A 55393-nucleotide genomic window follows, 5' to 3' on the forward strand; every position below is an offset into this window, starting at 1 on the left:
CTGATACAAACACGGCGGATATGAAGCGCAAAAGGTAACTGTCATAAACAGTAAATTTTACGTAATAGGTTTCACCAGGCTTCATCGAAATACGCGCTTTTCTACCCTTTGTCCCCGTTTCATCTGTATAAATTTCATGCTCGCCAGGATCGGTATCATAAATACCAAATTCACCAACATTCAATATGCCTTTCTCCACCCCATTATCCAAAACCAGTATTGTGGTGGATGACAAGGCGTCCTGTCGTGAACGATAAACAACCACCCGGCTTTTATCCGGTGAAACAGCCAGATTACCTGCCGTCTCCTCGAATTTTTTGCCAGATGTCGTACAACCGGCAATTAAGAGCAATATCGCAAACAGTATAAATATACGCATTAGATTACCCTTATAATTCTATCTAAGTACCCTGATTGCGCATTTCAGCTAAGGCTGGAAGGGCGTCCAGTTGGGACATTTGGCTTGAAATGAAGACAAATCTCCATAACCCTTCCTGCGTAATACTCACATAATAAGTTGCGCCGGATTGCATTTCTAATATCGCAGGTTCGTCAACGACATAAGTATCCGTGCGAATTTCGTGGAAGCCGGAATCGGTTTCATATGTGAAGTATCCACCGACATTCAACTCTCCAACTTTCACGCCATTATCCAAAATCGGTGTTGCCAAACCTGAACCCTTGTAGACATATTCACGATATACATAAACGCGACTTTTGTCTGGGGATACGGCCGGGATATCAGTTATCTCCGAGAATTTTGTGCCGGAAGCCATACAACCGGCCAATAAAATGAACGCTAAAACAACTGACACAAAACGCATAAAAACACCTTATAAGGTTATTATAATATTACTGTAGATCGTAAAAATGGCATTTTACACAAAACGCGTCAACTGAAAGGCGAAACGGGTTATGGAAAGATCAACTGCATTGTGGCACAAAAGCAATAAGCGGCATCTGCCCCGACTGAACCGCTCAAGATAACGGTCCGTCCCTTAAGCAGCGGAACGGACCATCGTATAAGGCGTGCGCGAGCGGAACAGCATAATACTCAGTAACAGAGCAAGGGCTTCGGCGATGGGTAGTGCATAAAACGCGCCCATATACCCGAATTGCTGCCAGAACAGATAAATCAGGGTAACCGGCAGCACCAGAGATCTGGCCAACGCAATCATCGCTGATTGTTTTGCACAATGCATACCGGTAAAGTATGTGGATACGGCGATATTCGCCCCATTGAACAGAAACATCGGCCAGACAATCCCGATTATGCTGACGGCAAGCAAGCGGATTTCGGTCTCGTCTGCGGTCAGAAATACGCCAACCAATTCACCGGACCAAATGAGCATCGTCAAAACAATCACACCGCCAACAATCAAATTGAAACCAACACCTAGAACCAGAAAGGTGTAGATACGCCGTGGTTGGCGCGCACCAAAATTCACACTGATCAACGGGGCAATTCCTTCGGCGACGCCATAGAAAACCAAAAGGCCGATGAAAAACACATAACTGACAATGGTGAACGCGGCGACACCTGACGCGCCAACATGAAGCATCAATATCCAGTTCAATAAAAACAGCACGATACCGGCAGAGGTTTCATTGAGAAACTCTGAGAAGCCGTTCATGGCAGCACGAGGAATAACTGACCACGAGCCCCGGGGACGCACAAATTCAAGGACCGCTTTTGATCCTAAAAAATGCATAAGAATTATCAACACGCCCGTAATATAGGCCAGCCCAGTAGCAAGGGCAGCACCAAACAGGCCCCAACCTAACCATCCGACCAAAAGTGCATCGAGAGCAATATTGGAAACTGTAATGCCGATCATCCCGTACAGCGAAAAGCTTGGCCGTCCGTCAACGCGCGCAAATTGGCTCAACAGCACAACCATGCCCAAAACCGGGTAAAACCAGGCTATGACACGGAGATATTCTGCGCTTAAAGGAACCGTTGTCCCCATAGCGCCCAGCCCGCGCACGATCAATTCGGGGAAAACAAACATCACAAGGGCACTTGCGACGGACACCAAAAAAACGACGATGCCTGTTTTTGAAAAAACATCCGATGCAGCCGGCGCATTATTCTCCCCCAAATATTTTCCGGCAATCACAGAGGCACCGACAGTCATCATAATCATGAGACCATAAATCAACGCCAGTAACGGCATAACGAGATTCACGGACGCAAGCGCATCTGATCCCACGAAATTACCAATAAAGATGCCATCGACAATAACCGCAGAGGAGATGGCCAACATGCCGAAAACCGACGGGAAAACGAACCGAAAAAACTCGTTTATCGGGGCGCCCGTAATCATTTTCTGCTCAGCATTTACGACTGACATGGCCTCATTCTCTCTATGTTAAATTTTACGTGTTGGCGAACGGCGTTTTTCGGGTCAGTATTGGAGTTCTACTGAAACTGAACATCCGTTCAAGTTGGACATATGGCCAATTTCAATATATGTCAACAGCAGTCGAGAAATATTTTATGATCCAGGAAGGAAATCTTTGGCTTATTTAGCAAAAGAAGAACGTCGTGAAACCATTTTTAAGGCTGTTCTTGATGTCGTTGCCCAAAAGGGATTCGGCGGGATAACAGCGCGCGGTGTGGCCGCTGAACTGGGTGCTGCGACGGGGATCATCCATCATCATTTTGACTCCCTGACAGACATGAAATGTTCGGCATTGTTATTTGCGGCCCGACAAGATCTCGCCGCAAATGACGTGATTTTCACTCAAAACCCGATCGGCCCGGCCTTACTGCAAATTCTCGATTGGCGCAAAATACCAGAGAGTACCAGTATCTCTCGCATCTGGATAAGTGCCGCGGATGAGGCAACGCGTTCCCCGGAATTTGATGCGGTTTATGGTAAAGCCGTCAATGATTTTCACGCCCAGTTATCCGGGTATATTCGAAAAGGTGTTACCTCTGGTGATTTGAAGTCCGGTATTGATCCGGATCTCGTGGCCTGGAAGCTCGTGGCCGTTTCAGCTAGTTTATCCGACTTCCTGGCGTCAGATCATATCGCCGTCACCGGCGATCAGGTCAGTCAGATAATTCAGCATGAGTTACAGGAAAGCCTCAGCATACAGATTTAGGCTTAATGACGCTGTTTTCTAAAGCCGTTAACCCTTTTCAACAAACAGCGGTAGCCCATTGATTTTGTTTCCAGATGGAATGTTCCGATCAGATATCCAGTCAGCGATATCGCGCCAAACCACGGGTGCCTGCAAATCCCGCATAAGCATATGCCAACCATTTTCATACAAGACAATATCCACATCATCTGGTAGGCGTTCCGCCATCGCTTCGACGGAAGATTTAGGCACCAATTGGTCTTTCGCCCCGTAAAGCAGCAAGATTGGCGGCCGTAAATCATCTGCGGCCTCATAGGCACTATCCATTAGGTCGACGAGACCATAAATGGCATCTATCCGGGTTGCCTTGATGAAGAGCGGGTCTGCGCCCAAATTTCGCAGAACCGAAATATTGTCAGAGGCTTGCACACCGAGCCCCCTGCCCGTCAATTTTGTCTCTGGAAACGTGTGCGCGGCTGTCCATAAAACAGTCTTGTAGAAGATGTTCAGCGATTGCCAGCCCCAGACCGCGGGCGCCGATAGAATGGCGCCGGCAACGTCCGGAAAATCCGGATCACTGACCGCCGTCATGACCACGGCCCCGCCCATACTTTCGCCCAGCAAGTAAACGGGTGCGGCGGGGTATTTTTCCTTTGCCTGATTAACAAGGCTGGCCAAATCCTTCACCAAAAGCTCCTGCCCCGGCCAGACACCGGCATCCGGCGTTGCGCCAAACCCGCGTTGATCATAGGCAATGGTGGTTATACCTTGCATTGACCACCAACTCCCGGCAAAGGCGAAGGCATTGCTGTAATCATTAATGCCATGGACGGCAATAATAACCGCCCGGGTCTGATCGGCCGCAATCCAGGTTTTAACAGGCAGGTTCTTATCATCGAACGTGGTCAGGGATTTCGCCGTCAATTCCGGCTCGACCCGCACCTCCCCGGCTTGCTGGACGACCGGGGTACAGGCGGCGGTGAGCCCGGCAAGTAGGGGCAGCAGATGAACAAGGCGGGTCAGTTTGCCTATGTTGAAAAAATCCATCATGGCCCTATCGCTTTAACAGGCGCCGGGTTTCGGCTTGCAGGAAGGGAACAATATTGGCTTCGTACCACGGATTTTTCTTCATCCAGCCCGTCACCCGCCAACTTGGATGGGGAAGCGGCAATAAGTCCGGGGCAAATTGCTCATAAGCCTGAACCGTAGCGGTCAGGGTTTTCTTGCGGCGGGCGCCCAAATGATATTTATGGGCATATTGACCAACAGCCAGGGTCAGTCTCACGTTGGGCAGCAACGGTATCAGGTTCGGATGCCAGGTTTGCGCGCATTCGGGTCGCGGCGGACTATCCCCGCCTTTTTCAAGTCGTCCCGGATAGCAAAACCCCTGCGGGATGATGGCAAAGTTTTCAGGATTGTAAAAAGTGTCCTTATCCACGCCGAGCCACTCCCGCAAACGATCGCCTGACGGATCATCCCATGGAATACCGGAGGCATGGACTTTCGTTCCCGGGGCCTGTCCGGCGATCAGGATGGGTGCCTTGGCGTCGGCGATTAGAACCGGCCTCGGCCCTAAAGGTAGCGACGCTTCACAAATCCGGCAGGCCCGGATGTCTTTCAAAATTTGATCGAGAGCGCCGGTCACGCGAAGGACCCGAGCCAGTCCATCAATTTGCCCCGCTGCCCGTCATCCAGTTTATGCAAGAGGACACCGTCGGGTGGTGCGCGGTTCCATTCTTGAAGAATGTCATCCGCGAGGGCTTCACCGAAGACCAGGCATGTTTCATGATTGATCTTCAGAAAATGGCCATTTGGAGCCAGTAGTTTTTCTACTGGCTCATCCAGACCGATTTCATAGGACTGCCCCGCCAACCAACTGAATGTCGGTGCGCCTGTCAACATCACTTGCAGGTCATTCACCTTTGAAGTTTCCATCCCGTTTCTCAAAAAAGGCATCAATGGCTTCGCCATGGTCTTTTGCATGATGGGCAAGGGCTTGATACGCGGCCGACATTTCCAATAGGCTGTCGAGGCGCATATGTTCACCTTCGCGCAACAGCTTTTTGGCCATGCGCAGCGAATGCGGTGGATTGACGGCAATACGCTTCGCCAGATCGCGGGCGGTATCCATCAATTTTTCATTTGGCACCACCCGGGAAACCAGTCCCCAGTCAAGGGCGGTTGCGCTATCGATCATTTCCCCGGTAAAGGTCATTTCCGCGGCCCGGCTGCGGCCGATCACCCGCGGCAGGAACCAGGCGCCGCCATCACCCGGAATAATCCCCAGTTTGACGAAGCTTTCGGCAAACCGTGCTGATTCCGCCGCAATGCGGATATCACACATACAGGTAAGATCAAATCCCGCACCAACGGCCGCGCCATTGACGGCGGCAATGGTCGGCACTTCCAGATTATAAAAGGCCAGCGGAATTTTCTGGATACCCTGACGGTAGGATTCCCGTAATTCAGCCGGGGAACCCGCAAACATCCCTTCCTTGTCGCGCATATGCTTGACATTGCCGCCCGCAGAAAAAGCTTTCCCGGCGCCAGTTAGAATAACGCAGCGTACTGAATTATCGGTGTTGATCCGCTTCGCTGCATCAATAAATGCCTCGAAAATGACATCATCGGAAAGGGCATTGCGCTCCTCAGGCCGATTGATCGTGAGGGTTACAACGCCCTCATCTTGTTCGTATAAAAGTGCATCAGTCATGGCCGCAAGGCTACTCAATTGCCAGAAAAATAGAAAGCCTCAATTTCGTACAGTACGGCGAACTGGCAGGAAACTTGACAATCAACCGGAATAGGAAGATCGTTTTATAAAACGGGCGCAACAGCTCCCAATAATAAGAACACTGGAGGCACAATGCCTGCGCCCACCTCAGCTGCCGCCCCGACGTCCTATAAAGGTATTTTTCTGTTTTGCACGGCGATCTTTCTCTTCGTCGTGATGGATACGATTGTCAAATATGCGACGGAAACCTATCCGCCCATGCAAGTTGTCTGGGCGCGCAACTTCTTTCACACGGTTTTGATGACCCTGTTCATGGTGCCGTCGCAAGGACTGAAAATAATCCAGACCAATCGTCTTAAGCTGCAGATTGTCCGATCGATGTTATTGCTGTGTGCGACGATCAGCTTTTTTACGGCAATCAAATATGTGCCCTTGGCCGATGCTGGTGCCGTTGGCTCGACAGCCCCGCTTTTTGTTATCCTGTTTTCGGTTCTTATCTTGAAGGAAAAAATCAGTTATCGCCGCTGGGGCGCCGTCGGTGTCGGTTTTTTAGGGGCAATGATTATTCTCAGGCCGGGTATGACGGAGGTTCATCCGGCGCTGTTTTTAGTTGTCTGCACGTCAATCTGCTACTCGCTTTACCAGATCGCAACACGATTCCTGTCAGGTATTGATAGACCGGCAACCACGCTTTTCTACACCTCGCTTGTCGGAACGGTTTTAATGAGCGCCGCCATGCCGTTTTTCTGGGTGACTCCGGATTTACAAGGCTGGTTAGTTCTGGTGGTCATCGGCCTTATCGGCGGCGTCAGCCATTTCATCATGATCAAGGCTTTTGATTTCACGGCGGCGTCTACGGCCGCACCGTTCCAGTACACACAGTTGATCTGGATGGCCATTTTTGGCTACATGGTTTTTGGCGACTTCCCCGATGGACTGACCATTTTCGGCACGCTGGTTATTGTCTGTAGTGGCCTTTATATCCTGTATCGGGAACGCCAGTTGAGCAAGTCTTAGCCTAACTTTTTCCGACGTCGGCCAGATCGCCGTACATTTCGGGCCGGCGATCCCGGAAGAACTGCCAGTTATCGCGGATTTCCTTGACCAAATCCATATCCATGTCCGTCACCACCAACTCGTCTTTGTCCTCAGACGCCTGAGCGATGATCTCGCCGCGGGGATTGACCACATAGGAGGAGCCGTAAAACTCCCCGATATTCCAAGGTGCCTCCGACCCAACCCGATTGACCGCCCCAATATAACAGCCATTTGCCACAGCAGAGGCCGGTTGTTCCAATTCCCATAAATACTGGCTGACCCCTTTAACGGTCGCTGACGGATTGACGATATATTCCGCGCCATTCAAGGCCAAAGCCCGCCACCCTTCGGGGAAATGCCGGTCATAGCAGATATAAACACCCAATTTGCAATAAGCCGTGTCAAACACCGGCCAGCCCGAGTTTCCGGGGCGAAAAAAGAATTTTTCCCAGAATCCGGCGACTTGCGGGATATGAGTTTTACGATATTTGCCCAGGTAACTGCCGTCCGCGTCAATAACCGCGCAGGTATTATAATAAATTCCCGTCTTTTCCAGCTCATACATCGGCACGACGATCACCATGCTGTATTTTTTGGCATATTCCTGCATCAGCTTAACGGTCGGCCCGTCGGGAATGCTCTCGGTTGCGGCGTACCATTTACTGTCTTGGGACGGGCAAAAATACGGCTGGTCGAACACCTCCTGAAAACACAGGACCTGCACTCCCTTTTTACCCGCTTCTTCAATATAGGGAATATGGGCGGCGACCATTAAATCGCGGATTTCGTCCGGATGCATATCCGTATTGCCCTTGAGGCCCATCTGTATAAGTCCAGCCCGCAACATTGCCATTGATCTACTCCCCATTCAAAAAAGTCGAAATCCGTCAGTTTTTGACCATATGGTCAGGATTTTAACTATCCTTTTTCAAAAGGCAAAGCTAAAATGAGCCTAAATAACGGGCGCGAGACCCATATTTGCGAACATAACAAGGAGAAAGACATGTCAACTCTGATACGAGGCGGAACTGTCGTTACCTCAGAAATGACCTACCGGGCAGATGTCTATTGTGAAGACGGCATCATCAAAGCCATTGGCAAGGATCTTGAGGCCCCTTCTAGCGCCGAAATCGTCGATGCTGGCGGCCAATACGTGATGCCGGGCGGGATTGACCCGCATACTCATATGCAGCTGCCCTTCATGGGAACCGTCGCGTCTGAAGATTTTGAGACCGGCACAGCCGCGGCCCTGGCTGGGGGCACAACGCAAATAATCGACTTTGTCATTCCGTCTCCGGAAGAGCCGTTAATGGACGCCTATCAAACATGGCGCGGTTGGGCAGAGAAATCCGTTGCAGATTACAGCTTTCATGTGGCCATCACCTGGTGGGATGACACAGTTCACCGCGACATGGGCATTTTGGCCGAACAAGAGGGCATCAATTCCTTCAAGCATTTCATGGCCTACAAGAATGCCATTATGGTGTCCGATGAAATGATGATTGCCAGCTTCTCGCGCTGCCGGGAATTGGGGGCCATGGCCACCGTTCATGCAGAAAATGGCGAGATGGTTTATCATCTGCAGCAGGAAATGCTGAAAAAAGGCATTACGGGTCCCGAAGGGCATCCGCAATCGCGTCCGCCAGAAGTCGAGGGTGAAGCCGCAAACCGTGCCATTCGGATGGCGCAAGTTCTGCAAACTCCGATTTACGTGGTGCATGTGTCGTGTAAGGAATCACTGGAGGCCATCACCCGCGCCCGCCGCGAAGGCCAACGGGTTTTTGGCGAATGCCTCGCCGGTCATCTGATGATCGACGATAGTGTCTATTACAACGAAGATTTTGAATTTGCCGCCGCCCATGTCATGAGCCCGCCGTTCCGACCCAAAGATCATCAACGGGCGTTATGGCGTGGATTGCAATCGGGAGACCTGCAGACAACCGCAACAGATCATTGCTGCTTCTGCGCCCCGCAAAAAGCAGCCGGTCGGGATGACTTTACGCTCATTCCCAACGGCACCTCCGGGGTCGAGGATCGCATGTCCGTTCTCTGGCAAAATGGGGTCAATACGGGCAAACTGACGATGAATGAGTTCGTAAAGATCACCTCAACCAATGCCGCGCAGATTTTCAATATTCATCCGCGCAAAGGATCAATCTCCATCGGGGCAGACGCCGATATCGTTGTTTGGGACCCGGAAAAAACCCGAACCATATCCGCCAAGACCCATTTCCAGAATGTGGATTTCAACATTTTTGAGAATATGGAAACCCGCGGAAACCCCAGCCATACGATTAGTCAGGGAAAGGTCGTGTTTAAGGATGGTCAATTGAATGTGGTCAAGGGCGCCGGCCGCTATATCAAGCGTCCAACGTTCAATACACATTTTGACGCACTTGAAAAAAGACGGGCCGAAACTGCACCGAGAAAAGTCGATCGTCCAGCCCAAGCCGCAGAATAACTTCTGTATATAGTCCTAGAACAGCCCTGGCATGAGAATGTCAGGGCTTTTTTCTACATTGCATCCCGCACCTGATGCTGATTAGGCCTCTTGGTAATCGCAACCAGCACACCGGCGACGGTGATCAAAACCATGCCGCCGATTGTTGATAGATTGAGGCTTTCCGAGAAGAACACATATCCCCAGATAGCGGCAGAAATCAGATAGGCGTAATCAAAGGTGCCAATGATGGACGGGGGCACGATTTGATAGGCGCGGGCGACACCAATAAAATATATGGCAGAGAGCAGGCCTAGAAAGGCCATCAACGCCCAATCTTCCATTTGCAAGGGAAACCAGTCACCAACTAAAAACGGAAAGGTCTCTTTTGTAGTCATTTCCAATTCAATAAGCAGCAGAACTAAGCTGGCCAACAATCCGGTGGCAAGAAACGTCACGTGCAGCGCAAGGGCAAGGTTGAGCGGTGCTTCGTTCTGACATTTGGTTCGGGTCAGGATCATGGCATAAGAATACAAAGCCGCTCCCAGAATCGGCAGCAACGCAAACCAGGAAAAGGCATCTGTGCCGGGTTTCAATATGACGATGACACCTAGAAATCCAAGCAGCACGCCTGCCCATTGCCGTCTGGATACCGGCTCACCAATGAGGAGCGCCGATAAAAGCGCGGTTATAATCGGATTTGTATACATGGCGACCGCAACCACCGACAGGCTCAAGACCGGCAGTGACGCATAAATAGCGATCCATGACGAGACGAGAAGGAGACTACGAATGACGGTCCATTTCGGGTTTTTCAGGGTGAGACTGACCCCGGAAATCCAACAAATCACTAGCAGAATTGGAATAGCAAACAAGGAACGGGCGAAAAACACCTGCCAGACAGTAAAATCTGTACTGACATGTTTCACGATGGCATCGGTAAGAGCCATCATGCTGACAGACGCCAGGATGATGACAATGCCTTGCGCCGTTTTATCGGGCGGCATTCCCGGCCGTGTCATCCCGGTTCGATCCTTCGTGCTGACCTAAGGTGTTTTAAGGGGAACGCGTAGCAAGGTGCCAAATTCTTCCGCGAAGTTCGCAGATACCCGGCCGTGGATCTTGCCTTGTTTGTCGAAAAATTCGCCTTTGTCACCGATCGGAAACACCCCCTCATGCCAAATGTTGGGATGGATATAGAGGCCTTGCGTGCCGTCACAATAAAAGCTGACGAAATCTTCAGGATTCACATTATCGCCCGGCAGGGCCAGTGGCACCATAAACGGGGTGCCGTCCAGGGAATAGAAAAGCTGACCGCCATCGGGATGATAATTGGCATGCCAGAGCAAAACTTGGTCGCGTTGGCTTTCCGTATTCTGAGAGTCGGCCTCACTGGGATCACAGCACCAACCGAGGACATAGGTGTCATGAATGGCATTGTTGCGGCCCCAAAGAACATCGCCTTCCCACCAGAATTCAAAAATACCTTCTGCTGTGCCGCCCTGATTGCCGGTCCCCTCGTCCACCCTGCGGCGTCCTGTTAGTGGCCAGGTGACAATTTCAATTTCGAAATTTTCATAATCAGAGACGAGACAGCCATAGCCTTTCAGGCTCTCATCTGTGGCGATAACCACCGGCACGTCCAGTACCGGAAGATTGGCAGGGATTTCTGGATTTAGAAAATTTGGTGATTTAACGGTTGCCGAGGTGTCCATGAGCTGTCCTTTCATTGCTTTTGAAAGATTAAGACATAGGACACAAAAAAAGGGAAGGTTTCCCTTCCCTTTTTCCGCAACTCGTGTGCGTTTAGTTTTGTGCGCGTTCCCAAATCATCTGGGTGTAAGCACCTTCTGGTTTTTTGGCGATCACCACATCGGATTTGCCGGACATCAGAATGTCCACTGTCCGCTGGTAAGCAGCCTCGTCCAGACGTCCAACTTTATCGGTTCCGACAAGCTTGGCAATTTCACGCATCATGCGACGCTGATGCTTCTCTGTCTGCGCGCCGGTGGCATCATTTTCAAGAACGATGTCTGCGGCTTCATCCGGATTGGCAACTGCATATTCCCAGCCTTTCAGCGAGGCTCCGACGAAACGTGCCAATTTATCGACCATGGCATCGTCTTTCAGGCTGTCTTCCATCACATAAAGACCATCTTCCAGCGTCGCGACGCCTTGCTCTTCATATTTGAACACAGTTAGTTCTTCTGTTGTCAGACCCGCATCCAGCACTTGCCAGTATTCATTGTAGGTCATTGTTGAAACACAAGCTGCTTGCTTTTGCAGGATCGGATCAACGTTAAAGCCCTGTTTCAGAACCTTGATATCCGGGTTTGAGCCGGAAGTTGAAAATCCCAATGTGTCCATCCAGGACAGAAACGGATATTCATTACCAAAGAACCAGACACCTAAAGTCTTGCCTTTAAAGTCATTGGCTGTTTCCACGCCCATATCTTTGCGGCAAGTCAGCATCATGCCTGATTTGGCAAATACTTGCGAAATATTGACCAATGGAACGCCTTTTTCACGGGTTGCCAAAGCAGCTGGCATCCAATCGACCACTACATCAGCACCGCCACCGGCGATGACCTGAGACGGCGCCACATCGGGCCCACCTGGTTTGATGGTGATATCCAAATCGGCATCTTTATAAAAGCCTTTGTCTTTCGCCACATAATATCCAGCGAACTGGGCTTGCGTTACCCATTTCAATTGCAGGGTTAGTTTATCGGCCGCTTGCGCGGACATGGCCATGGCACCAAAGATGGCGGCAGTGGCGAGTAAGGTTAGTTTCTTCATTTCTCTTCCTCTCCTGTTTAACGTTCTAAAAACTTCTTTTCTTCTTATCTACTCCCAGACTACCTGGTCCGCCGGTATGAGGCGTGCCAAAAAGTCAGTCTTTTCTCAAACAAGGCCAACAGGCCATAAAAAACGGAACCCACGACGGCAGCGACGGTGATGGTCGCCCAGACGATATCGACATTCATCCGACCAACTTCCGTTGAAATTCGGAACCCCATGCCGACAATTGGTGTGCCAAAAAACTCGGCAACAATTGCGCCAATCATGGCCAATGTTGAGTTTATTTTAAGCGCATTAAAAATAAAGGGAAGCGCGTTTGGCAAGCGCACGAAGAAAAGCGTCTGCCAGTACCCCGCTGCATAGGATCGCATCAGGTCTCGCTCAATCTTTCCGGTCTCTTGTAATCCGGCAAGGGTATTGATCAGCATCGGGAAAAAAGTCATGACGACAATAACCGCCGCTTTCGATTCCCAGTCGAAACCAAACCACATCACCATAATCGGTGCAATACCCACGATCGGCACGGCACTAACCAAAGATCCAAGGGGCAACAAGCCGCGTTGCATAAACGGAATACGATCAACCAAAATAGCCACAAGAAACCCTGAGCTGCAGCCGAAGACAAAGCCCGAAAACACCGACTTGACCACGGTCTGGTAGAAATCCGCATAAAGTGTATGGCCATTGGCCGCGATAGCCAAACCGATTTGCCCGGGCGACGGCAACAATACCGACGGCACGCCAAAACCCGTTGTGATCACTTGCCAAAGATATAGCAGCCAGACGCCAAATAAAGCCGGCACGACGAGAGAAATCAGCTTGTTGTTATCCGCCACTTTCGACAAAAGCGCCATGGCGCGCCAGGCAAGAAACCCAAGTCCTGCGACATAGATCCAAAGACCAATTGCTTCAAATCCACCGGTTCGTAACGTCGCAACGGCCATAAGCGGGGCTATCGCTCCTAAAATCACGCCGCCGGTCACCATGAGGGCTGAAAACAAGCCTGATTTGCGGGTAAAGATCTGCAGGCCTGCAATCACCATAGAAGCCAAGACCAGTCCCAAGGCCCGCAAGTCAAACCACCAATCAATATAGTCGCTGTCATTATGCCCCACAGGAAACCAAAAGGAAGCAACAGCAAAAACCAAAAAGAGGACGAGGATAGGATCGTATCGAGCGATCATTATTTCTGACCTCCCATCTTTCGTAACGTCAGTTTTTCAGCAAAACCAACCGACCAGACAAGAACCATTCCAAGCACAGACGCGACCACAAGTGCCGACCAAATCTGAATCGTTTGCCCATAGTAGGAACCGGCCAGCAGTCGGGCGCCCAATCCTTGAACGGCCCCGGTTGGCAATTCCGCCACAATGGCACCGACAAGACTAATCGCCACCGCAACTTTGAGGCTGGTAAACAGATAAGGTATGGACGCAGGTATGCGTAATTTCCAAAATACATCCGAGCCTGAGGCACTGTAGGTTTTCATCAAATCCAGCTGCAAGACATCAGGAGAGCGTAGCCCCTTGACCATTCCGATAGTGATTGGGAAAAAACACAGATACATGGAAATGATGGCTTTGGGGACCAATCCAGTCAGGCCCAAATGACCTAGCACCACAATTATCATGGGCGCAATCGCCAGAATAGGAATGGTTTGCGACGCGATGACCCAAGGCATCAAACTTCGATCCAGGGTTTGGACATGGACAATTCCGACGGCAAGCACAACCCCCAGGATCGTGCCAAAGGCAAAACCTAATAAAGTTGATGAAAGTGTTACCCAAGCATGAAAAACAAGGCTGCGTTTCGAGGTAATATTCTTTTGTAAAACGGTCTTATCCAATTCCACAACGATTTGTTGCGGAGCTGGCAAAATGGGCCGTTCCATGGACCAGGCATCTTCGACCAGTTGTGAAAAAGTCCAGTCGGTTTTGGCGCGATCATATCCATCAATCAACCGATCGGAATTCATATAGACGGCACCCGCATACCAGAATACGAGGATCGTAAGGATGACCGTTACCACAGGAAGAACTTGACCGTTATATAAACGGTGCCAAAGACCAGAATTCATTCCTGTTGTGTGATCAGTCATCGTAGGAATGTCCCGAACGCAATCCTTCGCGTACCCGATGGGAGATTTCCAAAAATTCCGGTGTCTCCCGAATACCCAGCGTCCGCTCCCGCGGTAACGTACTATCGATGATATCAATAATTTTACCCGGTCTCGGCGACATCACAACTATTTTCGACGACAAAAACACAGCTTCAGGAATCGAATGGGTAACAAAAACAACTGTCTTTTTTGTTTGATTCCAGAGCTTTAAAAGCTGTTCGTTCAGATGATCCCGCGTAATTTCATCGAGGGCTCCGAAAGGCTCGTCCATGAGCAGAAGATCAGGTTCCACTGCAAGCGCCCGGGCAATGGATACGCGTTGCTGCATCCCTCCTGAAAGTTGCCATGGGAATTTCTTCTCGAACCCTTCCAGACTGACAAGGGCTAGATTTTTAGCCGCCCGTTGTTTTTGTTCGTCGCGTGATAGCCCCATGATTTCCAGAGGCAACATGACATTTTTTTGAACCGTCCGCCAAGGATACAAGGCCGGCGCTTGAAAGACATACCCATAAGCCCGGTTTTTCCGGGCTTCTTCCGGCGACATACCATTCACCGAGATATGGCCATCGGTTGGTGTTTCCAGATCAGCGATAACCCGCATGAGCGTTGTCTTACCGCAGCCGGACGGACCAATGAAAGACACAAAATCGCCCGCGTCCAGTTTCAGGTCAATATCCGACAACGCATGAACCGGCGCATCTGGCGCCGGAAAAATCAAATTGAGCTTTTCAATCTCAACAACTGCATTTGAAGACATGTCAGGCAATGTTGGCGCGCTCAACAATGGCATGCAGAAGAACATTGCAGCCAGCCGCAAGATCTTCCGGTGTTGCCTCTTCTTCTTCATTATGGCTGATACCGTTTTCGCACGGAACAAATATCATTCCAGTTGGGGCCACACGGCTGATATAACAAGCGTCGTGCCCGGCTCCCGATATAATGTCCATATTGCCATAGCCCGCCGCATCTGCGCCATTGCGAACCGCGTTGACACAGGCTTCATCGAATTCGACTGGCGGTGAATACCAGATTTCTTCAAATTCCATTTCAAATCCACCTTCTTCTGCCGTTTTCGTGCAAAAGGCTCGAAGTTCGGCATCCATCTTGCTCAAAATTTCATCTTTCGGATGACGGAAATCGACCGTAAAAAACACAGAACCCGGAATAGTGTTGCGAGAATTAGGACTGGACTGCAACAGTCCCACTGTTGAACAGGCGAAAGGTTGATTATCCAAGCCGATCCTGTTCACCTCTGTCACCATTTTAGAAGCGGCAACAAGCGCGTCTTTGCGGCGGACCATTGGGGTTGGCCCGGCGTGAGCCTCCTGCCCTGTTACGGTAACTTCATACCAACGCTGGCCCTGAGCTCCCATAACCACACCAATGGTTTTTTCTTCATGTTCGAGAATGGGTCCCTGCTCAATATGCGCTTCAAAAAACGCCTTGATCTCACGGCCGCCAACTTCTTCCGTCCCGGCATAACCAATGCGATCGAGCTCTTCGCCCATTGTTTTGCCATCAAGATCCGCACGGCTGAGACCGTATTCAAGATCAAATACACCGGCGAAAACACCGGAAGCAACCATGGCAGGGGCAAATCGAGAGCCTTCCTCGTTGGTCCAGACGGCGACTTCAACCGGGTGTTCCGTTTTCACATCAAAGTCATTTAATGTCCTCAAAACTTCGAGGCCGGCAAGAACGCCGAACACGCCATCATATTTACCACCCGTCGGCTGGGTATCCAGATGTGAACCGGTCATCACCGGCGCAAGATCATCGTTTGTGCCGGCGCGACGGGCAAAAATATTTCCCATTTTATCAACTTTGACGGTACAACCCGCGTCTTTACACCACTGGGAAAACAAATCCCGGCCTTCGCGATCCAGATCAGTCAGTGCGAGGCGACAACAACCGCCTTTTTCTGTTGCACCAATTTTCGCCATTTCCATCAGGCTTTCCCAAAGGCGATCGCCTTTCACATTCATATTTTGCATGTTTTTTTCCGTCTCTATTCCGCGGCTGTGGCCAAAGGATTAAGGGGGTTTTGATTCCAGTTCATGTAGGGCTTGCCATTGTCGACTTCTTCCATGGTAATGCAATTATCTACGGGGCAGGCCAGCATGCACAGATTACATCCAACACATTCATTGTCCACTACTTCGTAATGACGTTCGCCATCGACGCGGGTAGCCGTTATGGCCTGATGCGAGGTATCTTCGCAGGAAATATGGCATAAGCCGCATTTAATACAGAGATCCTGATTAATCCGTGCCTTGATATCATAGTTCATATTGAGTTGGTTCCAGTCGGTCACATTTGGCACCGCCATCGCCCGGAAATCATCAATGGACTTATAACCTTTACTATCCATCCAGTTGCTCAGGCCGGTCGTCATGTCATCGACGATTTTAAAGCCGTAATGCATGGCCGCGGTACAAACTTGGACGGTTCCGCAGCTGAGCGCCATGAATTCCGCCGCATCGCGCCAATCGGATACGCCGCCAATCCCGGAAATCGGGATATTTTGGCACTCCGGGTCCCGGGCGATTTCCGCCACCATATTAAGGGCGATGGGCTTTACGGCTGGACCGCAATAGCCCCCATGGGCTCCTTTCCCATCTACCGTCGGCATCGGCGCCATCTGATCCAGGTCAATATTGGTGATGGAGTTGATGGTATTGATCAGGGATACGGCGTCTGCACCGCCTCTGACGGCAGCGCGCGCTGCGTGTCGAACATCAGTTATATTGGGTGTTAATTTAACAATTACAGGAAGTTGAGAGTATTTCTTACACCAGCGTGTCACCATTTCGATATATTCGGGCACTTGACCAACAGCGGCGCCCATGCCGCGTTCGGACATTCCGTGGGGACAGCCGAAATTAAGTTCAATGCCATCAGCGCCCGTGGCATCAACTTTTTTCAAAATTCTCTTCCAGGGCTCTTCCTCACAGGGCACCATCAATGAGACAACAACCGCCCGATCTGGCCAGTTTTTCTTTACCCGAGTAATCTCTTCCAGATTAACGTCCAGCGGCCGATCCGTGATAAGTTCGATATTGTTGAACCCCATCATCTGTTGACCATTGAAATTAACAGCGCCATAACGCGACGACACATTCACAATCGGCGGATCTTCACCGAGGGTTTTCCAAACCACGCCACCCCAGCCTGCTTCGAACGCCCGCACGACGTTATATTCCTTATCCGTCGGCGGCGCACTCGCCAGCCAGAAGGGGTTTGGGGTTTTAATACCAGCAAAATTATATGTTAAATCAGCCATTATAGTTGTCTCCGCCCCTATGAATTCATCAGATAGTCGTTGATTGATTTGGCCGCCTGTTTGCCGTCTTGTACAGCCGCCACGGTTAATCCAACATTATCAACAATGCAGTCGCCGCCCGCGTAGACACCAGACAAGGACGTCGCATAATTGTCATCAACGATGATTTTATTGTTCTTCAGGTCCAACCGGCCAGATTCCTGAGTGACCGGATCAGGAACAAAGACCTGCCCGATAGCTTTGAAGACCATATCTGCGGGAAGAGTGGTTGTTTCCCCTGTTCCCGTCAGTTTCCCATTGGTATCCAGTTCCGTATATTCGAACTCAATTCCATTTACATGGCCCCCATCCGTTTTTACGGCAACTGGCTGCATCCAGTGTTTGATGGTGACATTGTTATTCTGGGCGAATTTCTGCTCAACGAGTGTTGCGCTCATATCCCCAGCACCGCGACGATAGACCAATGTCACGCTTTCGGCTCCCAACCGCTTTTTCTTCACTGCAATATCAATTGCCGTGCTGCCGCCACCGATGACCACCACATGGCGACCAACCAGCAAGGCACCCAGATCATCTGTCTGGCGTAAATCAGCGATATAGTCGACCGCATTATACAAGCCGTCCATATGTTCGTTATCCAGCCCCATGGCCTGAACAGATCCTAAACCGCTTCCAATAAAAACAGCGTCATAATCACGGCGCAAATCACCAAGATGAATGTCTTTACCCAAACGTTTTTCATGGTGGACCGTGATCCCGCCAATCCCGAGGATAAAATCCGCTTCCTTCTGGGCAAAATTATCAGGTACTTTATAGGCTGCGATTCCATATTCATTAAGGCCACCAGATTTTGGTTGCGCTTCAAATATGTCAGATTCGTGCCCTAAAAGAGCTAACCGATGGGCCGCAGCAAGGCCAGCCGGACCAGCACCAACAATCGCCACCTTTTTACCCGTCGCAGGGCCTTTTTCGAAGGGTTGCTCTGCGCTATCCATCAACCAATCGGTGGCGTATCGTTGCAGTTTGCCGATAACGACCGGTTTATTTTCCTGTGCGGTTCGCACGCAAGCGCCTTCGCAAAGAACCTCTGTTGGGCAAACCCGCGCGCAGGCGCCGCCCATAATATTTTCATCAAGAATATCCAAGGCAGAGCCTCGCACATTATCGGTCGAGATTTTCCGAATAAAATTGGGTATGTCAATGCCGGTCGGGCAAGCTTCCATGCAAGGCGCGTCATAACAGAAATAGCAGCGACTGGCTTCTATCAGTGCTGTCTTTCGGTCTAGCCGTGGATACATGTCAGAAAAATTTTGCGCCAACTCTTCATCGGACAACCGTCCAACAGCGATATCGCTCATAAGTCTTATCCCCTGTTATCGCCAAAAATTACATTTTTTTTCTTAGGCATTCCCGTGTTGCGAAAAACCATAGCTAAAAACTGACCAAATGGTCAAGTTTTTTTAAAATTAGTTGCAAGACGGCTAGAAATAGTGGATTTTTAATTTATTATTAGGGCGCTAAAACCAGTTTAAAAATCAGTTGGGTAGTTACGTGGACCAATCTACAAATGGAAATGCGCAAGGGAGAATTCGCCTTGCAAATATGGAACGCATTATGAAGGCCGCAGAAAAGGTCTTCGCAGAATCCGGGTTCCGTGGTGCGACAACTTCGGCTATTGCCCTGGAAGCTGATTTACCAAAAGCAAACATCCATTATTATTTTGGCACCAAGGAAAAACTCTATCGCGCTGTTCTTGATGACATCGTCGACGTCTGGCTGTCCTCTTTTAAGGGTCTTGGCGAATCCGATGATCCCGCGGCAACTCTCAGCGATTATATTCGGTCGAAAATGGAACTGTCCAAAAGCCGGCCGGAAGCTTCCCGGGTCTTCGCCAATGAGCTTATTCGGGGGGCGCCTCGTATCAATACCTATTTGTCTACGGAGCTGAAAGATTGGGTCGATGACAAAGCGGCCTTGATTGATACATGGATTGACCAAGGCAAGATGGCCCCCGTCGACAGCAAACACCTGATTTTCCACATCTGGGCCCTCACCCAGACCTGGGCAGACTTTGAAAGCCAATGGTCTGCAATATTGGGTCGGGAAAACGGTCTTACAGACGAGGATTTTGAAGTGGCAACGAATAACATCATCACAACGGTTCTTCGAACCTGTGGCTTGATTCCGGTCAGCGCCCGTCAACAGTAACCCAGTAATATTGGAGTATAGTGCGATGACCCCTCGCCAGATCGTCGAAGAATGGGTTAAGCGGTTTAACACAGGCGATGCCGCATTAATTGCCGATCTTTATGACGAAAACGCCATTAATCACCAGATTACACAGGACGCTGTCGAAGGCCGCAATTCAATACAAGCTATGTTCGCTGCGGAATTTGAGGCCGCAGAAATGGTTTGTATTCCTGAAATCATTCATGAAGCCGGTGATGTCGCCATACTGGAATGGCGCGATCCCATCGGTTTGCGCGGCTGCGGGTTTTTCACGGTGAAAAATGACCTTATTGTCTTTCAGCGCGGCTACTGGGACAAACTCAGCTTTCTAAAGCTTCATAACCTGCCATTGGAATAGGACTGGTGTCTTGGGAACCGTTTACCTCTTCTTCTAAATTCCATTTTTGGATACCGTACCAGAATGTCCTGACGGAACTGTCGAGCCCTTAATCCAATGCCGTGCAGATGGAAGAAAAATGAGTATCAATGCAATAATATTCAGCACACCCGTTACAACCATCGTCATAATATAACTGGGTGTTAGAAACGACTGGATCATTGGCTCGATAATATCCCAGGCAAAAATCCATGTTATTGGCCCGACTACAAAGCTAAAGATCATGAAAACGGCATATGTATTTCGTACCATAATGCTCCCATAACGCATTATTGATACGACACAAAAAATCATAACGATATAGGTTAGTAAACTTTGAACAATCAAACTTGGTATATTGAAAGAATTTGCCAATTCAGGAAGTGCCTGAACTTGTTGCTGATAGACCACCACCAAATCATTATATGTAAATACGAAAATAGCGAACGAGACTGCTATTAGAAGGTAAAATACATATCCGAACAGTCGAACCGATAACGGTGGAGGACCGAGATCGCCGCGATCTGGCGGGGGAAGAAACTTCGACGTCAATAATCCAGACGCGAAATACAGTGCGGCGACAATAATTGACCCGATAGCACCGGCATAAATGACGCCATTCTCCTCAGAAATTGCGCTCAATGCCTGACCAAGTATATTTCTTCCAAGAAGAGCCCAAATGACAGCAACTATCGACAGAAAAAAGAACGTTTTAACAACGGCATACAGTCTTTTCCTCTTTAAATACTGGGAGCGGAAACAAGCAACAATTATTGCTGGTACCAGCAGAAAAGCATAACTCACAGCATATTGACCAGCGGCCGCCCCGTTTTTTCCCGGATCATCGGTGTCTAGCAACACCAGCGATAATCCGATAACGATGCCACCGATCAAACCCATTGAAAGGATTGAGAATAAAAACGCTAAAAAAACTCGTAATACCGTACGCACACATACCTCGTATATATTGAATAACTAAATACTTAAAAACTATATACGGGTGATAAAAACAAGTAAACTGATTATGCGCCGTTCATTTCTTCTTGCAGAATTTCAAGTTCCAGCCAGCGATCTTCATATGTTTCTTTTTGGACCTTTTGCTCACTTAACTTGGCGACACTGGCATTAAAAAGCTCCGGGGTTTTGTTAAAGAAGCCCGGATCTGCCAATTCTTTTTCCAGCTTTACAATATTTGCGCCCAGTTTTTCGATTTCCGCAGGCAGGTGTTCCAGATCGCGTTGATCCTTATAAGTTAGCTTCTTCCGGCTCTGTTTTTCCCTGTTTTCGGCCTGTAAGGGTTTCTTATCGGCTGTTTTTTTGGATTTTTTTGCGCGTTCCTTGCGTCCCCGTATGTAATCCGAATACCCGCCAACATATTCGTCAACATAACCGCCTTCTTCGATAACAATTGTTGACGTCACTAATTGATCGAGAAAATCCCGATCATGGCTGACTACCAACAAGGTACCAGAGTAAGAATTCAACATTTCCTGGAGCAAATCCAGGGTTTCCATGTCCAAATCGTTGGTCGGCTCATCGAGCACGAGCAAATTACTTTCCCGCGCCAGCAATTTGGCAAGCAGCAAGCGGTTCTTTTCCCCGCCCGATAGCGACTTGACCGGGCTTTTCGCTTGCCTGTCCTCAAACAGGAAGTCCCGCAAATACGCCACGACATGCCGGACTTCCCCGCGGACCAGCAATTGCCCGCTTCCCGGATCGGCCAGCGTGTCCCATAGACTCAAATCCGGGTCGAGGCTGTCCCGGTGCTGATCGAATATGGCAGGTGTCAAATTTGTCCCGAGTTTAACATCCCCTGTGGTTGGCGCGAGCTCTCCCATCAGAATTTTCAACAATGTCGTCTTACCGGCACCGTTCGGGCCGATGATTCCGACCCTGTCGCCTCTTTGTATTTTGGTAGAGAATTTACTTATAACATTATGCTCTTGCTCGTTATTATCCATATATATTTTAGAAATATCATGGACCTCAACAACGGTTTTCCCGCTTTTACTGCCGGCACTCACCGTCAGCTTGGCGCTCCCGACAGGTGCTGCCCGTTCAGCCCGTTCGGCCCGCAAACGATGTAACGCCCGGATCCGCCCTTCATTCCGCGCCCGCCGGGCCGTAATGCCTTTGCGGGACCAGTCCGTTTCTTCGGCGATTTTCTTATCCAGTTTCTTGGCTTCCACCTCTTCACGGCGAAGAATTTCTTCGGACCACTCATCAAACGCCGCAAAACCCTTGCCATGGGTGCGTAATTGTCCCCGATCAAGCCAGAACAGGCGGTTGGTCATGTTTTTCAGAAATTGCCGATCATGACTGATAATCAAAAGCGCACCCTTAAACGCTTTTAACTCCCCTTCCAACCAGAGAATTGTGTTTATATCCAAATGGTTAGTAGGCTCATCCAAAAGTAATACATCTGGTTCGGAAACAAGCGCTTCGGCCAGTGAGACACGGCGCGCCTCCCCGCCGGACAAGGTATCAAGCTGACGGGAACCATCTATCCCAACACCCACCAGCACCTGATCCACCATGTATCCCGTGTCGATACCGTCGTCGGCAGTTCCTTTCGGCAGACCACTTTGCACCTGTTCATAGACGGTTCTACTCGGAATAATCGTCGGTTGCTGGCGCAGATAGCTTACTCGCACACCGGTTTGCAGGAATCTCTCGCCCCCATCCAGATCGATATCCCCGGCGATGGCTTTGAGCAGCGTCGATTTTCCCGATCCATTGCGCCCCATCAAGGCAATACGCATGCCCCGCTCAACGCCGAGAGAGATGTCAGAAAACAAATCGCCCCCGCCAAAGGTGATGCGGGCATTCTGAAGGGCCAGGATAGGAGCTGCCATAAAGAGTGGTACCAATAAGTTGGAAATAGATCAAAAAGAGGCTTCTAGCATTTAAGCACCCCTGACGGCAATTGCCAGTAGGTCAGAATTGCAGAAAAACCACTATTTGGTTTTGTGGCGAATGATATTAAAGCCTTCATCTTCCGTCGGTGGCGCGAAATAGCTGCTGATCAGATCAAATTCAGCGTCTGTTGTTTGAAAAGGATGGACTCCAGCTGCGTTTCGGGCATGAAGCCGCGCCTTACATATCTCATCTGCTACATCTAGATAATGCAATTCATGCGCGACACCCGCCTCCTCAAACAAGGCTTTTGACCATAAACGACCCTCAATCGTATTCGCCGGGAAATCGAGCACCACGGTTATACCTGCTGCCAGTAATTGTTTTATATACTCTTCAAGGACTGTTTTTAGCCGTCCTGAGCACCGAACATAGTCCCTCAGATCCTTTATTTCGCCAGGGTAGAGCGATGACAGCCAGACATCTTCACTAAGGAGTACGGTATTTGAGTTATCGGCGAGCTTACGGGCAATCGTTGATTTACCCGAACCAATTTTCCCGCAAACTAGATGCAGAGCGGGCTTAGTTGGGGTTTTTAAATTTTCTGAAGGCATAAATTCTTCTCCGTGAACATGAAAGCGCTCGAAGAGACGGCATTAAAAAACCCGCCTCAAGGGGCGGGTTGGACGTGCGACTTAAGACACAGGTTATCCCGCCATTATTCCAATGGTGCTAATAATCCGGGCAATAATAAGGATGCAATAAGTCATCCTGAATTTCTAGTCGGGCATCTGGTCCCTGTCAAGCGCTGTAAATCGTCGCGAAAGACGCGATTATCTCTTTTCTTTGCAATAAGTTTTCTATACAAGACCAAAATTGTCTGTTATAAAATCTTGAAATAAGACTATTTTAGTACGATATAGATGATATCATGATAAAACTGAGCAAAATGACAGATTACGGTGTGGTGATTATGTCCGAGATGGCACGGGTGCCTGGTCGGGTTATGACAGCACCTGATGTTTCCCTGCATACTGGTTTAACCGTACCGACAGCTGCAAAAATCTTGCGCATATTGGCGAAGGGTAAGATGCTGATCTCGCATCGTGGCGCCCATGGCGGATACGAGCTGACAGTACGCCCTGCAGAAATATCCATAGCGGAGATCGTCCGGGCCATGGAAGGGCCCCTCGCCGTCACATCCTGTGTGGATGAAAGCGACGAAGATTGCTCGGTTGAGGAAAACTGCCCCATGCGCGGCGGTTGGGAGAAAATAAATCGGGCGCTGAATGCGGCGCTTGAAGAAGTGACCCTGGCTGATATGTGCCAGGATACCTATCAGATCAGTTTACAAAAGAGGTCACTGGACAGCATTGACGCTGTATCATTGACCAGTGCGGAGTAAAGAAATGGCCATTAGCCAGGAAACAGTCGAGCAAGTTGCTTCGGTTTCAGAAAAGTACAAATACGGGTTTGTCAGCGATATTGAAGCAGATACCGCCCCCATTGGCCTGAGCGAAGACATTGTCCGCTTTATTTCTGCGAAGAAGGAAGAGCCGGAATGGCTTCTGGCATGGCGTTTGAAGGCGTATCGTCACTGGTTGACCATGGAAGAGCCGGAATGGGCAAAGGTTGATTATCCGAAAATCGATTTTCAGGACATTTATTACTATTCCGCCCCCAAGGTGAAGGACAAGCTTAAAAGCCTGGACGAAGTTGATCCGGAAATTCTGGAAATCTATAAAAAACTTGGAATTCCGCTCAAGGAACAGGAAGTGCTGGCTGGCGTTGAAGGCGCGTATAACGTGGCAGTCGATGCGGTGTTTGACAGTGTTTCCGTCGCCACAACCTTTAAGGCCCGGCTGGAGGAAGAAGGCGTGATCTTCTGCCCGATTTCCGAAGCGGTGCGCAACCATCCTGAATTGGTCAAGAAATATATCGGCTCTGTTGTTCCCTATACAGATAACTACTACGCGGCCCTGAATTCCGCCGTCTTTACGGACGGATCCTTCTGTTATATTCCAAAGGGCGTGCGCTGCCCCATGGAGCTCAGCACCTATTTCCGCATCAATGCGGCCCAGACGGGACAGTTTGAACGAACACTTATCATTGCAGATGATGAGAGCTATGTGAGTTATCTGGAAGGCTGTACGGCCCCCATGCGGGACGAGAACCAACTGCATGCGGCCGTGGTTGAGCTGATTATCCATAAAGATGCGGAGATCAAGTATTCTACGGTCCAAAACTGGTATCCCGGCGATGAAAATGGCGTTGGTGGCATTTATAACTTTGTTACCAAGCGCGCTGCCTGCCGCGGTGAAAATGCCAAGGTGTCTTGGACACAAGTGGAAACAGGTTCCGCCATCACTTGGAAATACCCGTCCTGTATCCTGCAGGGTGATAATTCTGTTGGCGAGTTCTATTCCATTGCCATCACGAATAATATGCAACAGGCCGATACCGGAACCAAGATGATCCATCTGGGTAAGAACACCTCCAGCACCATCATCTCCAAGGGGATATCGGCGGGTAAGGCACAGAATACTTACCGCGGATTGGTGCGTATGGGCCGAAAAGCCGACAACGCGCGTAACCATACGGTTTGTGACAGCCTGCTCATTGGCGACAAATGTGGTGCGCATACGGTTCCGTATATCGAAAACCAGAGCCGGACAGCGAAAATAGAACATGAAGCAACCACGTCTAAAGTTAGTGAAGAACAGCTGTTCTATTGCCAGCAACGTGGTTTGACAGAAGAAGAAAGCATGGCCCTGATTGTCAATGGTTTCTGCAAGGAAGTGCTTCAGAAACTCCCCATGGAATTCGCGGTTGAAGCCCAGAAATTGGTCGGCATCAGCCTTGAAGGCTCTGTTGGATAATGAAATTCGAGCCCATTGGCTCAAGAAAAAGATAGAGAGACGATATGTTAGAAATTAAAGACCTTCATGCCACAGTTGGTGGCAAGGAAATTCTTAAGGGCATCACCCTGACCATCAATGCCGGTGAAATCCACGCGGTAATGGGCCCCAATGGCGCCGGCAAAAGCACACTTTCCTATGTGTTGGCTGGCCGCGATGGATATGAAGTAACCAGCGGTACGGTCACCTATAAGGGCGAAGATCTGCTGGCGTTGTCACCAGATGAGCGCGCAACCAAGGGCATTTTCCTGGCTTTTCAGTATCCGGTCGAAATCCCGGGCGTGGCCTCTGCTACCTTTATGAAAACCGCTTACAACGCACAGCGTAAAGCCCGAGGCGAACAGGAAGTGGACGCCATGGAATTCCTGAAACTGATCCGGATCAAGACAAATGAACTCGGGATCAAGGACGATATGCTGAAGCGCGCCGTCAATGTCGGGTTCTCTGGCGGCGAAAAGAAACGCAATGAAGTGCTGCAGATGGCGTTGCTGGAACCTGATCTGATGCTGCTCGATGAAACGGATTCGGGCCTTGATATCGATGCGCTGAAAATCGCGGCTGACGGCGTCAATCGCCTCCGTAGTCCGGAACGTGCCGGTCTGATAATTACCCATTATCAGCGGCTTCTGGATTATATCGTTCCAGATTTTGTCCATGTTCTGGCGGACGGCCGTATTGTAAAATCCGGCGACAAGTCCCTGGCGCTGGAGCTGGAAGAAAAAGGCTACACTGAAATGAGTGCAGCCTAAAATTAAGTATGACGTGTAAGATATTGGTAAATTTGAGAAAATTATGGAAAAACTAACACCTCTTGCCCAAAACTATGTGGACCGGTTCACAACGGAACTGGCGCTTTTACCCGGGCATCAAAATCCGGCAACGGCACAGCTACGCACGGACGGGCTCAATGCCTTTGCCGACCTGGATTTTCCCAATCACCGGATTGAAGAATGGCGCTTCACAAATCTGAATGCATTGACCAAAGGGGTGGCAAACGACGCCGACGCCATAGACGGCACGGCTATTTCCGGTCCTGAATTCGAGACACCGTATGCCATGATTTTCGTCAACGGACGTTTTGATGCCGGCACCAGCCAAATCAGCGCCCTGCCCGCAGGTGTTCACCTGTCTTCATTGGCAGCGGAGCTGGACGCCGGAAATACAGACCTCATTTCAAATAAGGCGACAGAGCAATCCCTTGTTGCCCTTAATACTGCCTTTATGGAAGATGGATTTGTGTTGACTGTTGACGCTGGTGTCATCCTTGACCGTCCATTGCAGATCAAATTTCTCGCGACAGCGGCAACAGACCGCCCTGCCCGGCATATGCGCAATGTGGTTCGAATTGGAGCCGGCGCGCAGGTTACATTGCTGGAAGAACATATCAGTGAGGGAACCCTGAGCTATTTTGCCAATCCACAAACAAGTATTACGTTGGCTTCTGGATCGCAACTTCAACATTTCAAGTATCAGAACGAAAGCATTAACGCGTTTCATCTAGCGTTGACAGAATGTGAAGTCGCCGACGATGCGACATATGAGAATTTCAGCCTTTCCACCGGCGCCAAACTGTCCCGTAACGAATTGGCCACGACCATTGTCGGCTCTGGTGCGAAAAGCATTTTGAACGGTGCCTATCTCATGCGCGGCAAGCAACATTGTGATACGACCACACTGACCCGTCATACAGTTCCAAAGAATGATAGTGAACAAGTGTATAAGGGCGTTCTTGATGACGAGGCCCGCGGCATCTTTCAGGGGAAAATCCAGATTTCGAAGGATGCCCAGCAGGTTGGAGGTGATCAGCTCAGCAAAGCGTTGCTTTTGTCCGATCGGGCGACAGTTGCCTGTAAGCCGGAGTTGGAAATCTATGCCGATGACGTGAAATGCAGCCATGGGGCGACATCTGGAGAGTTGGACGAAGATGCCCTCTTCTATCTGCAGTCCCGGGGCATTGATGAAAAATCCGCGCGGAAAATACTAATTGATGCCTTTTTAGCTGATGTCATTGAGGAAATTTCCGACGATGCCGTTAAAACCTATTTTTCAGATATCGCCACTGAGTGGCTGGATCGGGTGTAAGGAGCTGTCATGAATGATATGACAACATTTGATATTGAAAAGATCCGCCGGGATTTTCCTATTTTTTCAACGGAAGTTCATGGCAAGCCACTGACCTATCTCGACAGCGGAGCGTCCGCGCAAAAACCGACTGTGGTACTGGACGCGGTGCAGAAAGCTTATGCAGAAACCTATGCCAATGTGCATCGGGGGGTGCATTTCTTGAGCCAATCTTCAACGGAGCTTTATGAAGCGTCCCGGGAAACCATTCGCGCCCATATTAATGCGGCGAGCCTGGATGAAGTGATCTTCACGAAAAACGCCACGGAATCCATTAATTTGGTCGCCGCGTCCTATGGCGGTGCTAATTTGCAGCCGGGGGATGAAATTATCCTCTCTTATCTTGAGCACCATTCCAACATCGTGCCCTGGCAGTTGATAGCCGAGAAAACAGGCGCGACGGTCCGGGCAGTTCCCATCGATGAGCATGGCGAGTTTATGCTCGACAGCTATCTGGAAATGCTGGGACCCAAAACAAAAATAGTTGCCGTTACCCATATCTCCAACGCCATTGGAACCATCACACCGGTTCGGCAAATCATTGATGCCGCTCATGATGCAGGCGCCGTGGTGCTGATTGACGGGTCACAGGCCGTGCCGCATTTAAAAGTGGATATGCAGGAAATTGGCGCAGATTTCTATGTATTCACCGGCCATAAAGTCTTCGGACCGACGGGCATTGGGGTTCTCTATGGGAAAGCAGAATTACTCGACAAAATGCCCCCCTATCAAGGCGGCGGCGATATGATCAATCGGGTAACCTTTGAAAAAACCACTTATGCCAAGGGCCACAGCAAGTTCGAAGCCGGAACCCCGCCGATTGTTCAGGCCATTGGTCTTGGCACCGCAATTGATTATTTGAACGGTATTGGCCTCGACAAGATTGGTGCCCACGAACAATCTCTACTGGCTTATGCCACGGAACAACTGAGCCAGATCAACAGCGTCAAGATCATTGGTCAGGCAAAGCACAAAGCGAGCATTATTTCCTTCACCATGGAAGGCGTTCATCCCCATGATATCGGAACGATTGTTGATCGCAGTGGTGTGGCCATCCGGGTTGGCCATCATTGCGCCCAGCCGTTGATGGACCATTTTGATGTGGCATCGACGGCGCGTGCGTCTTTCGCCCTCTATAACAACCGCGCAGATGTTGATGCCTTGATCGCGTCCATTCAAAGCGTCCAAGAAATATTCGGGTAAGGTAGATTTATGTTCGACGATTTGAGAGAATTATATCAAGAAGTGATACTCGATCACAGCAAGCATCCGCGGAACTTCCGCCGCCCGGAAGATGCCAATCATGAAGCCCATGGCTATAACCCGCTTTGTGGGGACACGGTCAATGTGTACTTGAAAATGGGCCATAACGGTTTGATTGAGGATGCCGCATTTGAAGGTAAAGGCTGCGCCATATCCCTTGCCTCCGCCTCCATGATGACTGAAATCATCAAGGGCAAAACCGAAGGCGAAGCCAAAACGATCTTTGATGGCTTTCAAAAACTGGTCAAAGGCGAAGATGATAACTTTGACGCTGGAGAAGATACAGAGCGCCTGATGGTGCTGGCGGGTGTGAAGGAATTCCCCATGCGAGTGAAATGCGCCACCCTTGCCTGGCACGCCATGACTTCTGCCATGGATGACAGTGAAGAGATTTCGACGGAATAGGATTTGTGATGACAGTTGTAGATAAAATAGAGCGGCCCAAGGCCACGGGACCTTATGTGGAAGGAACGTCGTCCAATCCACTGGAAGCGCCGGTCGTCGAAGCAATACGAGGTATTTTTGATCCGGAAATTCCGGTCAATATCTATGATTTAGGCCTTATTTACGTAATTGATATCGCAGATGACGGTGACGTCTTTGTGGGTATGACTTTAACGGCGCCTGGCTGCCCTGTCGCCGGCGAAATCCCCATTTGGGTGCGGGATGCTGTATTGCCGGTCATTGGCGTCAAAAACGTCTCCGTGGAGATCCTGTGGGACCCACCATGGACGCCAGATAACATGTCAGAAGCGGCAAAGCTTGATTTAGGGATGTTTTAAGACAATATTTGTATAATAGAGTTTGGGGTAACCCCGAGGTAAATGATGACTGATACACAGATTATGACAATGACAGAGCGGGCCATGGTACGGGTGCAAACTCTGCTTGGCCAGAATGACGGCGACACGCTGGGCCTGCGCATTGGGATTACCAATACGGGCTGTAACGGTCTGAGCTATACCATGGACTATGCCTCGGACCAGAAACCCGATGATGCCATTGTTAAAACCGATAGTGTCACGCTGTTGATTGACTATGACGCGGTTCAATATGTGGCGGGAACTGAAATGGACTGGCTCGAAGAAGGCCTGCAATCCAGATTCACTTTTGAAAATCCCAACGAAAAAGGCCGTTGTGGCTGTGGTTCCTCTTTTCACGTCTAGGGTTTAATCCAGATGTACGCTGTTCGACTTCTCTTGATTGGTTTGTTCCTGGTTGTCGGGCCTGTCACAGTCCTGCAAGCCGCCGAAATTGGCACCTTGGGTAAATATGGTATTCGTCATGTCACCGCGCCGCAGGCGGCGGAATTGATCGAGACACAAACCGACGTCATCATTCTTGATGTGAGAACACCCGAAGAGTTCAACAGCGGTCATGTTGAAGGGGCGATTAACATCGACTATCATGGCATCGAATTTGCCAAGCTGATCGGCGAACTTGACACAGATCAGCATTATCTCTTGTATTGCCGCTCCGGATTTAGAAGCGGCCGCACCCTGCCCCTGATGCTCCGCGCCGGCTTGACCAAAATCAGCCACCTCGACGGCGGTATGAATACCTGGAACGCCGCCGGGCTACCCGTCGTTACGCAGTAGATTTATTTTTTCGCTGCCCCAAAACTTCAATAACACCGGCGCCGACGATCAGACAGGTACCGGTGAATTCACGCAGGCCAAAGGGTTCCCCTGAAAAAAACGCAGCGGATCCAACACCAACGATTACCTCGCTCATGAGCAGAATACCGACGCGCGCAGGGCTGAGACGGGATGCCGGCCAGACTGTCAGGATCAACATCGGCAGCACATAAAGCGCGGCCAACAGCCCGGTCGGCAATGCCCCAATCATCTGAGCTGGCGAAGGCCTAGCCCCAAATACGTCGCCGCCCAGCAGCAGCGCAACGCCGGTCACAACCAGGGCACCGGCCACAAAGGACAGGCATTGGGCCAGAGTGGCGACAGTCCCCATGCGATAGAGGAACATGGTTCCTAAAGCCCAACACATGCCAGCGATGAGCGCCAGCCAATCGCCTAGATTGCGGGGCCAGGGGAACTCAACGCCCAGGCCAAAGACAACCAGCAATCCACCCAATCCGAAAACAAGCGCGACAGCACGGGTTACGGTAAATTTTTCTTTAAGGAACAATATCCCAAGAATGGTGCCCCAAACCGGCGTCAGATAAAACAGCAGGATCGTCCGGATGACTTCCGTAAACAGTAAGCTCGTGGCGTAACAGGCAAAGGCGGCGCCCGTAAACAATCCACTTAACGCCAACGGTTTCCAGACAGACCGGACAAGTTTCCAGTTGATAAATAAAACGGGGAGAAGAAACAGGACGGCTCCGGCATAAATCACAACTCCTGGCCATGCTCCTTGGAGTCCCAACTCGCCGAGAGCCCGCACGGGCAGCCAGAATAATCCCCAAAGAACGCCCGCGCCGACAATCCCGAGGCTGGGCAATAAGTCTGAAGAGGCCCCTGACGATTTCATTGAGTTACGGGTTAGATGGTCGCGACATTGATCCAGTTGTCATGGAGGTTGCACAACGAGACGACATAGAATTGCCCCGAATAACCGCTCACCTCGAACCGGGAGCGTGGCATATCAAAATTCACATCAAAAACCTGTTCGGCCATGAAATCAAAATTCTGATCCATGAGAATATGCTTGATGATAAAATGATCATGATCCATGGGGTGGCGGACCGCGGCGCGGATCAACGCATTGCTGCCGTCTTTTTCGACTTTAATTAACGGCGAATGTCCTTTTTCCTTGCCTTTCCAGCGACCCGGATTCTCACTTGAGAAAAAGAACTTTCCCGCCAAGGTTCGAAGAGCACCCTTTAATTCAACATCTGGTGTATTTGCAAAAACCGGCCCTGCGAATGCCGCAGACGCCAGTCCGCTTCCCGCCAATGTCAACGCCTGGCGGCGGCTGAATTGTGTGTTTCGTTTAAGCATTTTTGCATTCTCCGAATAATATCGAGAACCAATGTGTCCGATAACGCCCTCGCCCGCAAGGTTATACCATCAAATCGCCACAATTTCTAGGTCCTTTCACTCGCGCAGCGCCGGCAATCCAACACCAGTTGCCTGAAAACCGCCATCGGCGGAGAGTAACTGTCCCGTTATATAACTGGCCTCGTCCGAGCAGAGGAAACATATGGCATTGGCGATTTCCTGCTCTACCCCATAGCGATTGAGCGGGATGGCCTCATGATAGGCTTTGCGGATTTGCGGCGTGTGCACGGCAAGCGCCAGCTTGGTATCGACCGGGCCCGGCGCCACCGTGTTGACGCGTATACCAAGCCCACCATACTCAACGGCCTGCTGTTTTGATAAATGGATCACCGCTGCTTTCGAGGTGCCATAGGCGACGCGCATGGTGCTCGCCCGAACCCCGGAAATCGACGCGATATTGACAATCGCCCCGCCCGGTTGCGCCATAAACGGCAGGCAGGCCTGCGCCATCAGGAACGGCCCATCCAGGTTGGTCCGCATCACCCTTCGCCAACGCTCAAACGTGGTTTCCGCGATGGGTCCAAAATCTGCGACACCGGCATTATTGACAAGCGCATCCAGCGTGCCAAAGGCCGCCGTCACCTCACCGGCCATCCGCGCGACCTGCGTCGGATCGGACACATCGGCCTCAATCACCAATACATTCTCAAGATCACTGGCGGCATGGCGCAACTCGTCGCCATCAATATCGATCATGGCAACGTGCCAGCCGCGACCCAGAAAGGTCCGAGTGGTGGCCAGGCCAATACCTCGGGCGGCACCGGTAACTAAGGCTGTTTTGGTCATGGATCCTCGATCAAATTGACAGATACTGATATAGCTACAGACTATAAAGAATCCATGAGACAATCACCACAAACATTCAATTTCCACGCAAATTGTCAAAAAGAATAATGACAGCAAGATTTATTTCCGCTTGTTCGCCGAACATTACTAGGCGTAGACTGACCTATCCACACAATATTGCGACAGCGGGAATGATTATAACAAAAGACAACAGCAACCAGTTCTCACGAAGAGATTTATTGAAAACAACGGGACTTGTTGCGTTAACTGCAGGTGTTAGCTCAACCATGACCGGCACCTCTTCGGCCCAGGCCGCATCTCAGGTTGCGTCAGGCGCGAAGCATGAGGGGCCATACAATATTCTCCTGATAGTGACGGATCAGGAACGTCATATGTCCGCAGATGAATTACCCATTGGCTACCGCCTACCGGGCCATGAACGTATGGCCAAGAATGGGGTGGTTTTTGAAAATCACCAAGTTGCATCTTGCGTCTGCACGCCCTCGCGCGCGGTCATGTATACCGGCCAGCATATCCAGAATAACGGCATGTTCGATAACACCAATTTCCCATGGTCCGGCAGCATGTCGACAGATATCGATACGGTTGGAGATTTGCTACGAAAAGAAGGCTATTACACGGCCTACAAAGGCAAATGGCACCTGACCGAGGAATTTGAGACGGCCAATAATCTGAACGCCCCGACAAGAATACTCTCTGCGGAAATGGAGGAATACGGATTTTCTGACTATTTCGGCATCGGCGACATCATCGCCCATACTGAAGGGGGCTATCTTCATGATGACGTTATTTCGGCCATGAGCCGCAGTTGGCTCAGAGGGACGGGTGAGAAACTTCGCGAAGAAAAGAAACCTTGGTTTATGGCCGTCAATATGGTCAATCCGCATGACGTCATGTATTACAATACAGATAAGCCTGATCAAAGTGACCAATCCAAACAAGCCCTGTTACAGATCAACCGAGAGCCGCAAAATGCCGGTTTTCAAACGAATTGGAATCCAGCGATCCCGGCCTCCCACAGCCAGGCAGTTGACGGAACAGGGCGACCCAAAGCCCATTTAGATTACAGAAATTCCCGCGGCGTAATGGTTGGGGTTGTTCCAAACGAAGAGGAAAGATGGCGACGACTAAATAACTACTATTTCAACTGCATTCAGGATGTAGACAAAAACATCGTTGAAATTCTGGATGAAATGGACGACTTGGGAATTACCGACAACACCATTATTATCTTTACCGCGGATCATGGCGAGTTGGGAGGCGCTCATGGGCTGAATGGCAAAGGCGCGACAGCTTACCGCGAACAGAATAATGTCCCCTTCACCATTGTACATCCTGCCTATAAAGGGGGGAAACGCTGCCGGGCGGTGACGTCGCATGTGGATCTTGCCACCACGTTGATCAGCATGGCGGGCGGCGATCCGTCAACAGCCAAAGATTTGCCGGGCAAGGACATAACGACGTTGTTGGAAAACCCAGAGGCGGCAAAGGTCGATAGTCTACGTGCGGGCGCGCTCTACAACTACAATATGTTTGCGTATGTAGATCAGGATTTTTTTGGTAAAATCGGCAAGTATTTTGCCGATGGTGGCAAAGCCGAAGATATTGCAAATCAAGGATTTAGGCCAAATTTGAAAAAGCGCGGTGCTATTCGCACAATCCATGACGGAAATTACAAATTCAGCCGTTATTACTCACCGCTGGAACACCATACGCCAAAAACAATGGAACAGTTATTCGCCCAAAATGATGTGGAGTTGTTTGACCTAAAAAACGATCCGCTTGAGATCAACAATCTGGCAATAGATCCAAAAAAGAATGCAGACCTTATCATGCTGATGAACGACAAGCTCAACCTTCTGATTGAAATAGAAGTGGGTGAGGATACAGGGACAATGCTGCCAAAAATAGACGGAATCGATTGGCAACTGCCGGCTTCAATCAAACAGCTCCGAATGTAGGAGAATATGTTACGCGCCGGTAAAAATAGGATCGCCAGTCTATAAATGCCCCGTTCATTTTCCGCTACAGGTAAATCAATCCTGTCAAAAACAGATAACGGTGCTTGGCCCTCTTATGTTTACAACGGGCGCGCCATGAGCATACCATGATGATCATCATCAGGAGATAGTCATGACAGTGTCCCATCCACATTCCTCAGCCCGGTTCTTGCCGAAATACGGACTATTGCTCATTGTGATGATGTGCGCACCGATCGTCCCCGCACAGTCTGCCGAGCTCATCATAAATGATTACACGGATGTGGAAGCCTATTTTGAGCGGGAAGGCTTTACGCAGGAAAGCTGGAAAGCCGGCGGGCGCGAGGTGCCGAATTTCAGCTTCAAGGCAGTTGGCGAAACCTGGCGCAGTGAAACCGTCCCAAAAATAGATGTACCGACCAAGAAACGCCTGTTTTTCCGCGCCCTCGCGCCGTTTGGTCTGAAAGCCAACAACGCCGTGATGGTTGATCGAACACGGCTGCTAAACTTATCGAAAGCCAGCGACTTGTCAGCAGTGGACCAAAGCTGGCTTGTTGATCTGGCTTTGCGCTACCGAGTGATGAAAGAACCAGTCCCGTCCCTCTCCTCCGATCAGCTGACCGAACTCACTCGCCGCGTCGATATCGTGCCGCTGTCGTTGATCCTCGCGCAGTCGGCTGAGGAAAGCGGCTGGGGCACTTCCCGGTTCACGGCAGAAGGCAACTCGCTGTTTGGCCAATGGAGTTGGGGGAAAGACGCCATGATCCCCAAGCAGCAGCGCAAAGAGCTGGGTAATTATGGGCTGGCGTCCTTTGATACCGTGTTGGAGGCGGTCAAATCCTACGTCCATAACCTCAATAGCGGCACCGCCTACAAACAACTCCGTCAGATCCGCTACGATCTGCGCAAAAAAGGCGAAGACGTGCGCGGCAAGGCATTGTCAGAAGGCCTCAGCAAATATTCCGAACGCGGTGCCGATTACGTCAAGGGTATCCAAGCCATCATGCGCATCAACAAACTCGCCGATGCCGACTACGCTTATCTCGCCGATGAAGAAGAGACCGTCTTTATTCCAGCGAAACAGTAGCCGGGGTCAGAATACCTCCTGCTTGGAGGCGACAGGTGCCGTTTTCGTCTTTAAATAGGCCTTGGACAGGATCCAGGCGGTCATGACGAGGGCGATGTAAGATGCAATATATTGCACACCGTAGAAAAAAAACGACAACACAACCATCGTCGTGTCGCTCACTTTTATAACGTCGATTGTTTTCGAGTAAATGAACGGGATCATTGCACCTAGTGCAGCAACTAGTGCAAAGGACATTAGGATGACGGCCGGGCCAATAAGTAACCGACCAAAAACAAAAGTGAAAGTCTTTTTCCCCCGCACCAAGATACCACTAAGTCCGCTGCGTTGACGGCTGACAATCGCCGGAAGCAACGTGCCAAAGAAGCTATAGCAAAAAAGGAATATCAGCGTCACTAAAATCCGGATCGACCAGAATATATTGGATTTTGTACCCTGATTATCATGCTCAGAGACAATCTCATTGATCATGGCGGCAAGTGGCGACGGGAGTAGTTGCAACAAAAGTGGCACGTGTAGAAGGAACAAAATAAAAGCAAAAAACACAAGTTGTCCTGTCCAGCGGATATCGATTTTATTTTTCACGCCGAGAACCTGTTCACAGGCCTTGAACATCAGCAAGGCCTCCGCCAGCTGCTTAACAAAATACACCGCGTTGTATTTAAAAACTCGGCTTTCGATCAAAATACTGTAAAGCGTCTCACCGCCGATAGTTAGGATAAGACCTTTGAGCGGGCCAAAAACCAGCTCACAAGCAATGACCAGTAATACATAGGGATACAGCCGAACGAATAGTTTGAAAGACTGTGGATACATCAGGCCCCAGTCTCCGCCGGACGATCTTCAGTCTCTAAAAACGCATGAGAGAAAATCCAGGCGGTCATGACGATGGCCCAGGCCTGGACGACATAGACAAGGGCTGAAACAACAAACATAGAAATATTTGGCTGCCAGCCGGTCTGGAACCAGGTTTCCGGAAGGTCCGCTAATAAGGGAAGAAAGCCGAAAGCCAGCAACGACAGGACGAATATCAGGCCGGGCCCGTAAATCAGGCGGATCACCATATACCAGAAAGTTGATTTACCGCGGGCGAACGCTTTGCCGACCCCGCGCTCCCGATTGACCACATAAGCCGGCATCCAGGTTCCCATTAATCCAAAAATGAGAAGGCTGAAAACACCTGCCAGAGGCAACATTATAAGGGCAATTTCACCAATTCTCTCATCCCGATCACCGCCGGTCCCCATATCCAGTCCGTAATACAGAAAAAAGGTTAATCCCCCTGCTGTCAGAACTATCAAAAAAATAAGTCCCAAATTCCGGCCCATAAATCCAACGAACCGTGTACTTGCCGCCTTTCTGTTCTTTGAGCCGGGTAAAAGAATGTCCACATGGGCGTAAAATGCCAGAACACAATAGAGAACAGATATCCCAATTCCCTTGCTACTATTGCCGACGATTTCCTTTTCGGCCAGGACTCGGATGACGATCTCGCCGATTACTGCCAGCAACACATAAGGATACAGCCGGAAAGTCAGGGCCAGCGATTGACGATACATGACAGGATACTCCACCAAGTTGTACTCAAGACCCCTATCCCTAGCAAGAGCTGGCGGATTATTCCACTTTTTTATGCGTATTCAGCCGCCTCGGGTTCGGCTTCTGACAGGAGAAACGTGGTGGAGAAAATCCAGGCGGTCATAACGATGGCCCCGCATTGAACGGTGTTGACAATTATTGCGTAGCCAAATTTTGACAGATTGGGTTGCCAGCCGTTCTGGAAATATGTGCCCGGAAGATCCGTCACAACCGGAATATAGGCAAAGGCGAACAGGGATACAAAAAACAAAAACCCGGGCCCGATGATCAACCGGCCGGTCACATACCAGAATGTCGCTCTCCCCCGGTCTATAGCCGCGCCAACCCCGCGTCCGCGGTCCACCACAAAAGCCGGCAGTAACGTGCCCAGCAACCCATAGACTAGCAAACTGAACAAAGCGACGACGGGCAGCATGATGAGGGCAACGGTTTCTGACGTCGGCTGGTCACTTTGGCGATCCGCAAGGCCCGAACCATGGTACAGGGCGATTGTCACGATAATGGCCGGTAGAGTAATCAGGAAAATAAGTCCGATGGTGCGAAAAATGAACCCAAGCCAACGTTTTACCATTGTCTCCCGGTTCAGTGGGCCGAGGCTCAGGATGTCCACATGGGCGTAAAAGGCCAAAATGCTGTAGAGGATGGAAATCGATAATCCGCCGCTGCTATTACCCCACAGCCCCTTCTCCATCAGCACCCGTAAGATCAGCTCACCAAGGATCGCCAGAAGCACAAACGGATACAAGCGACAGGTGATATCAAGGGTTTGACGATACATAGCGGGGAGCCTTTTATTGGATAAACAACAACACCCCATTATCTAGCAAAAAATATACACCAATTCTACTCAATTATGGCAATTTCGAGGCATTTTCTTTTTCTCGTTGTCCGCCACTGGAAACCGGTTATGGGTCTTCCTATGTATGGTGCAAGACGCAAATCAGCTCTGGATAATTTGGATAAATATTACAATTTATCTATTTGAAATCAACAAGTTGATGTTTGCGCCGACCACGGCCCAAGACTAAAATCCAGGCGGCGTTTAGAAACGAAACACAACAGGCCTATGCAGGCTGTTGTATGAGGCAGAGCCTTTGCCGCCGAAATGGCAAAAGCATGTGAAACGATAGAGTAAAGGACAGAGAAAATGAATATTCTAATGGTATTGACCTCCCACGATACGCTGGGTGACACAGGTGAAAAAACCGGTTTCTGGCTCGAAGAATTTGCTGCCCCCTATTATGTGATGAAAGACGCCGGTGTGTCGGTGACGTTAGCCTCCCCCAACGGCGGACAGCCACCGCTGGATCCAAAAAGTGACGCAGAGGATTTCCAGACCGCCGCCACGCGACGTTTTTACGATGATCCGGAAGCCCAGAAAGATCTGGCGCAAACCAAAAAACTGCATTTTGTTGAATTCCAGAAATATGACGCCGTCTTCTACCCCGGCGGGCATGGTCCCCTTTGGGATCTGGCAGAAGATGACTTCAATAATAAATTGATCGAGTTTTTCGATGCCAACAACCGGCCCATTGCCGCTGTCTGTCATGCACCGGGTATATTCCGCCATACATTGGGCAAAGATGGCAAACCCTTCGTTAATGGTCGCCGGGTAACCGGTTTTACCAACAGCGAAGAAGAAGCTGTGGGCCTGACCGACGTGGTGCCTTTCCTGGTCGAGGATATCCTGATCAAAAATGGCGGCATTTATTCAAAGTCCGATGATTGGGCTCCCTACACCGTGGTTGATGGCAACCTGATTACGGGCCAAAATCCTGCCTCCTCCGAACGGACAGCTAGTGCCCTGATGGCTCAGCTTAGTGCCAGAAAAGCAGCCTAGCGCAACTGTCCCCCTCCGTCTGCCAGCCCCCCCCCCAAACGCCGTCTGGCAGGCGGATTTTTTATCTTTTTCTGTTGAATTTATCTAACCTATGGCTTGGTAAAAGCGCGGCGGACATGTTATTGTCCGACCGAAATAGGAAAGAGTATTCACCTGACACATTCTGGTACGACCCCGCGCAATCCTCCCAAATCCCGGGAGTTTGACGATCTGTATTTTTCTGCCGATGATGGATTGGCGGAAAGCGAGTTCGTGTTTCTGCAGGGTAATAATTTACCGCAAAACTGGCAGGACACAGACCGCTTCGTCATTGGTGAGCTCGGCTTTGGAACCGGCTTGAATTTCCTGGCGGCCTGGAAAGTGTTCGAGGAGACGACGACGCCCTCGCAGACTCTCGATTTTGTCTCATTTGAAAAATTCCCGCTTACGCCAGGAAAAATTGCGGATTACCTGCAGCCATGGCAGGAGATCCTGGGCGGACGCTTACAAAAATTATTGGCGCAATATCCGCCGAGTATTCCTGGATTTCACCGACTTCTCCTCACCGATCGAGTAACATTAACTCTGATTTTCGATGACGTGAAGATGGCCATCCCGAAACTGCAGGCAGACGTTGATGCTTGGTTTCTGGACGGGTTCAAGCCGGCGACAAACCCTGATATGTGGAGCCCGAATGTTTTCGAACACATGGCGCGATTAAGCCGCGACGGCACACGTCTTGCCACCTATACCGCGGCCGGACAGGTGCGCCGCGACCTCACTGCCGCTGGGTTTAACTTAGAAAAAGTCACCGGATTTGGCCATAAACGCCATATGACCATCGGCCAATATTCGGAAGATAATCTGGGAGATAACCGGTGAAAGTCGCGATCGTTGGTGGTGGCATGGCGGGTTGCGCCCTCGCCTATATACTCCGTCAATCAGGGGCCGAGCCTGTCGTCTATGAAGCCGGCCCGACGTTGGCGAGCGGTGCGTCGGGCAATTCATCGGGACTGTATAATCCCCGGTTTTCTGCCCTGCGCGGATCGGAAAGCGATTTCTATGCCGCCGCTTATTCCCAAGCCCTTCGTTGCTTTCAAACACTCGAGGATATCGACTGGAACCCGTGCGGGTCGCTGCATCTCATGTATAGCGATAAAATCGCTGAGCGGCTGCGCCGAACCGCGGAGAACTGGCATTGGGATCCGGCTCATATGCGCCTTGTCAGCACCGACGAAGCCTCCGAAATTGCCGGGATAACACTGTGCCATGAGGCCCTGTATCTGCCGGACGGCGGCAGTGTGTCCCCGGAAAAGCTCTGTGCGGCTTATATGCGCGATGTCGAGCACCATCTCAACGCCCCCGTGGAAAATCTGGACTGTATCGACGCCGATATTAAAGTTCTGGCCTGCGGTCCGGCAGTGGCACAGTTCGCCCCGACCCTGCCGCTTATCCCCGTGCGCGGCCAGATCACCCAGGTAACAGCGACGGAATTATCCGCAGGTCTCAAATGCAATCTCTGTCACAGCGGATATATGGTCCCGGCCCGTGACGGCGTGCATACACTGGGCGCGACCTTTCAACCCGATGACGATGACGCCGAGATACGTCCGCAGGATGATCAGGAGAATATTCAAAAACTGGCGGAAATAATGCCGGGGCTGGACACAGGGCTGCAAGTTATCGGGCAGCGCGCTTCGGTCCGTGCCACCTCGCGCAATCGCTTCCCGATTATCGGGTTATTGCCCGGACAGGACGATGTCTATATATCCGCTGCCCACGGCTCCTACGGTATTCTCAGCAGCCTGATGGGCGCCCATCTGCTGGCCGATATGATCCTGGGTCGCCCGCGCTGCCTGCCCGCCGATGTCATCAGGGCCTTGTCACCAACACGGTTCAAAAAGCGCGGCTAAAGCGCAGAAATATATTTGCTTTTTTTTCTGGGCAAAATGCCGCAACTACCTTGTAATAGCATGATAATTTTTAGCACATTTTTTACGATAGTACCGGCAAGATATTTCTTATGATCGATAACTTAAATTTGTCACTTATTCTTACAGTGGCACTGCTAACGTTTATAAGTCCCGGCCCCGCGACGTTGTCGATTGCGGGAACCTCAATGGCGTTGGGACGAAAACACGGTCTCACCCTTGCGGCAGGAGTAATAACCGGTTCCTTATTCTGGTCGATATCTGCTGCGCTTGGACTAGGCGCCGTATTACAAGCCAATGAATGGGTATTCCACGTTATCCGGTATGGAGGTGCCGCCTATCTATTATATCTCGCCTACAAATCCGCAAGATCAGCCTTGTTACCCGGTGATATCAAGACCAGGGTTGTGTCGGCGACAACGCCATTACGGGCCTACACAAAAGGATTGATCGTTAATGTAACCAATCCGGAATCCGTTCTGTTCTACGGTTCCCTGTACGCGATCGGAATGCCAAAAAATCCGTCGGACCCTCAAATTGCCATCGCAATCGGGGCTCTGGGAATTCTGGTTATTTTCCTGTATGTCGGATTTGCGTTGATCTTCTCCAATAGCTTCATCACCCGCGGCTATTTGAAGCTGTATCGTTGGCTCGAGGGATTTTTCGCCTTGGCTTTTACCGCCGCCAGTATCGAGGTATTACTTGCCAAGATTCAATAATCTGAACAAGCAGCATTTAGACATCTATTCCCCAGCACGCGCTTTTATTTCAGGCAATTTCCGTATAGACTTTGCCTAGAATAAACTATTCGCGATCCCTCTTGTGGAGCTTAGCCATGCCGACATTACCAGAGCTTTCCACCCGGCATATAGATCCGGCGGCCATGCCACCGGGTGTCGCCTTTATGGACGGTCAATATCTGCCGATCAGCAAAGCGAAAATTTCTGTTCTGGATAATGGCTTCCTGCATTCCGATGCGACCTATGATGTGGTGCATGTCTGGAAAGGCGCGTTTTTCAGGTTGGAAGATCACCTTGAGCGGTTTTTCCGGGGTATGGAAAAGCTGCAGATGACAATCCCGTATGATCGTCCGCAGATCATTGAGATCCTGAAAAATTGCGTCGCGCTGTCCGGGCTGCAGAACGCCTATGTCGAGTTTATCTGCACCCGCGGCACCTCGCCAACCTTCAGCCGTGATCCGCGCGAGGCGGTTAATCGGTTCATCGCCTTCGCCATCCCGTTCGGCTCGGTCGCCAATCCCGAGCAGATGGACCGCGGATTACATGCGGCGATTACCGATCTTGTGCGCATTTCACCGCAATCCGTCGATCCAACGGTGAAGAATTATCATTGGCTCGATCTGGTCAAGGGGCTCTACGCCGCCTATGACCGCGGCGCCGAAACGGCCCTTCTCTTGGATACCAACGGCAATATTGCCGAGGGGCCCGGATTTAATATCTTCGCCGTCAAGGACGGGGCAATTGCGACGCCGGACTACGGCGTCCTGATGGGTATAACGCGTCAGACGGTTTTTGACTTATGCAGTGCCTTGGGTGTCCGTTGTGAAAAGCGCGATATATCGCCGGACGCCTTAAAATCGGCGGACGAGGTTTTTATCACCTCAACCGCCGGCGGCCTGATGCCAGTCACCCGGATTGATGACACCGCCATTGGCGCCGGATCCGTTGGACCCCTCACCCGGCAGCTGACCGATCAATATTGGAAACTGCATGAAGAAGACCAACACCGAATAACTGTCCCGTATCCCGCTTAACGAATCCAGCAACGCCTGCGCTGTCTGTCCGCATGCTCTGCCGCCACGAAAGTTCTAGAACAGCGATTGTCTCACCATCACAACGGCCTCCGCAGCGGCTTGCCCTGAGGCGGCGTCTCAACGACAATCCCGCGCTAGAAAGAAACTGATGGTATGATTGTTATTCGCCGTTTTGTATGTTAAGTTTTTCTAAAGTACGAAGTATGAGTGGAAATTCTGGAAACCGGCGAGGACGACGGATCGTTGATGAATATTACACAAATATTAAGTCCCTCATTGACCCTCCACTGACGCCTGCCCAGTTCACAGCTTTACCCGCAATCGCAATATTGCTGGATTTGACAATGACGTGGAGGACATAATGGATATCGTTCCAACAACCGTTGCAATTACAGATCGACCCAAAAAAGGCAAAAAAGTTTCCGCCAACGAATTTTTTCTTGAATTTGATGTGACAGTCGACAAAGACGGGTGCTTTGCCATCAAAATAGAATTGGTGGAAGATGATCCGGCGTATGACGATATCATCCTGGATAATACTGACGCGTTTATCGCCACAAACTGTTTCACTGCCGGAACGAAAAAAACCTTTCGCATTACCGCTCGGGATCCTGCACCGGCGGGCAGTACGGCACCGACAGCGCCGGCGACAGGAACCACTACGCTGCCGCCCCTTGACGGCAAATGGCCGTTAAGTGACGGCCTGTTCGATACGGATATCGAGCTTTCGTTCGACATCAAGGTTTATTATATAGGGCCGTGTAGTGCCACGAATACCTGTGAACCGACGGCGGTCGGCGCGCTGGACAATCCCTACATGCATCACCACAGCACACCGGTGGATCGCACCTTGACCGGAACAATCCGGACGGTCCAGACGGCGTCTCTTGAACTACCCCAGGACGAATTCGCGGCGATGGCTTCCCTGCCTGCAAACTTTACCGGCTCGTCTTACGGGAATTTCCGTTCAGGTTCTCCAACGCTATCCGCCTTGTCGGTGCCAGTATCCATCGGGGCCCCGTCGATGGCCGTCGTTTCCAATAAATATGTCGAATACCAGATGGCAACCACATTGGACCAGGACAGCTTCGATGAGCCCGCCGTTTTCGTTCGTCGGTATGCGCTTAAAGGGGACGACAAGCATCTAGTAGCGGAATTCTTTGTTAAAAATTTCTTCACGGACCTCGCGGATCTTGGTCAGACACTGTTAGCAATTGAGGACGCCGTGGCCCAGGGCGACCCCAAAAAAGCCGCCGGACCGTCAACCGCTATTGTCCGCCATGGCCGGATGACTGTCTTCGGTGAAATGGGCCCCCGCAGCGGCTATTTCGTCCATGACCGGTTTAATGGGCTGTGGTTTGACGGCATACCAGGAACCCTGCCGCTGACCAGCATCCTGTTCGCCACCGGTGGTCCCAGTGCAAGCGCCGCCAGCGTCCAGAAAAGCATTCGCGAAACCGTGTGGATGACAGATGAATGGTGGGTTTATCCCCTTGCCTGGATCCTGGCCGGACCGGATTACATGGATGACATGAAGGAACTTTGCACGGATATCCTTGATCCAATTATCGCCCGCAATGACTGTCTGGAATATCTGCAGATTTTCAGCCATGGCGGCGCCCTGGTTTCCAGCAGCGGCAGTGGGACAGTTGTTGGCAGTAGAATCAAAATGGGAAGCGACTATCTCAGTACTGACGATTTTGATGCCAATGGCAAGGTCACGGCAGGCTCGAAAACCGAGGCATTGCTCGACAAGCTTAAAACAGCCCTGTGCCCCGGTGCAAAAGTGGTCTTTTCCGCCTGTGGCCAAGGCGTCGGTGATCTCTTACGAAATATATCCAAGCATATCGGCAACAATGTCATCATTAACGGTAATTCCGACCTCGGGATACCCGAGATAGAAGGGGATATGAGTTTTAAAAACGGGCAAAAGGTATAACAACAAAGAAGCTTTTCGGGTCCTTTATATATCCACGATATGTGTCGCTGTGATTGCTTTGCCTTGAGCCGCCGCATCGCCAACGCCGACGGTGTTGCTGTTGAATATCAAAGATCTTTTCGTTCCTACAAATCCTTTTTTATATAACCATCGCTAAATACAACAAACAAAGTGAAGCCGGTGTACTGAGCAGGACACCCGCCCCGATCTTGACTTGCCGCGACTCTTTCGATTTGAGCAGATACACCAGTGCCCCGGCCCAGGTTCCCAACAACACGACGCCAAAGATTAAGGGCGCCGCGCGCCCGTCGAACTCGGCGCCCGTAAAGCCATCCAGAAATCCCACAAGGCTTACCACCTGCGCAATTATGTAGAGGACTAGAAGTGACGGCATCCAGCCTTTGAGGGGCTTGATCCGATATTGCCGGGAAAAAATCATAAGGCCTCCTTTAGTTTGAAAATCAATTAAGCGCAATCACCACGATGCCGGCGACGATGATCGCCGCCGCCGCAAAGCGTCTTAAGATGGCGCCTTCGCGCAGGAACATGCCGCCAAGAGCCACGGAAATAAGGATCGACGCCTGACGTAGTGCGGTGACCGCCGCCACGTCACCGCCCAGCTGATAAGCCAGCAATATCAGGAAATACGAGGCATAGCAGATACCCCCCGGCACCAACAGCCAGAGGGTGTTTACCGACCACAGCGTAGAGACCGATAGCCGCTCCCGCGGGGCCGCGCTGCCGGCCTGCCGGCTTCGATACCATTGCAGGGCATATATGGGGGCGATCACCCCATCGATCACGAAGATCAGGGCCTGCGGCGAAATGCTTTTCATCATCTCGGCATCGGACAGCGAGTATAATCCGGTACCCATCAAGGCGAGCAAAGCAAAACCAAGGGCGGATGGGTTGTCCAGAAAATTCGATCCCCGTCGATAGAGAATCAGGAAAACACCGCATACAACGAGTAGAATTCCCAGCAGAATGACGAGCGGATAGGATTTACCCAGGAACACAACGCTGATGGCCACGACAACGACCGGGGAGGCCCGAATGATCGGGTAATACATCGACAAATCCCCGCGCTTCAAGGTCGCGGTCAGGCCGTTGCCATATAAAAGCTGCCCAAATACCGAGATCGCAATGAGCGGGAGAACATCTAGCACCGCAAAAAAATCCACGCCAACAATAAGACCATGGATCAACCCGCAGGCAGAAATGGTAAAGGTCAGAAACATAAAGGCAAATTGCGGATCGGAACTTTTCTTGATCAAAAGGTTCCACAGCGGGTGCAAAAAGGCCGACACCAAAACCAGCAAGACGATATTTGGCTCCATCAGCACGCACCGCACTTTCTATTTTTTTCACGCGGAAAAGATTTACAGATAGCTTATCCGTTATTGGCAATCCAGTCGCAAAGATTATCGCGACACGCGGCCTGAAAGGGAGTGGATACCCTAAGCGACGAAAATCAAACACGTACGCGTCCGATTTCACCCTGCACAATGATCTCAGTTTTATTTCGTCAGGCAGTCAGTAGATAAAACAAGCAGAGTGCGACGGGTGTGCTGAGATAGACAGCCGCCCAACCTCTTCTGTTCCGCGTCTCGCCCGATCGCCACAGAAACAGCATGGTCGCGGCCCAGCTCCCCCACAGCACAGCACCATAGATTAACGGAGCCGGTTGCCAGTCGAACAGGGCTAGATCCAGTTTTCCGTCTGCGTCCGTGAAGCCCGTCAGAAACCCCACAAGGCCAACGACTTGCGCAGCGGCCGAGAGGATAAATACCGACCACAACCAACCTTTGACGGGTTTGATGCCTTTAAAATCGGAGAAAATCATAAGGGAGATCCTTTAGGTTAGAAAGTCACGGGCAGCGCACTCTTCTCGCCTTAAGGGCCTTAAAGAGCTTTTAATAATAGTGCCCTCCCTCTCAACAACAGTCTGTGTGTAAAAAAAATATCCATTCCGACCCATATCCAAATACAATGGATTTCGGCATATTGTATGGATCTCCCGCCAATAATTGCTATCCGAATTACCGAAAAGTACAAAACTATATCCAAAAGAGCGATATTTGAAAACGGTGATAAGATCGCGGTTTATAAAGGCGACTTTCTCAACAGTAACATGGGGATATTTTTTCGGCAGATCGCGGTTTGCCGCTGCCAGATATTGGCCGACCAGCGGTGTATAAAACGGGTTCTGAGTGGCGGCAAGGACAGCTTCCTGCGCCGCCGTAACAGTGGGAGTCGCAGCGGCAGTCTCGGGAACAGGCGCCTCCGCGATCGTTGATGCCGCGCAGCCACTAATCAACAGGATGAGAACGAGAGAAAACAAGGTCCGCAACACACACTCCATTATCGTAATTTGTAGCAAGTTAGCACTACTTTAACTTGCGACAAAACGGAAAATAAAGCCTCCTGAAAAACACCACATACCCTGTTGTCGCGTTTGTAATTTCAAAAAAAGCTTGCATTTGGTGTGTTAGTCGGCTATGATTACGCCCTCACGTTGAGACAGGAAGATTTTTTTAACACGGGCCATCTGGACCCGAGCGCCCTGCCCTCAATGATCGAGTGATCCCTTGTGGTACCCGAAGACAGCTTCGCGATACGGCAAGCATATCAGAGTCCTCCAACGCGTAATCTATTATGATGTAAGGGGTGGTTTTCCGGGTAGCGGCTTTCTAGAGGCCTTAATCCAGATGACGTGTTTCTCTACTGAATTCAGTTGATGTGTATACTCCTGAAACCCGGGTTTCTAAATACAGCGATTAAGGACATTGTCCTTGGTCTCGGCGGTGAAATCACCGTCTTGCGACAAACTACCCAAAGGCTTGATCTGGTCAAAAGACACCAAATCGAGGATGTAAACTGAACCATCTTCCAGATGGATCCCATAACGCTGTCCGGATTGCCAGACGGTGCTAAAGGCCGTTGTATCTTGCACACTGGTTTTAACCGGCGACTGATCCAGTTTATGTTCGCGGATCACCAGCATTTCCGGATGTTTCCAGCATTCGATACTCCACGGACCCCGCAAACGAATGGGCGCCGCCTTAAAATCCTTCACCCTGCCATAAGGGACATTGGCGATTTCAAGAAATTTGGCTTGTAAATCAACGGGTTTTGGCGGGGGCGCGATCGCCGCAACAACCGGGGCTGCCGGTTTTTTCGGGGTCGCGATTGATTTTTCTTCGGGGTCAGAAACCGCCGGTGTTGACACCGTTTTCTGGCCGTCATCGGCGAGTGATGTAAAGGGTGGCAGGGCCGCGAACAGGATCAAGCTGCCAACAAGCAGCGCCCCGCTGACAGCGGAACCGCCGATAAATTTTTTGGAGGAAGACATTTTTGCCAAGGCGAATTTATGGAACAGCCCGGTTTGCGGGGCGTCCGTAATCTCAACCCGGTGATAGACATTGCGGTTCTTTTCATCGCAGAAATATCCGCCCAGAATGCGAACCCGGGCACCGCCCCAGTCCTCAACCAATTGGCGGGCGATATCTTGTGCGCTGTCTTCCGTCTCATACCGATCGAAGCTGCGCCAGCTCTCTGACACCAGAGTCTGGATGACATATTCTGCAAAAGGAGTGGCAATTTCAGCCATATTTTCGCCTGTTACCTTTGAATAGAATTCGGGTTATGCTGGCGAATATAGAGAAACAGGATAAACAAATTGTTAATTTTGGGCGGATTTAGGGGAATTTTTACAGGATCTTGCCTGTATCGGCCCCGCTGTCCCGGGAGCGCAGGAAATGGCCGTTAAACGCATTGTCAGCAATATCAAAGCCACGGATTTAAGCACAGCAAAGGCGTTTTATGGTCAAATCTTCGGTCTCAACCAAATGATGGATCTGGGTTGGATCACCACTTTCGGCAGCTCCGAACAAGCCCCCGTGCAACTCAGCATCGCCACCGAAGGCGGTTCGGGCACGGAAGTCCCAGACCTGTCCATTGAAGTGGATAATTTTGACGAAATATTAGACCGGGTCCACACCGCCAGCATCACAATAGAATATGGGCCCGTCGATGAGCCGTGGGGCGTCCGCCGGTTCTATGTCCGCGATCCGTTCGGCAAGCTGCTCAACGTGCTCACCCATCTGCCGGATCAGTAGAACCGCTCCACCGACCAGTCTTCGCCTATATCCGCCAATCGCTGTTGTCGGAGCCGGCTCATCACCAGATCAAAATCCAGATAAGCCAGTTGTAAATGCCGGGCGCCGGAGGCCGGTTTAAATTCGGCCCGGCCATGCAGGATCCGGTGGTTATGGGTGGCAATCATATCGCCCGACCAGGTCTTGAATTTGACCAGGTTATCCGGTGAGGTCAGTAACCGGCTGAACTTGCGATAGGCATCATAGAAAGCCGTCACCTCTTCGCCCGGAATAAGCAGGGGCAGCATCAACTGGTTGGAATAGCGAATGGTCGAGATAAAACCGCGGTTATTCAGCTCGATCATCGGCGATTGACCGATGATATCGCCTTTCGAGCTGGCCAGACGAAATCCCACATCGGTACTGGCGAGGATCTCATAAGCCGCCGGATCCTCTTCCTTCAATTGCAAGGCGCAAGCATAGCCATCGACCAAGGTGGTCTCCCCGCCTTCCGCTTCGTTATCAATGAAATGCAGCAGCTGCACGCCGGGCGGTGAGAAGTAATTGGGCATATCCGTATGCGGTTTCAACTCCTCCGACGTGGAGGCAAGATTATAGGCATTGGGATCGGAGAACACGTTATGCAGCCGGTCGTAAATGGTGTCATGCACATAGCCCACCTGCTCGGCGAATTGCACGACAGTCCCGTCGGCGCGCGGCACATCGCGAATGCGCGCAATACCGAACGCCCGCAGCGCCGCACACCAACGGAGCAAGCCCGCGTCATCGCCCGCCACCTCCGCATAATCAAAGGTTGGAATTTCATTGAGGCTCTCGGCATTCCACAACACCGCACTTGTCCGCACCGTGCCGCCCTTGGGCGCCGCCATGGAGTTATGATACAGCCACTCCCCGGTGAAATGACTTTCATGCCCGCCCGCGTCGTTCCAGATGAGTTTCAAGTCTGTCGGCCCGCCCGAAACCGCCACCGGCGCAATGTCCGGATCGATATCGGCGGTGAACAATAACCGCTCATGGGTGGTGGGATGAACACAGGCCGGACATTGGCAATTATCACGCAGCCAGATAAACGGATAGTTGTTTGTCTGACCATCCGGCCAGGTAATAATAATGGACGATCCTTGCTGGCGATACTCGATATCCATGGCACTCTCCCGCGCAAACTACAGACCACCAGCTATGCAGCCATTCCCGGCCCAGGCTAGCGCGTATGCGCCGTTTTCTCGCTGAAAACGGACATCTACTCCCCAAGACTGACAAGGAGCCTGCATCTCCATTTCACTAGAGCTTTAATATACCAATTTAATTATTGGTATGCCATTGATGATAGACTAACTTATTGTTTTATATATTACTTTACATTTTAATTATAAGCGATTTGACGCCAATATCTCATTTGGTCTATTTAATTGACGGGCCAACGAGCCTTGAAAATAGAATCTCACGAGGGAGGGAACTTAATGTTGAAATCTATAAATGACCCCAGAATTTCCAGACGATCCATATTAAAGGGAACCGGGGCCGCCCTGGGCACGTTGGCTATGTCCGGGATTGCGTATCCGACAATTGCCTTTGCCGCGGACGTCAAGGATTTGGTCCTGGAAACCGTAACGGGCCCGGTCATGGGAGCGGATATCCAGAAAGCCATGGCACATGAGCATCTATTCGTCGATTTCCATGGACCAAATGACGACAAGTATATGGATGTCGACTGGTCAGCTGCCCTGGGAGCCAGCGTGACAAGCGCAGAAGAATTGAAAGGCCAGGGCGTCAATCTCCTGATCGAATGGACAAATATTGGCGTCGGCCGAAATATTCTGCTGCTCCGCCATGTGTCACGGGCAACGGGTTTAAATATTGTTTGCCCGACCGGTATATACAAAAGCCTTGTTCCCCCGGCCATGGCGGATCTTTCCGTCCCGGATCTTGCCGACCATTTTATTCGCGAACTGACCCTGGGAATTGATGGTACGAAAATCCGCGCCGGATTTATCAAGATCGCCGCTTCAACCGAGGCCATTGCTGAAACGGAAATCCCCTTTCACCGCGCAGCCGCAATTGCCGCAAAGGAAACCGGTTGTACAATTGCCTTGCATTGCCCCAAAGCCGCCGTTGCGAAGAATGTTGCCGCCTCACTGGAATCAGAGGGTTTCAAACTGGACCGGTTCGTTTGGGGACATTCACAACCGTCCAAGAATGAAGATCACCTGGAAATGGTAAAACGTGGCGCAACCGTCCAGTTTGACGCCATCAGCGCCGATTCAGATCCGTTTTTCAATGGCCCCACCGACGATGCCTCCATGCTTGATCGCATCGCAAATATTACGGACAAACATCCCGATCAGGTCATCGTCTCCGCCGACGCCTCGGTTTTTGTTAACCCCCCTGTTTGGCAATATGACCGGGATAATACCTATGTCTATCGATATTTCGAAGCCAAATTGACCGAAAAACTGGGGAAAGATCTTGCCGAAAATGTCCTCCGCCGAAACGTCATTCGCGCCTTCAGAGTTGGCGATAAGGTTGCTTAATTTGCAGCCTGACCGCACGCTCTAGTTGACGGCTCTCCCTCGCTTTATCATGGGGCATCCACTTCCGCTGTTCAGGAAAACTGAACAGCGGGAATTTTTGGGCAGCCGCCATGTCCGGACCAATATCAGCGGTGACTAAAAGCTGTTCATGCAGGGTGGCCGGATCACATCGGGAACATTGGCAATTGTCACGCAGCCAGATAAACGAATAGTTGTTTGTCTGACCATCCGGCCAGGTAATAATGATGGACGATCCTTGCTGGCGAACCTCGCTATCCATGCCACTCTCCCGCGCAAACTACAGACCACCAGCTATGCACCCATTCCGAACAGAGACTAGCGCGTATGCGCCGTTTTTTCGCTGAAAACGAACATCATGTGAGGTTGAAAGACGGGAGCCGAGGTCTTCAATAATATCGATCCGCCTTGCGGTGCCTGACCAATTGAAGAACTGAGAAAATAGAAGATACAGCCAGCAGGAAAATCACCGCCGAGCCAACTGTCATAAGCCAGAATGCGGGTTTAAGATACGGAACCAGAACCGTAAGGTCAGCGACATCTGGATAGCGCCGGGAAAAGGTCACCCCGATTTCACCGCCGATTTCTGGAAAATGCAGATAATAACGGTTCACAAGTCTGCTTTTAACATGTCTTTCGCCTTGCTGATCCGTGAACCTGTAGGAAAGAAAATAGTCACCGGAGCGTAACATGTGTATTTTCTCAACGATTCCGATCGTGGCTTCGCCGTCTACCTGAAACAGGGCATATTTGAGGCCATCTTTATGCGCATAAGTTACCAATCCGACCGCCACAACAAAAAAGAACATCGTGACGAAGTACTTCATATACAGAAAATCTCGTTCTGCTTCACGTTTTGACATAATACAATCTATGATTAAAATAAAAATAACGGGATACTATTAAAACTAAAGCAGAGGCGTTCAGAAGTGTCAATATTAAGCGCCGTTCAAAAAAACGGCTCTTGATTGAATGAGTTGAAATAAAACTCGTTTTTCGGGCGCTGCCCCGTATTGTAATTGGTAAAACGGAACAGGTTGAGTGAAGAGTAATGAGTAATGAAAAATCCGATGACCTTTAAATCCCTTTTGTGCGGGTTGGTTTTGTTGGCACCGGCGCCAGACGGCAGCGGTATGGCGGTAATTGAGTGGTGAGGCAATAACATGGGTGCTTTTGTTATCGTAGGATACTTGCTCTACATGGGGGTAGTGTATGCTGTATCGAAAGTTTTTGTCTGGTGGGTCACCGGTAGAAAATTAAAGATATTCTACAAATATTTTTTTCCGCTTATTTTGGCAATACTTCCTTTTTCAGAATTGATAGCCAGCAACATAGCGCAGAAAATGTTATGCGCGAGAGAGGGAGGCGTTCATGTCGTCTCGTCTCCTACTCCTGATGTTGGAATGATCTTAACCTATTCCCGTGGATGTGAACAAATTTGTATCGATTTTTTGTTGAGCGGTTCCGTGGCGTATATCGAGAATGAAATAAGAACTTTTACACTTAATCTAATGACGTCAAAGACTGGACGTTTTCGCTACTACATTTCGACCAAAGACGATCCAAATTGTGACGCCTTTTATCAGGAAATGGAAATGGGCCCTTCTCTCTTTGCTTCCAAATTCGTGAGCAATGAAAAATGCCAGGCATATCAATACATCAGCGTAAATACCGCGCCTTTGAGAAGAGAGAGTAGAAGAGGCATTCAGAAAATCGGTATTTTTAGCTTTGAGTATCTCGATCAGATGCTCGTAGAAAATGGCGATATGCTCCTTGCCTATCAGCGGAGATTTCTCGGTTATGCAGGCTTTTCAACATATTTATTTCATCCGTTTCAAGCAAGACTTTGCAAACAAGCATCAGATAGAAATTGGTGGATCCAGCAGCTGCAGATATGGCATGAGGATAATAATAAAAACGCCTCTTGATTGAATGAGTTGAAATAAAACTCGTTTTTCGGGCGCTGCGCTGTATTGTGGTGAGCATAACATCATAGGTTGAGTACAGATTAATGAGTAATGATGAATAACGAGCCCATTTTGGAAATCCGCTATAGCCGGGTAAAGTGCGCCTTGTTGTTGTCCCTTTCCGTACTGATTGTAATTCCGTGTCTCTGGCTGTTAAAAATTGACCCCGGTAATATTTTGAACAGCTTTATTCAGGGCATAAAGGAACAGGAAATAGGTTGGGTCGCGTTGGCAGGCCTTATTTTATTTGTATTTTTGGGACTCTTTTATTTAAAAGCCATCCTGGATCGGCGAATACAAATACGTATTGATAAAAACGGCCTTTATCTGCGGCGGGATCTCAACCAGACAATTTCGTGGCAAGATATTGACACCATATATTTGACCTCCGGATTTTTCCCCTTTTATTCCAAATGGCTCCCCACAGCCAACTTTGTCAATTTGACAGTAAAAAATCCGTCCAAATACAGAAAAACCGGGCTAACAGCATTGTTATCAGGGCTCAACAAAGGCCTCTCAAAAGGTGATTTTAATCTTGCCCCCCTGCTGTTTGAAATTTCCCGCAACAACCTTCTAGACACCCTGCAATCCGCCCATCAGAAATATGCGCCAATTCCAAATCCAAATTCGAAAGATAAATAATGATTTATGAGTTTCGTATAAAGAGTATTTTAGTTTTTCTTGCTTTTATTGCTTTAAGTGCCTGCGTCACAACGGCTAATAAAAGCGTAAATGATTTCAAAGAGGAATTTAGTAATCGTTACGCTTCCTATGTCGTGATAGCGGACCCGATGATAATGAAGTATCGGCCTTTCCCGACCGCCAAAAAAACGACGGATATGCTTATTAAAACTATTGTTAATGGTCGGAGTGAAATTAAAGCTGCGCACATTGAGAGCGCGGCAAAGATAACCAAAATGGGCGATAATCTTTTGTATCAGGGTTCATCTACAGTTGAAGGATATGATCTCACTGTCACGAAACTCATGAAGGAGACGGGGGAAATCCTGAATACGGAGGTTTCTGTAGAAGATGCCGCCCTTACAGAAAAACAGAGAGAAAAGATAAAAGAACTTGAAGAGTCTTTAGCCGCTTACTTGCCCGTGTATCGAAGTGATGGCCTGAAAACAGGCGACAACTTATTTGCGGACCGAGAAGAAATCCGCATGAGCTCGTCTGGTTTTTCTTTTAGCCTCAAACTAATGGGAGAAGTAAAAGGGTTGGCAACATTCCGTCAGCGCCCCTCAATTCTCGTCAATTTAGACGGGCGCTACCGTATCATCTCTTCGCTCCCTAAATTTGACGTGCAAGGGTGGATGATGCTCGACGTAGAAACCGGAGTAGCTACTCAAATGTCCTTGCGCATGAGCGTAACCTTTACAGGAAATTACAAAAAGACGAGCTTAGAGATCTATACCATTACCGAACTACATCTCCCGCCTTTGACGGTAAGTAATTAGGGTCATCCTCATGAGGAAATATTTTATCCGAAGTGATCTGGAGGCGTGGATGACGACGCGCTGTATCCATGAAGA

The 55393-nt window shown here is 50.2% G+C and carries 61 protein-coding genes; 27 read left to right on the forward strand and 34 right to left on the reverse strand.

Annotation, left to right across the window (positions count from 1 at the left end; all coding sequences use genetic code 11):
• The 3 genes from V7723_RS15190 to V7723_RS15200 form a co-directional block, all read right to left on the reverse strand.
• On the reverse strand, positions 1-379 hold a 379-nt coding region (locus V7723_RS15190), incomplete at its 3' end, for a DUF2846 domain-containing protein (RefSeq protein ID WP_335685335.1).
• Positions 380-401: 22 nt separating this feature from the next.
• Entirely contained in the window at positions 402-824 is a 423-nt protein-coding gene (locus tag V7723_RS15195; RefSeq protein WP_335685336.1) for a DUF2846 domain-containing protein, read from the reverse strand.
• A gap of 174 nt (positions 825-998) precedes the next feature.
• On the reverse strand, positions 999-2354 hold the full coding sequence (locus V7723_RS15200) for an MATE family efflux transporter (protein WP_335685337.1): 1356 nt from the start codon (positions 2352-2354) through the stop codon (positions 999-1001).
• Between the two features lie 166 nt (positions 2355-2520).
• Here V7723_RS15200 and V7723_RS15205 point away from each other — a divergent pair, with 166 nt between their 5' ends.
• A complete protein-coding gene (locus V7723_RS15205; protein WP_335685338.1) occupies positions 2521-3111 on the forward strand; it encodes a TetR family transcriptional regulator C-terminal domain-containing protein in 591 nt (196 codons plus the stop codon).
• A 27-nt stretch (positions 3112-3138) separates the two neighbouring features.
• Here the strand turns inward: V7723_RS15205 and V7723_RS15210 are convergent, their stop codons facing one another.
• From V7723_RS15210 to V7723_RS15225, 4 genes are read right to left on the reverse strand one after another with little or no spacing between them, the layout of a single operon-like run.
• Positions 3139-4140 (reverse strand): alpha/beta hydrolase, encoded by a 1002-nt coding sequence (locus V7723_RS15210; protein WP_335685339.1) that lies wholly within the window; start codon positions 4138-4140, stop codon positions 3139-3141.
• 4 nt (positions 4141-4144) lie between these two features.
• Entirely contained in the window at positions 4145-4735 is a 591-nt protein-coding gene (locus V7723_RS15215) for a uracil-DNA glycosylase family protein (protein WP_335685340.1), read from the reverse strand.
• A complete protein-coding gene (locus V7723_RS15220; protein WP_335685341.1) occupies positions 4732-5025 on the reverse strand; it encodes a hypothetical protein in 294 nt (97 codons plus the stop codon). The genes V7723_RS15215 and V7723_RS15220 overlap by 4 nt, the downstream gene beginning before the upstream one ends.
• Positions 5003-5803: a crotonase/enoyl-CoA hydratase family protein gene (locus V7723_RS15225; RefSeq protein WP_335685342.1), complete on the reverse strand. Its 801-nt coding sequence runs from the start codon at positions 5801-5803 to the stop codon at positions 5003-5005. The genes V7723_RS15220 and V7723_RS15225 overlap by 23 nt, the downstream gene beginning before the upstream one ends.
• A 153-nt stretch (positions 5804-5956) precedes the next feature.
• On the opposite strand from V7723_RS15225, the gene V7723_RS15230 reads away from it, so the two are divergent.
• Positions 5957-6841, forward strand: a complete 885-nt coding sequence (locus V7723_RS15230; RefSeq protein ID WP_335685343.1) for a DMT family transporter — start codon at positions 5957-5959, stop codon at positions 6839-6841.
• A 1-nt stretch (position 6842) separates the two neighbouring features.
• On the opposite strand, the gene V7723_RS15235 is transcribed toward V7723_RS15230, so the two are convergent.
• Entirely contained in the window at positions 6843-7715 is an 873-nt protein-coding gene (locus V7723_RS15235; protein WP_335685344.1) for a nitrilase-related carbon-nitrogen hydrolase, read from the reverse strand.
• Between the two features lie 150 nt (positions 7716-7865).
• Here V7723_RS15235 and hydA point away from each other — a divergent pair, with 150 nt between their 5' ends.
• On the forward strand, positions 7866-9323 hold the full coding sequence (gene hydA, locus V7723_RS15240) for a dihydropyrimidinase (protein WP_335685345.1): 1458 nt from the start codon (positions 7866-7868) through the stop codon (positions 9321-9323).
• 53 nt (positions 9324-9376) lie between these two features.
• Here the strand turns inward: hydA and V7723_RS15245 are convergent, their stop codons facing one another.
• From V7723_RS15245 to V7723_RS15285, 9 genes are all read right to left on the reverse strand, one after another.
• Complete coding sequence (locus tag V7723_RS15245) at positions 9377-10324, reverse strand: DMT family transporter (protein ID WP_335685346.1); 948 nt, start codon at positions 10322-10324, stop codon at positions 9377-9379.
• 24 nt (positions 10325-10348) lie between these two features.
• Positions 10349-11017 carry an ureidoglycolate lyase gene (locus tag V7723_RS15250; RefSeq protein ID WP_335685347.1) on the reverse strand — a complete coding sequence of 223 codons (669 nt, stop codon included), beginning with the start codon at positions 11015-11017 and terminating at the stop codon, positions 10349-10351.
• A gap of 91 nt (positions 11018-11108) precedes the next feature.
• Entirely contained in the window at positions 11109-12101 is a 993-nt protein-coding gene (locus V7723_RS15255) for an ABC transporter substrate-binding protein (protein ID WP_335685348.1), read from the reverse strand.
• 59 nt (positions 12102-12160) lie between these two features.
• Positions 12161-13288 carry an ABC transporter permease gene (locus tag V7723_RS15260; RefSeq protein WP_335685349.1) on the reverse strand — a complete coding sequence of 376 codons (1128 nt, stop codon included), beginning with the start codon at positions 13286-13288 and terminating at the stop codon, positions 12161-12163.
• Entirely contained in the window at positions 13288-14202 is a 915-nt protein-coding gene (locus V7723_RS15265; RefSeq protein ID WP_335685350.1) for an ABC transporter permease, read from the reverse strand. Before V7723_RS15265 ends, V7723_RS15260 begins: the two co-directional genes overlap by 1 nt.
• A complete protein-coding gene (locus V7723_RS15270) occupies positions 14195-14980 on the reverse strand; it encodes an ABC transporter ATP-binding protein (protein ID WP_443024237.1) in 786 nt (261 codons plus the stop codon). The genes V7723_RS15265 and V7723_RS15270 overlap by 8 nt, the downstream gene beginning before the upstream one ends.
• A gap of 1 nt (position 14981) precedes the next feature.
• Entirely contained in the window at positions 14982-16217 is a 1236-nt protein-coding gene (locus V7723_RS15275) for a Zn-dependent hydrolase (RefSeq protein WP_335685352.1), read from the reverse strand.
• Between the two features lie 14 nt (positions 16218-16231).
• Positions 16232-17506, reverse strand: a complete 1275-nt coding sequence (gene preA, locus V7723_RS15280) for an NAD-dependent dihydropyrimidine dehydrogenase subunit PreA (protein WP_335685353.1) — start codon at positions 17504-17506, stop codon at positions 16232-16234.
• A gap of 17 nt (positions 17507-17523) precedes the next feature.
• On the reverse strand, positions 17524-18864 hold the full coding sequence (locus V7723_RS15285) for an NAD(P)-dependent oxidoreductase (RefSeq protein WP_335685354.1): 1341 nt from the start codon (positions 18862-18864) through the stop codon (positions 17524-17526).
• Positions 18865-19057: 193 nt separating this feature from the next.
• Here V7723_RS15285 and V7723_RS15290 point away from each other — a divergent pair, with 193 nt between their 5' ends.
• Together V7723_RS15290 and V7723_RS15295 are read left to right on the forward strand one after the other, a co-directional pair.
• Complete coding sequence (locus V7723_RS15290) at positions 19058-19714, forward strand: TetR/AcrR family transcriptional regulator (RefSeq protein WP_335685355.1); 657 nt, start codon at positions 19058-19060, stop codon at positions 19712-19714.
• Positions 19715-19739: 25 nt separating this feature from the next.
• Positions 19740-20093 carry a nuclear transport factor 2 family protein gene (locus V7723_RS15295; RefSeq protein WP_335685356.1) on the forward strand — a complete coding sequence of 118 codons (354 nt, stop codon included), beginning with the start codon at positions 19740-19742 and terminating at the stop codon, positions 20091-20093.
• A 33-nt stretch (positions 20094-20126) separates the two neighbouring features.
• Here V7723_RS15295 and V7723_RS15300 read toward each other — a convergent pair whose 3' ends face one another.
• The 3 genes from V7723_RS15300 to V7723_RS15310 form a co-directional block, all read right to left on the reverse strand.
• A complete protein-coding gene (locus V7723_RS15300) occupies positions 20127-21062 on the reverse strand; it encodes a hypothetical protein (protein WP_335685357.1) in 936 nt (311 codons plus the stop codon).
• 71 nt (positions 21063-21133) lie between these two features.
• Complete coding sequence (locus tag V7723_RS15305; RefSeq protein ID WP_335685358.1) at positions 21134-22966, reverse strand: ATP-binding cassette domain-containing protein; 1833 nt, start codon at positions 22964-22966, stop codon at positions 21134-21136.
• 102 nt (positions 22967-23068) lie between these two features.
• On the reverse strand, positions 23069-23581 hold the full coding sequence (locus V7723_RS15310; protein ID WP_335685359.1) for an AAA family ATPase: 513 nt from the start codon (positions 23579-23581) through the stop codon (positions 23069-23071).
• 317 nt (positions 23582-23898) lie between these two features.
• On the opposite strand from V7723_RS15310, the gene V7723_RS15315 reads away from it, so the two are divergent.
• Genes V7723_RS15315 through V7723_RS15355 form a run of 9 tightly spaced genes read left to right on the forward strand, consistent with a single transcriptional unit; the run spans position 23899 to position 30867 of the window.
• Positions 23899-24372 (forward strand): SUF system Fe-S cluster assembly regulator, encoded by a 474-nt coding sequence (locus tag V7723_RS15315; protein WP_335685360.1) that lies wholly within the window; start codon positions 23899-23901, stop codon positions 24370-24372.
• Positions 24373-24376: 4 nt separating this feature from the next.
• A complete protein-coding gene (gene sufB / locus V7723_RS15320) occupies positions 24377-25846 on the forward strand; it encodes a Fe-S cluster assembly protein SufB (RefSeq protein WP_335685361.1) in 1470 nt (489 codons plus the stop codon).
• A gap of 44 nt (positions 25847-25890) precedes the next feature.
• Positions 25891-26634: a Fe-S cluster assembly ATPase SufC gene (gene sufC / locus V7723_RS15325; protein WP_335685362.1), complete on the forward strand. Its 744-nt coding sequence runs from the start codon at positions 25891-25893 to the stop codon at positions 26632-26634.
• Positions 26635-26677: 43 nt separating this feature from the next.
• Positions 26678-27967 carry a Fe-S cluster assembly protein SufD gene (sufD, locus tag V7723_RS15330; RefSeq protein WP_335685363.1) on the forward strand — a complete coding sequence of 430 codons (1290 nt, stop codon included), beginning with the start codon at positions 26678-26680 and terminating at the stop codon, positions 27965-27967.
• 9 nt (positions 27968-27976) lie between these two features.
• Positions 27977-29209 carry an aminotransferase class V-fold PLP-dependent enzyme gene (locus tag V7723_RS15335; RefSeq protein ID WP_335685364.1) on the forward strand — a complete coding sequence of 411 codons (1233 nt, stop codon included), beginning with the start codon at positions 27977-27979 and terminating at the stop codon, positions 29207-29209.
• A 9-nt stretch (positions 29210-29218) separates the two neighbouring features.
• Positions 29219-29674 (forward strand): Fe-S cluster assembly sulfur transfer protein SufU, encoded by a 456-nt coding sequence (sufU, locus tag V7723_RS15340; RefSeq protein WP_335685365.1) that lies wholly within the window; start codon positions 29219-29221, stop codon positions 29672-29674.
• An 8-nt stretch (positions 29675-29682) separates the two neighbouring features.
• Positions 29683-30051 carry a DUF59 domain-containing protein gene (locus tag V7723_RS15345; protein WP_335685366.1) on the forward strand — a complete coding sequence of 123 codons (369 nt, stop codon included), beginning with the start codon at positions 29683-29685 and terminating at the stop codon, positions 30049-30051.
• Positions 30052-30093: 42 nt separating this feature from the next.
• Entirely contained in the window at positions 30094-30435 is a 342-nt protein-coding gene (locus tag V7723_RS15350) for a HesB/IscA family protein (RefSeq protein WP_335685367.1), read from the forward strand.
• Between the two features lie 12 nt (positions 30436-30447).
• A complete protein-coding gene (locus V7723_RS15355; protein ID WP_335685368.1) occupies positions 30448-30867 on the forward strand; it encodes a rhodanese-like domain-containing protein in 420 nt (139 codons plus the stop codon).
• On the opposite strand, the gene V7723_RS15360 is transcribed toward V7723_RS15355, so the two are convergent.
• The 3 genes from V7723_RS15360 to V7723_RS15370 all read right to left on the reverse strand — a co-directional run bounded on the left by V7723_RS15360 (position 30857) and on the right by V7723_RS15370 (position 33075).
• On the reverse strand, positions 30857-31759 hold the full coding sequence (locus V7723_RS15360; RefSeq protein ID WP_335685369.1) for a DMT family transporter: 903 nt from the start codon (positions 31757-31759) through the stop codon (positions 30857-30859). The genes V7723_RS15355 and V7723_RS15360 overlap by 11 nt on opposite strands.
• Before the next feature lie 11 nt (positions 31760-31770).
• Positions 31771-32229: a desulfoferrodoxin family protein gene (locus V7723_RS15365; protein WP_335685370.1), complete on the reverse strand. Its 459-nt coding sequence runs from the start codon at positions 32227-32229 to the stop codon at positions 31771-31773.
• Between the two features lie 96 nt (positions 32230-32325).
• Complete coding sequence (locus V7723_RS15370; RefSeq protein WP_443024238.1) at positions 32326-33075, reverse strand: SDR family NAD(P)-dependent oxidoreductase; 750 nt, start codon at positions 33073-33075, stop codon at positions 32326-32328.
• A gap of 191 nt (positions 33076-33266) precedes the next feature.
• Here V7723_RS15370 and V7723_RS15375 point away from each other — a divergent pair, with 191 nt between their 5' ends.
• Entirely contained in the window at positions 33267-35057 is a 1791-nt protein-coding gene (locus tag V7723_RS15375) for a sulfatase-like hydrolase/transferase (RefSeq protein ID WP_335685372.1), read from the forward strand.
• A gap of 172 nt (positions 35058-35229) precedes the next feature.
• Positions 35230-36162: a glucosaminidase domain-containing protein gene (locus V7723_RS15380; RefSeq protein WP_335685373.1), complete on the forward strand. Its 933-nt coding sequence runs from the start codon at positions 35230-35232 to the stop codon at positions 36160-36162.
• 6 nt (positions 36163-36168) lie between these two features.
• Here the strand turns inward: V7723_RS15380 and V7723_RS15385 are convergent, their stop codons facing one another.
• The 3 genes from V7723_RS15385 to V7723_RS15395 all read right to left on the reverse strand — a co-directional run bounded on the left by V7723_RS15385 (position 36169) and on the right by V7723_RS15395 (position 38539).
• Positions 36169-36978: a hypothetical protein gene (locus V7723_RS15385; protein WP_335685374.1), complete on the reverse strand. Its 810-nt coding sequence runs from the start codon at positions 36976-36978 to the stop codon at positions 36169-36171.
• Positions 36978-37721, reverse strand: coding sequence for a hypothetical protein (locus V7723_RS15390; RefSeq protein WP_335685375.1), 744 nt, complete (start codon positions 37719-37721; stop codon positions 36978-36980). The genes V7723_RS15385 and V7723_RS15390 overlap by 1 nt, the downstream gene beginning before the upstream one ends.
• 71 nt (positions 37722-37792) lie before the next feature.
• The gene (locus V7723_RS15395) at positions 37793-38539 is read right to left on the reverse strand and encodes a hypothetical protein (RefSeq protein WP_335685376.1); all 747 of its coding nucleotides are present in this window, start codon (positions 38537-38539) and stop codon (positions 37793-37795) included.
• Positions 38540-38908: 369 nt separating this feature from the next.
• On the opposite strand from V7723_RS15395, the gene V7723_RS15400 reads away from it, so the two are divergent.
• The 6 genes from V7723_RS15400 (at position 38909) to V7723_RS15425 (ending at position 45224) form a co-directional block, all read left to right on the forward strand.
• Positions 38909-39601, forward strand: a complete 693-nt coding sequence (locus V7723_RS15400) for a type 1 glutamine amidotransferase domain-containing protein (protein ID WP_335685377.1) — start codon at positions 38909-38911, stop codon at positions 39599-39601.
• A gap of 96 nt (positions 39602-39697) precedes the next feature.
• Positions 39698-40462 (forward strand): tRNA (5-methylaminomethyl-2-thiouridine)(34)-methyltransferase MnmD, encoded by a 765-nt coding sequence (gene mnmD / locus V7723_RS15405; protein ID WP_335685378.1) that lies wholly within the window; start codon positions 39698-39700, stop codon positions 40460-40462.
• A complete protein-coding gene (gene mnmC / locus V7723_RS15410; RefSeq protein WP_335685379.1) occupies positions 40459-41493 on the forward strand; it encodes an FAD-dependent 5-carboxymethylaminomethyl-2-thiouridine(34) oxidoreductase MnmC in 1035 nt (344 codons plus the stop codon). The genes mnmD and mnmC overlap by 4 nt, the downstream gene beginning before the upstream one ends.
• Before the next feature lie 110 nt (positions 41494-41603).
• Positions 41604-42230: a LysE family translocator gene (locus tag V7723_RS15415; protein ID WP_335685380.1), complete on the forward strand. Its 627-nt coding sequence runs from the start codon at positions 41604-41606 to the stop codon at positions 42228-42230.
• Between the two features lie 116 nt (positions 42231-42346).
• Entirely contained in the window at positions 42347-43285 is a 939-nt protein-coding gene (locus tag V7723_RS15420; protein ID WP_335685381.1) for an aminotransferase class IV, read from the forward strand.
• Between the two features lie 361 nt (positions 43286-43646).
• The gene (locus tag V7723_RS15425) at positions 43647-45224 is read left to right on the forward strand and encodes a hypothetical protein (RefSeq protein WP_335685382.1); all 1578 of its coding nucleotides are present in this window, start codon (positions 43647-43649) and stop codon (positions 45222-45224) included.
• A 139-nt stretch (positions 45225-45363) separates the two neighbouring features.
• On the opposite strand, the gene V7723_RS15430 is transcribed toward V7723_RS15425, so the two are convergent.
• The 5 genes from V7723_RS15430 to V7723_RS15450 form a co-directional block, all read right to left on the reverse strand.
• Entirely contained in the window at positions 45364-45663 is a 300-nt protein-coding gene (locus V7723_RS15430; RefSeq protein ID WP_335685383.1) for a hypothetical protein, read from the reverse strand.
• A gap of 22 nt (positions 45664-45685) precedes the next feature.
• Positions 45686-46561: an EamA family transporter gene (locus V7723_RS15435; RefSeq protein ID WP_335685384.1), complete on the reverse strand. Its 876-nt coding sequence runs from the start codon at positions 46559-46561 to the stop codon at positions 45686-45688.
• Positions 46562-46749: 188 nt separating this feature from the next.
• Positions 46750-47067 (reverse strand): hypothetical protein, encoded by a 318-nt coding sequence (locus V7723_RS15440; RefSeq protein ID WP_335685385.1) that lies wholly within the window; start codon positions 47065-47067, stop codon positions 46750-46752.
• 12 nt (positions 47068-47079) lie between these two features.
• Positions 47080-47574 carry a hypothetical protein gene (locus V7723_RS15445; protein WP_335685386.1) on the reverse strand — a complete coding sequence of 165 codons (495 nt, stop codon included), beginning with the start codon at positions 47572-47574 and terminating at the stop codon, positions 47080-47082.
• 414 nt (positions 47575-47988) lie between these two features.
• On the reverse strand, positions 47989-48834 hold the full coding sequence (locus tag V7723_RS15450) for a hypothetical protein (RefSeq protein ID WP_335685387.1): 846 nt from the start codon (positions 48832-48834) through the stop codon (positions 47989-47991).
• 148 nt (positions 48835-48982) lie between these two features.
• On the opposite strand from V7723_RS15450, the gene V7723_RS15455 reads away from it, so the two are divergent.
• Positions 48983-49342 carry a VOC family protein gene (locus V7723_RS15455; RefSeq protein WP_335685388.1) on the forward strand — a complete coding sequence of 120 codons (360 nt, stop codon included), beginning with the start codon at positions 48983-48985 and terminating at the stop codon, positions 49340-49342.
• Here V7723_RS15455 and V7723_RS15460 read toward each other — a convergent pair.
• A complete protein-coding gene (locus V7723_RS15460) occupies positions 49336-50487 on the reverse strand; it encodes a TauD/TfdA family dioxygenase (RefSeq protein WP_335685389.1) in 1152 nt (383 codons plus the stop codon). The genes V7723_RS15455 and V7723_RS15460 overlap by 7 nt on opposite strands.
• A 315-nt stretch (positions 50488-50802) precedes the next feature.
• On the opposite strand from V7723_RS15460, the gene V7723_RS15465 reads away from it, so the two are divergent.
• The gene (locus V7723_RS15465; protein ID WP_335685390.1) at positions 50803-51873 is read left to right on the forward strand and encodes a hypothetical protein; all 1071 of its coding nucleotides are present in this window, start codon (positions 50803-50805) and stop codon (positions 51871-51873) included.
• On the opposite strand, the gene V7723_RS15470 is transcribed toward V7723_RS15465, so the two are convergent.
• Both V7723_RS15470 and V7723_RS15475 read right to left on the reverse strand, forming a co-directional pair.
• The gene (locus V7723_RS15470; RefSeq protein ID WP_335685391.1) at positions 51848-52153 is read right to left on the reverse strand and encodes a gamma-butyrobetaine hydroxylase-like domain-containing protein; all 306 of its coding nucleotides are present in this window, start codon (positions 52151-52153) and stop codon (positions 51848-51850) included. The two genes, V7723_RS15465 and V7723_RS15470, sit on opposite strands and share 26 nt — an antisense overlap.
• 127 nt (positions 52154-52280) lie before the next feature.
• Positions 52281-52754, reverse strand: coding sequence for a hypothetical protein (locus tag V7723_RS15475; RefSeq protein WP_335685392.1), 474 nt, complete (start codon positions 52752-52754; stop codon positions 52281-52283).
• A gap of 300 nt (positions 52755-53054) precedes the next feature.
• On the opposite strand from V7723_RS15475, the gene V7723_RS15480 reads away from it, so the two are divergent.
• From V7723_RS15480 to V7723_RS15490, 3 genes are all read left to right on the forward strand, one after another.
• Entirely contained in the window at positions 53055-53819 is a 765-nt protein-coding gene (locus tag V7723_RS15480; protein ID WP_335685393.1) for a hypothetical protein, read from the forward strand.
• A gap of 93 nt (positions 53820-53912) precedes the next feature.
• Positions 53913-54500, forward strand: a complete 588-nt coding sequence (locus tag V7723_RS15485; RefSeq protein WP_335685394.1) for an STM3941 family protein — start codon at positions 53913-53915, stop codon at positions 54498-54500.
• Complete coding sequence (locus tag V7723_RS15490; RefSeq protein WP_335685395.1) at positions 54500-55318, forward strand: hypothetical protein; 819 nt, start codon at positions 54500-54502, stop codon at positions 55316-55318. The genes V7723_RS15485 and V7723_RS15490 overlap by 1 nt, the downstream gene beginning before the upstream one ends.
• Positions 55319-55393: the final 75 nt, after the last annotated feature.

The organism is Sneathiella sp. (assembly GCF_036960985.1).
Lineage (GTDB): Bacteria > Pseudomonadota > Alphaproteobacteria > Sneathiellales > Sneathiellaceae > Sneathiella.

Excerpts from the sequence above, each read along its gene's own strand:
- V7723_RS15440 (WP_335685385.1), bottom strand. The coding sequence starts at position 47,067 with ATGATTTTCTCCGATTTTAAAGGCATCAAACCCGTCAAAGGTTGGTTG.
- V7723_RS15360 (WP_335685369.1), bottom strand. The coding sequence starts at position 31,759 with ATGAAATCGTCAGGGGCCTCTTCAGACTTATTGCCCAGCCTCGGGATT.
- V7723_RS15380 (WP_335685373.1), top strand. The coding sequence starts at position 35,230 with ATGACAGTGTCCCATCCACATTCCTCAGCCCGGTTCTTGCCGAAATAC.
- V7723_RS15350 (WP_335685367.1), top strand. The coding sequence starts at position 30,094 with ATGATGACTGATACACAGATTATGACAATGACAGAGCGGGCCATGGTA.
- V7723_RS15305 (WP_335685358.1), bottom strand. The coding sequence starts at position 22,966 with ATGGCAGCTCCTATCCTGGCCCTTCAGAATGCCCGCATCACCTTTGGC.
- V7723_RS15335 (WP_335685364.1), top strand. The coding sequence starts at position 27,977 with ATGAATGATATGACAACATTTGATATTGAAAAGATCCGCCGGGATTTT.
- V7723_RS15480 (WP_335685393.1), top strand. The coding sequence starts at position 53,055 with ATGGGTGCTTTTGTTATCGTAGGATACTTGCTCTACATGGGGGTAGTG.
- V7723_RS15460 (WP_335685389.1), bottom strand. The coding sequence starts at position 50,487 with ATGGATATCGAGTATCGCCAGCAAGGATCGTCCATTATTATTACCTGG.
- V7723_RS15465 (WP_335685390.1), top strand. The coding sequence starts at position 50,803 with ATGTTGAAATCTATAAATGACCCCAGAATTTCCAGACGATCCATATTA.
- V7723_RS15310 (WP_335685359.1), bottom strand. The coding sequence starts at position 23,581 with ATGCCTTCAGAAAATTTAAAAACCCCAACTAAGCCCGCTCTGCATCTA.
- V7723_RS15490 (WP_335685395.1), top strand. The coding sequence starts at position 54,500 with ATGATTTATGAGTTTCGTATAAAGAGTATTTTAGTTTTTCTTGCTTTT.
- preA (WP_335685353.1), bottom strand. The coding sequence starts at position 17,506 with ATGGCTGATTTAACATATAATTTTGCTGGTATTAAAACCCCAAACCCC.
- V7723_RS15345 (WP_335685366.1), top strand. The coding sequence starts at position 29,683 with ATGACAGTTGTAGATAAAATAGAGCGGCCCAAGGCCACGGGACCTTAT.
- V7723_RS15235 (WP_335685344.1), bottom strand. The coding sequence starts at position 7,715 with ATGGCAATGTTGCGGGCTGGACTTATACAGATGGGCCTCAAGGGCAAT.
- V7723_RS15295 (WP_335685356.1), top strand. The coding sequence starts at position 19,740 with ATGACCCCTCGCCAGATCGTCGAAGAATGGGTTAAGCGGTTTAACACA.
- sufC (WP_335685362.1), top strand. The coding sequence starts at position 25,891 with ATGTTAGAAATTAAAGACCTTCATGCCACAGTTGGTGGCAAGGAAATT.
- V7723_RS15385 (WP_335685374.1), bottom strand. The coding sequence starts at position 36,978 with ATGTATCCACAGTCTTTCAAACTATTCGTTCGGCTGTATCCCTATGTA.
- sufU (WP_335685365.1), top strand. The coding sequence starts at position 29,219 with ATGTTCGACGATTTGAGAGAATTATATCAAGAAGTGATACTCGATCAC.
- V7723_RS15475 (WP_335685392.1), bottom strand. The coding sequence starts at position 52,754 with ATGTCAAAACGTGAAGCAGAACGAGATTTTCTGTATATGAAGTACTTC.
- V7723_RS15255 (WP_335685348.1), bottom strand. The coding sequence starts at position 12,101 with ATGAAGAAACTAACCTTACTCGCCACTGCCGCCATCTTTGGTGCCATG.
- V7723_RS15195 (WP_335685336.1), bottom strand. The coding sequence starts at position 824 with ATGCGTTTTGTGTCAGTTGTTTTAGCGTTCATTTTATTGGCCGGTTGT.
- V7723_RS15455 (WP_335685388.1), top strand. The coding sequence starts at position 48,983 with ATGGCCGTTAAACGCATTGTCAGCAATATCAAAGCCACGGATTTAAGC.
- V7723_RS15265 (WP_335685350.1), bottom strand. The coding sequence starts at position 14,202 with ATGACTGATCACACAACAGGAATGAATTCTGGTCTTTGGCACCGTTTA.
- V7723_RS15275 (WP_335685352.1), bottom strand. The coding sequence starts at position 16,217 with ATGCAAAATATGAATGTGAAAGGCGATCGCCTTTGGGAAAGCCTGATG.
- V7723_RS15200 (WP_335685337.1), bottom strand. The coding sequence starts at position 2,354 with ATGTCAGTCGTAAATGCTGAGCAGAAAATGATTACGGGCGCCCCGATA.
- V7723_RS15430 (WP_335685383.1), bottom strand. The coding sequence starts at position 45,663 with ATGATTTTTTCCCGGCAATATCGGATCAAGCCCCTCAAAGGCTGGATG.
- V7723_RS15270 (WP_443024237.1), bottom strand. The coding sequence starts at position 14,980 with ATGTCTTCAAATGCAGTTGTTGAGATTGAAAAGCTCAATTTGATTTTT.
- V7723_RS15470 (WP_335685391.1), bottom strand. The coding sequence starts at position 52,153 with ATGGATAGCGAGGTTCGCCAGCAAGGATCGTCCATCATTATTACCTGG.
- V7723_RS15260 (WP_335685349.1), bottom strand. The coding sequence starts at position 13,288 with ATGATCGCTCGATACGATCCTATCCTCGTCCTCTTTTTGGTTTTTGCT.
- V7723_RS15210 (WP_335685339.1), bottom strand. The coding sequence starts at position 4,140 with ATGATGGATTTTTTCAACATAGGCAAACTGACCCGCCTTGTTCATCTG.
- V7723_RS15415 (WP_335685380.1), top strand. The coding sequence starts at position 41,604 with ATGATCGATAACTTAAATTTGTCACTTATTCTTACAGTGGCACTGCTA.
- V7723_RS15420 (WP_335685381.1), top strand. The coding sequence starts at position 42,347 with ATGCCGACATTACCAGAGCTTTCCACCCGGCATATAGATCCGGCGGCC.
- V7723_RS15485 (WP_335685394.1), top strand. The coding sequence starts at position 53,913 with ATGAATAACGAGCCCATTTTGGAAATCCGCTATAGCCGGGTAAAGTGC.
- V7723_RS15315 (WP_335685360.1), top strand. The coding sequence starts at position 23,899 with ATGATAAAACTGAGCAAAATGACAGATTACGGTGTGGTGATTATGTCC.
- V7723_RS15225 (WP_335685342.1), bottom strand. The coding sequence starts at position 5,803 with ATGACTGATGCACTTTTATACGAACAAGATGAGGGCGTTGTAACCCTC.
- V7723_RS15400 (WP_335685377.1), top strand. The coding sequence starts at position 38,909 with ATGAATATTCTAATGGTATTGACCTCCCACGATACGCTGGGTGACACA.
- V7723_RS15365 (WP_335685370.1), bottom strand. The coding sequence starts at position 32,229 with ATGCTTAAACGAAACACACAATTCAGCCGCCGCCAGGCGTTGACATTG.
- V7723_RS15230 (WP_335685343.1), top strand. The coding sequence starts at position 5,957 with ATGCCTGCGCCCACCTCAGCTGCCGCCCCGACGTCCTATAAAGGTATT.
- V7723_RS15425 (WP_335685382.1), top strand. The coding sequence starts at position 43,647 with ATGGATATCGTTCCAACAACCGTTGCAATTACAGATCGACCCAAAAAA.
- V7723_RS15375 (WP_335685372.1), top strand. The coding sequence starts at position 33,267 with ATGATTATAACAAAAGACAACAGCAACCAGTTCTCACGAAGAGATTTA.
- V7723_RS15450 (WP_335685387.1), bottom strand. The coding sequence starts at position 48,834 with ATGGCTGAAATTGCCACTCCTTTTGCAGAATATGTCATCCAGACTCTG.
- V7723_RS15220 (WP_335685341.1), bottom strand. The coding sequence starts at position 5,025 with ATGGAAACTTCAAAGGTGAATGACCTGCAAGTGATGTTGACAGGCGCA.
- sufD (WP_335685363.1), top strand. The coding sequence starts at position 26,678 with ATGGAAAAACTAACACCTCTTGCCCAAAACTATGTGGACCGGTTCACA.
- V7723_RS15370 (WP_443024238.1), bottom strand. The coding sequence starts at position 33,075 with ATGACCAAAACAGCCTTAGTTACCGGTGCCGCCCGAGGTATTGGCCTG.
- V7723_RS15285 (WP_335685354.1), bottom strand. The coding sequence starts at position 18,864 with ATGAGCGATATCGCTGTTGGACGGTTGTCCGATGAAGAGTTGGCGCAA.
- V7723_RS15245 (WP_335685346.1), bottom strand. The coding sequence starts at position 10,324 with ATGACACGGCCGGGAATGCCGCCCGATAAAACGGCGCAAGGCATTGTC.
- V7723_RS15355 (WP_335685368.1), top strand. The coding sequence starts at position 30,448 with ATGTACGCTGTTCGACTTCTCTTGATTGGTTTGTTCCTGGTTGTCGGG.
- V7723_RS15250 (WP_335685347.1), bottom strand. The coding sequence starts at position 11,017 with ATGGACACCTCGGCAACCGTTAAATCACCAAATTTTCTAAATCCAGAA.
- V7723_RS15395 (WP_335685376.1), bottom strand. The coding sequence starts at position 38,539 with ATGTATCGTCAAACCCTTGATATCACCTGTCGCTTGTATCCGTTTGTG.
- sufB (WP_335685361.1), top strand. The coding sequence starts at position 24,377 with ATGGCCATTAGCCAGGAAACAGTCGAGCAAGTTGCTTCGGTTTCAGAA.
- V7723_RS15390 (WP_335685375.1), bottom strand. The coding sequence starts at position 37,721 with ATGTATCGTCAATCGCTGGCCCTGACTTTCCGGCTGTATCCTTATGTG.
- V7723_RS15435 (WP_335685384.1), bottom strand. The coding sequence starts at position 46,561 with ATGGAGCCAAATATCGTCTTGCTGGTTTTGGTGTCGGCCTTTTTGCAC.
- hydA (WP_335685345.1), top strand. The coding sequence starts at position 7,866 with ATGTCAACTCTGATACGAGGCGGAACTGTCGTTACCTCAGAAATGACC.